This is a genomic window from Streptomyces sp. UW30, assembly GCF_008042075.1.
Taxonomy (GTDB): domain Bacteria; phylum Actinomycetota; class Actinomycetes; order Streptomycetales; family Streptomycetaceae; genus Streptomyces.
The window spans coordinates 1437924-1478428 of sequence record NZ_RDBN01000037.1; the positions used below are offsets into that span (position 1 = coordinate 1437924).

Annotated in this window: 40 protein-coding genes and 6 pseudogenes; 23 read left to right on the top strand and 23 right to left on the bottom strand. The window is 70.9% G+C overall.

Going from position 1 to position 40505, the window contains the following annotated elements; genetic code table 11:
• Positions 1–241, top strand: a pseudogene (locus EAO75_RS48275) (DinB family protein); the annotation flags it as partial.
• Positions 242–427: 186 nt separating this feature from the next.
• Here EAO75_RS48275 and EAO75_RS25275 read toward each other — a convergent pair.
• Together EAO75_RS25275 and EAO75_RS25280 are read right to left on the bottom strand one after the other, a co-directional pair.
• The gene (locus EAO75_RS25275; protein ID WP_147997312.1) at positions 428–940 is read right to left on the bottom strand and encodes a DinB family protein; all 513 of its coding nucleotides are present in this window, start codon (positions 938–940) and stop codon (positions 428–430) included.
• Between the two features lie 19 nt (positions 941–959).
• The gene (locus EAO75_RS25280) at positions 960–1586 is read right to left on the bottom strand and encodes a TetR/AcrR family transcriptional regulator (RefSeq protein ID WP_147997313.1); all 627 of its coding nucleotides are present in this window, start codon (positions 1584–1586) and stop codon (positions 960–962) included.
• Between the two features lie 84 nt (positions 1587–1670).
• Between EAO75_RS25280 and EAO75_RS25285 the strand changes: the two genes are divergently transcribed.
• Both EAO75_RS25285 and EAO75_RS25290 read left to right on the top strand, forming a co-directional pair.
• Entirely contained in the window at positions 1671–2855 is a 1185-nt protein-coding gene (locus tag EAO75_RS25285; protein WP_147997314.1) for an FAD-dependent monooxygenase, read from the top strand.
• Positions 2856–2868: 13 nt separating this feature from the next.
• A complete protein-coding gene (locus EAO75_RS25290) occupies positions 2869–3774 on the top strand; it encodes a Gfo/Idh/MocA family protein (protein WP_147997315.1) in 906 nt (301 codons plus the stop codon).
• Here EAO75_RS25290 and lnt read toward each other — a convergent pair.
• Positions 3698–5284, bottom strand: coding sequence for an apolipoprotein N-acyltransferase (gene lnt, locus EAO75_RS25295; protein WP_147997316.1), 1587 nt, complete (start codon positions 5282–5284; stop codon positions 3698–3700). The genes EAO75_RS25290 and lnt overlap by 77 nt on opposite strands.
• 73 nt (positions 5285–5357) lie before the next feature.
• A complete protein-coding gene (locus EAO75_RS25300; RefSeq protein ID WP_147997317.1) occupies positions 5358–5843 on the bottom strand; it encodes a nuclear transport factor 2 family protein in 486 nt (161 codons plus the stop codon).
• A 93-nt stretch (positions 5844–5936) separates the two neighbouring features.
• Between EAO75_RS25300 and EAO75_RS25305 the strand changes: the two are divergent.
• A pseudogene (locus tag EAO75_RS25305) lies at positions 5937–6116 on the top strand (DUF4291 family protein); the annotation flags it as partial.
• Between the two features lie 11 nt (positions 6117–6127).
• Positions 6128–6436 carry a hypothetical protein gene (locus EAO75_RS25310; protein ID WP_147997319.1) on the top strand — a complete coding sequence of 103 codons (309 nt, stop codon included), beginning with the start codon at positions 6128–6130 and terminating at the stop codon, positions 6434–6436.
• 249 nt (positions 6437–6685) lie between these two features.
• Here EAO75_RS25310 and EAO75_RS25315 read toward each other — a convergent pair.
• The 4 genes and pseudogenes from EAO75_RS25315 to EAO75_RS25325 form a co-directional block, all read right to left on the bottom strand.
• A pseudogene (locus tag EAO75_RS25315) lies at positions 6686–6859 on the bottom strand (phosphotransferase-like protein); the annotation flags it as partial.
• A 28-nt stretch (positions 6860–6887) separates the two neighbouring features.
• A complete protein-coding gene (locus EAO75_RS47595) occupies positions 6888–7010 on the bottom strand; it encodes a hypothetical protein (protein ID WP_261989471.1) in 123 nt (40 codons plus the stop codon).
• A 263-nt stretch (positions 7011–7273) separates the two neighbouring features.
• Positions 7274–8146 carry an undecaprenyl-diphosphate phosphatase gene (locus EAO75_RS25320; RefSeq protein ID WP_147997320.1) on the bottom strand — a complete coding sequence of 291 codons (873 nt, stop codon included), beginning with the start codon at positions 8144–8146 and terminating at the stop codon, positions 7274–7276.
• Between the two features lie 241 nt (positions 8147–8387).
• Positions 8388–8858, bottom strand: a complete 471-nt coding sequence (locus EAO75_RS25325) for a winged helix-turn-helix transcriptional regulator (protein ID WP_147997321.1) — start codon at positions 8856–8858, stop codon at positions 8388–8390.
• Between the two features lie 171 nt (positions 8859–9029).
• On the opposite strand from EAO75_RS25325, the gene EAO75_RS25330 reads away from it, so the two are divergent.
• Complete coding sequence (locus tag EAO75_RS25330) at positions 9030–10199, top strand: thiolase family protein (protein WP_147997322.1); 1170 nt, start codon at positions 9030–9032, stop codon at positions 10197–10199.
• A 28-nt stretch (positions 10200–10227) separates the two neighbouring features.
• Here EAO75_RS25330 and EAO75_RS25335 read toward each other — a convergent pair whose 3' ends face one another.
• Positions 10228–11010, bottom strand: a complete 783-nt coding sequence (locus tag EAO75_RS25335; RefSeq protein WP_147997323.1) for a TVP38/TMEM64 family protein — start codon at positions 11008–11010, stop codon at positions 10228–10230.
• A gap of 49 nt (positions 11011–11059) precedes the next feature.
• On the opposite strand from EAO75_RS25335, the gene EAO75_RS25340 reads away from it, so the two are divergent.
• The 3 genes from EAO75_RS25340 to EAO75_RS25350 all read left to right on the top strand — a co-directional run bounded on the left by EAO75_RS25340 (position 11060) and on the right by EAO75_RS25350 (position 14183).
• Positions 11060–11782 (top strand): DNA alkylation repair protein, encoded by a 723-nt coding sequence (locus EAO75_RS25340; protein WP_147997324.1) that lies wholly within the window; start codon positions 11060–11062, stop codon positions 11780–11782.
• 267 nt (positions 11783–12049) lie between these two features.
• Positions 12050–13219 (top strand): elongation factor Tu, encoded by a 1170-nt coding sequence (gene tuf, locus EAO75_RS25345; protein ID WP_147997325.1) that lies wholly within the window; start codon positions 12050–12052, stop codon positions 13217–13219.
• Positions 13220–13337: 118 nt separating this feature from the next.
• On the top strand, positions 13338–14183 hold the full coding sequence (locus EAO75_RS25350; protein WP_147997326.1) for a spermidine synthase: 846 nt from the start codon (positions 13338–13340) through the stop codon (positions 14181–14183).
• Here EAO75_RS25350 and EAO75_RS47600 read toward each other — a convergent pair.
• A pseudogene (locus tag EAO75_RS47600) lies at positions 14145–14432 on the bottom strand (MFS transporter); the annotation flags it as partial. The gene EAO75_RS25350 and the pseudogene EAO75_RS47600 overlap by 39 nt on opposite strands.
• Positions 14433–14709: 277 nt before the next feature.
• Between EAO75_RS47600 and fxsT the strand changes: the two are divergent.
• Positions 14710–17175: an FxSxx-COOH system tetratricopeptide repeat protein gene (gene fxsT, locus EAO75_RS25360; protein ID WP_147997327.1), complete on the top strand. Its 2466-nt coding sequence runs from the start codon at positions 14710–14712 to the stop codon at positions 17173–17175.
• A gap of 337 nt (positions 17176–17512) precedes the next feature.
• Positions 17513–18169, top strand: a complete 657-nt coding sequence (locus EAO75_RS25365; protein WP_147998062.1) for a hypothetical protein — start codon at positions 17513–17515, stop codon at positions 18167–18169.
• Between the two features lie 164 nt (positions 18170–18333).
• On the opposite strand, the gene EAO75_RS25370 is transcribed toward EAO75_RS25365, so the two are convergent.
• Both EAO75_RS25370 and EAO75_RS25375 read right to left on the bottom strand, forming a co-directional pair.
• Positions 18334–19344, bottom strand: coding sequence for a DUF2278 family protein (locus EAO75_RS25370; RefSeq protein ID WP_147997328.1), 1011 nt, complete (start codon positions 19342–19344; stop codon positions 18334–18336).
• 49 nt (positions 19345–19393) lie between these two features.
• Positions 19394–20198, bottom strand: a pseudogene (locus EAO75_RS25375) (MFS transporter); the annotation flags it as partial.
• Between the two features lie 184 nt (positions 20199–20382).
• Here EAO75_RS25375 and EAO75_RS25380 point away from each other — a divergent pair.
• Positions 20383–20835, top strand: a complete 453-nt coding sequence (locus EAO75_RS25380; RefSeq protein ID WP_187284570.1) for a DUF4442 domain-containing protein — start codon at positions 20383–20385, stop codon at positions 20833–20835.
• Between the two features lie 63 nt (positions 20836–20898).
• On the opposite strand, the gene galU is transcribed toward EAO75_RS25380, so the two are convergent.
• A complete protein-coding gene (gene galU, locus EAO75_RS25385; RefSeq protein WP_410092477.1) occupies positions 20899–21849 on the bottom strand; it encodes a UTP--glucose-1-phosphate uridylyltransferase GalU in 951 nt (316 codons plus the stop codon).
• A 361-nt stretch (positions 21850–22210) separates the two neighbouring features.
• On the opposite strand from galU, the gene EAO75_RS25390 reads away from it, so the two are divergent.
• The 3 genes from EAO75_RS25390 to EAO75_RS25400 all read left to right on the top strand — a co-directional run bounded on the left by EAO75_RS25390 (position 22211) and on the right by EAO75_RS25400 (position 26572).
• Positions 22211–24091 (top strand): RICIN domain-containing protein, encoded by a 1881-nt coding sequence (locus tag EAO75_RS25390; RefSeq protein ID WP_187284571.1) that lies wholly within the window; start codon positions 22211–22213, stop codon positions 24089–24091.
• Positions 24092–24310: 219 nt separating this feature from the next.
• The gene (locus EAO75_RS25395) at positions 24311–25855 is read left to right on the top strand and encodes a carboxylesterase/lipase family protein (RefSeq protein ID WP_147997331.1); all 1545 of its coding nucleotides are present in this window, start codon (positions 24311–24313) and stop codon (positions 25853–25855) included.
• A 72-nt stretch (positions 25856–25927) separates the two neighbouring features.
• The gene (locus EAO75_RS25400; RefSeq protein WP_147997332.1) at positions 25928–26572 is read left to right on the top strand and encodes a DedA family protein; all 645 of its coding nucleotides are present in this window, start codon (positions 25928–25930) and stop codon (positions 26570–26572) included.
• Positions 26573–26638: 66 nt separating this feature from the next.
• Here the strand turns inward: EAO75_RS25400 and EAO75_RS25405 are convergent, their stop codons facing one another.
• Positions 26639–27169 carry a gamma carbonic anhydrase family protein gene (locus EAO75_RS25405; protein ID WP_147997333.1) on the bottom strand — a complete coding sequence of 177 codons (531 nt, stop codon included), beginning with the start codon at positions 27167–27169 and terminating at the stop codon, positions 26639–26641.
• A 115-nt stretch (positions 27170–27284) separates the two neighbouring features.
• Between EAO75_RS25405 and EAO75_RS25410 the strand changes: the two genes are divergently transcribed.
• Positions 27285–28082, top strand: a complete 798-nt coding sequence (locus tag EAO75_RS25410; protein ID WP_147997334.1) for an acyltransferase — start codon at positions 27285–27287, stop codon at positions 28080–28082.
• A gap of 1 nt (position 28083) precedes the next feature.
• Here EAO75_RS25410 and EAO75_RS25415 read toward each other — a convergent pair whose 3' ends face one another.
• Entirely contained in the window at positions 28084–28941 is an 858-nt protein-coding gene (locus EAO75_RS25415; RefSeq protein ID WP_147997335.1) for a DMT family transporter, read from the bottom strand.
• Between the two features lie 107 nt (positions 28942–29048).
• Here EAO75_RS25415 and EAO75_RS25420 point away from each other — a divergent pair, with 107 nt between their 5' ends.
• Positions 29049–29621 carry a helix-turn-helix domain-containing protein gene (locus EAO75_RS25420; protein ID WP_147997336.1) on the top strand — a complete coding sequence of 191 codons (573 nt, stop codon included), beginning with the start codon at positions 29049–29051 and terminating at the stop codon, positions 29619–29621.
• A 43-nt stretch (positions 29622–29664) separates the two neighbouring features.
• Positions 29665–30222, top strand: a complete 558-nt coding sequence (locus EAO75_RS25425) for a YbaK/EbsC family protein (RefSeq protein WP_147997337.1) — start codon at positions 29665–29667, stop codon at positions 30220–30222.
• A gap of 10 nt (positions 30223–30232) precedes the next feature.
• Here the strand turns inward: EAO75_RS25425 and EAO75_RS25430 are convergent, their stop codons facing one another.
• Entirely contained in the window at positions 30233–31324 is a 1092-nt protein-coding gene (locus EAO75_RS25430; protein WP_147997338.1) for a cation diffusion facilitator family transporter, read from the bottom strand.
• A 61-nt stretch (positions 31325–31385) separates the two neighbouring features.
• Between EAO75_RS25430 and EAO75_RS25435 the strand changes: the two genes are divergently transcribed.
• Positions 31386–31745 (top strand): ArsR/SmtB family transcription factor, encoded by a 360-nt coding sequence (locus EAO75_RS25435; RefSeq protein WP_187284572.1) that lies wholly within the window; start codon positions 31386–31388, stop codon positions 31743–31745.
• A gap of 25 nt (positions 31746–31770) precedes the next feature.
• Here the strand turns inward: EAO75_RS25435 and EAO75_RS25440 are convergent, their stop codons facing one another.
• Together EAO75_RS25440 and EAO75_RS25445 are read right to left on the bottom strand one after the other, a co-directional pair.
• Entirely contained in the window at positions 31771–32994 is a 1224-nt protein-coding gene (locus EAO75_RS25440) for a 4-hydroxybenzoate 3-monooxygenase (RefSeq protein WP_147997339.1), read from the bottom strand.
• A gap of 81 nt (positions 32995–33075) precedes the next feature.
• Positions 33076–33483, bottom strand: coding sequence for a CoA-binding protein (locus EAO75_RS25445; protein ID WP_147997340.1), 408 nt, complete (start codon positions 33481–33483; stop codon positions 33076–33078).
• Between the two features lie 274 nt (positions 33484–33757).
• Between EAO75_RS25445 and EAO75_RS25450 the strand changes: the two genes are divergently transcribed.
• The 3 genes from EAO75_RS25450 to EAO75_RS25460 are packed head-to-tail and all read left to right on the top strand — an operon-like array spanning position 33758 to position 35741.
• Entirely contained in the window at positions 33758–34516 is a 759-nt protein-coding gene (locus EAO75_RS25450; RefSeq protein WP_147997341.1) for a hypothetical protein, read from the top strand.
• Positions 34513–35055: a SixA phosphatase family protein gene (locus tag EAO75_RS25455; RefSeq protein WP_147997342.1), complete on the top strand. Its 543-nt coding sequence runs from the start codon at positions 34513–34515 to the stop codon at positions 35053–35055. Before EAO75_RS25450 ends, EAO75_RS25455 begins: the two co-directional genes overlap by 4 nt.
• 59 nt (positions 35056–35114) lie before the next feature.
• Complete coding sequence (locus EAO75_RS25460) at positions 35115–35741, top strand: YigZ family protein (protein WP_147997343.1); 627 nt, start codon at positions 35115–35117, stop codon at positions 35739–35741.
• A 1-nt stretch (position 35742) separates the two neighbouring features.
• Here the strand turns inward: EAO75_RS25460 and EAO75_RS25465 are convergent, their stop codons facing one another.
• The 5 genes from EAO75_RS25465 to EAO75_RS25485 all read right to left on the bottom strand — a co-directional run bounded on the left by EAO75_RS25465 (position 35743) and on the right by EAO75_RS25485 (position 40353).
• Complete coding sequence (locus EAO75_RS25465) at positions 35743–36327, bottom strand: hypothetical protein (protein ID WP_147997344.1); 585 nt, start codon at positions 36325–36327, stop codon at positions 35743–35745.
• Between the two features lie 589 nt (positions 36328–36916).
• Positions 36917–37342, bottom strand: coding sequence for a hypothetical protein (locus EAO75_RS25470; RefSeq protein WP_147997345.1), 426 nt, complete (start codon positions 37340–37342; stop codon positions 36917–36919).
• Positions 37339–38043: a vWA domain-containing protein gene (locus EAO75_RS25475; protein ID WP_147997346.1), complete on the bottom strand. Its 705-nt coding sequence runs from the start codon at positions 38041–38043 to the stop codon at positions 37339–37341. Before EAO75_RS25475 ends, EAO75_RS25470 begins: the two co-directional genes overlap by 4 nt.
• Before the next feature lie 52 nt (positions 38044–38095).
• Positions 38096–39256 carry a protein kinase domain-containing protein gene (locus EAO75_RS25480; RefSeq protein WP_147997347.1) on the bottom strand — a complete coding sequence of 387 codons (1161 nt, stop codon included), beginning with the start codon at positions 39254–39256 and terminating at the stop codon, positions 38096–38098.
• On the bottom strand, positions 39253–40353 hold the full coding sequence (locus EAO75_RS25485) for a serine/threonine protein phosphatase (protein WP_261989398.1): 1101 nt from the start codon (positions 40351–40353) through the stop codon (positions 39253–39255). Before EAO75_RS25485 ends, EAO75_RS25480 begins: the two co-directional genes overlap by 4 nt.
• A gap of 30 nt (positions 40354–40383) precedes the next feature.
• On the opposite strand from EAO75_RS25485, the pseudogene EAO75_RS48660 reads away from it, so the two are divergent.
• A pseudogene (locus tag EAO75_RS48660) lies at positions 40384–40505 on the top strand (FAD-dependent monooxygenase); the annotation flags it as partial.

The following is a 40505-nucleotide window of genomic DNA, read 5'->3' on the forward strand; positions in this document are numbered from 1 at the left end:
GCACATGGCGGACGTGGAGCGGGGCTGGTTCCGCAGGGTGCTCGCGGCCGAGGACATCGGCCCGATCCACTACACCGAGGAGGACCGGGACGGCGTGGCGTCGGGGCTCCGGGACGGGTCGGCGAGGGTCAGGGCCTCGCGGGCCGGCGCCTGCACGACCTTGGGGTCCGTATGGGCGCCCGGCCGGGGCACCGGCGGCCGGGACGGTGCCGACGGCGCCCCCGAAACCGGCGGGTGCTGAACCGTCGTACAGCCGCCGAGGGCCGAGACGGCCACGGTGACCAGGAGCGTTGCGGTGGTCGTCGTTCGATGCACCCGCGCAACTCTGCTGGGTCGGGCTGCCGTTGGGACAGTGGACAAGCAGAGGTTGATCCACACGGGTGATCTCCGTCCCCGTACGGGCGGCGCCGGACCGTCCGGGCTGACGTCAGTCGCCCGTGGCGCCGTCGATCCGCTCGCGGATCAGGTCGGCGTGGCCGTTGTGACGGGCGTACTCCTCGATCATGTGCGTGTAGATCCAGCGCAGGTTGAACTGCTCGCCGGAACGCGGGTGCTTGCCCGCGGAGATGTCGTCCAGCCCGAAGCGGGCCGCGTTGCGCCGGGCCGCTTCCGTCTCGGCCTGCCAGGTGGCGTACGCCTCCTCCCAGGTGTCCGTCTCCGAGACCTGGAAGTCGCCGTCCCGGTCCTCCTCGGTGTAGTGGATCGGGCCGATGTCCTCGGCCGCGAGCACCCTGCGGAACCAGCCCCGCTCCACGTCCGCCATGTGCCGCACCAGCCCCATCAGGGACAGCTCGGACGGCTCCACGGCCGCGGTCCTGAGCTGGGCGTCGGTCAGGCCCTCGCACTTCCACGCGAGGGTCCCGCGGTGGTAGTCCAGCCAGCCCTCCAGCATCGTGCGCTCGTCGGCGGTGGTGGCGGGCTCGTTGCGTTCGGTCGTCATGCTCGCATCGTCGCTCAACTCACCCCGGTTCACCAGGAGTTTTCGCGGGCGGGGAGTCGCCGCTGAACATCCCGACGAGCAGTTCGCGCAGCCCCGCCCGGACCTCCGCCAGGCTCGGCACCTGCGCGCTGTAGGACCCGGCCACGCAGCTGAACATCAGCCCGTCCGCCCAGGCGACCAGAGACAGCGCGTGCCGGGCCGGGGCCGTCGAGCCCATCGCGGTCACCAGGGCGGTGAGCCGGTCGCGGAAGCGGGCGCCGGTCGCGTCGAAGTAGGCGCGCAGCTCGGGGCGGCGCGTGGCCTCCAGGGCCAGTTCGTAGCGGGCGAGGGTCAGTTCGCGGTGGCGGGTCAGGGCGCGGTGCGTCGCCAGCGCCAGCCCGTCGACCAGCGAGTCGAGGCCGCCGCGCGGATCCGGCAGCTCCTCCAGCGCCAGGACGCGTGCCTCGCGCTCGGCGAGCCGGCGCACCGTCAGCTCCAGCAGCGCCTGCCGGGTGCGCGCCACGTTCGACGTGGAGCCCTGCGGCAGTCCGGCCGCCTCGTCGACCGCCCGGTGCGTGAGCCCGCGCATCCCGCGCTCGGCGAGCAGCGCGAGGGCGGTGTCGGCGACGAGGTCGGCGCGCGAGGCGCCCGTGGTGCGTTCGGACATGGAGATCAACCTACCCCTCGCACTACGCCTGTAGTACAGTCGGCGCGTGGAGGCACTACACCTGTAGTTAGCTCAGGAGGAGCCATGGCACAGTCGAGGCGGGCCGTCGTCATCGGCGGCGGCATCGGAGGCCTGACCGCGGCGGCCGCGCTGCGCATCGGCGGCTGGGACGTCACCGTGCTGGAGCGGGCCCCGTCCCTGGAGCCGGTCGGCTCCGGCATCTCCCTCGCGCCCAACTCCCTGCGCGCGCTGGACGTCATCGGGGTCGGCGACGAGATCCGCGACCTCGCCGCCTGGCAGGGCGACGCAGGACTGCGCACCCCGTCCGGGCGATGGCTCTCCCGCACGGACGCCGACGCCGTGGCCGCGCGCTTCGGCGGGCCCCTGGTCCTGCTGCACCGGGCCACCCTCATCAACAGCCTCGTCGCGCGGCTCCCGTCCGGGGCCGTCCGTACCGGCATCGCCGCGCGCCTCGCCGACCCGGGCGACGCCGACCGGCCGGCGCGGGTGAGCACGCCGGACGGCGACCTGGAGGCCGACCTCGTGGTGGCCGCCGACGGCATCCAGTCCGCCGTACGGCAGGCGCTGTTCCCGGAGCACCCCGGCACCGTCTACTCCGGGTTCACCACCTGGCGGGTCGTGATTCCCGTGCCGGGCGCGCAGTTCGCCTCGCACGAGACCTGGGGCAGGGGCCGCATCTGGGGCTCGCACCCGCTCAAGGACGGCCGCGTCTACGCGTACGCGGCGGCTGTCACGCCCGCCGCGCAGCGCGCCCCGGACGACGAGAAGGCCGAACTGCTGCGCCGCTACGGCGACTGGCACGACCCGATCCCCGCGATCCTCGCCGCCGCCCGCCCCGAGGACGTCCTGCGCCACGACGTCCACCACATCGCCGACCCGCTGCCCGCCTACCACCGCGGCCGGGTCGCCCTGGTCGGGGACGCCGCGCACGCCATGCCGCCGACGCTGGGGCAGGGCGGCAACCAGGCCGTCGAGGACGCGGTCGTCCTGGCACACCACGGCGACGACCTCGGCGCCTACACCGCGGCCCGCCTTCCGCGTACGACCGCCATCGCCCGCCAGGCCGTCAGGATCGGCCGGCTGAACATGATGACCGGCCGCGCCGGGATCGCCGTACGCAACTCGGCGCTGGCCGCGGTGTCCAAGGCGGCGCCGCTGCTGTTCCTGCGGGGCTTCGACGGCATCGCCGACTGGCGGCCGCCACAGGCGCCGTATGCTGCCGGGAAGACCCCGGCAGGCAACCGCTAGAGGAGACAACCCCGTGAAGGTCGGCTGTATCGGACTCGGTGACATCGCGCAGAAGGCATACCTGCCGGTGCTCGGCGGCCGGCCCGGGGTCGAACTGCATCTGCAGACCCGTACGCCCGCCACGCTCGCCCGGGTCGCCGACGGCCTCCATCTCCCGGCCGCGCAGCGCCACGAGGACCTCGACTCGCTCCTGGCCCAGGACGTCGACGCCGCCTTCGTGCACGCACCCACCGGCGCGCACCCGGAGATCGTGACCCGGCTGCTGGAGGCGGGCGTGCCGACGTACGTCGACAAGCCGCTCGCCTACCGCCTCGACGACTCCGAGCGCCTGGTGGCGCTCGCCGAGAAGCACAACGTGAGCCTCGCCGTCGGCTTCAACCGGCGCTATGCCCCCGGCTATGCGCAGTGCGCCGACCATCCGCGCGAGCTCGTCCTGATGCAGAAGAACCGCATCGGGCTGCCCGAAGAGCCGCGCACGATGATCCTGGACGACTTCATCCACGTCGTGGACACGCTGCGCTTCCTGGTGCCCGGCCCGATCGACGACGTGACGGTGCGCGCCCGTGTGCAGGGCGGACTGCTGCACCACCTCGTGCTGCAACTGGCCGGGGACGGCTTCACCGCGCTCGGTGTGATGAACCGGCTCAGCGGCTCCGCCGAGGAGATCCTGGAGGTGTCCGGGCAGGACACCAAGCGTCAGGTCCTCAACCTCGCCGAGGTCGTCGACCACAAGGGCCAGCCGACGGTGCGGCGGCGCGGGGACTGGGTGCCGGTGGCCCGCCAGCGCGGCATCGAGCAGGCGGTGCTCGCCTTCCTCGACGCCGTGCGCGCGGGCAAGGTGCTCAGCGCCCGGGACGCGCTGGCCACTCATGAGTTGTGTGAACGGGTGGTACGTGCGGTTCAGGAGCGGGCCGCCTGAACCGGGGCCGCAGCGTCCGGATGCCCTCGCCCGCGCACCAGGCGGCCATGATCAGCAGCGCCGCGTGCGCCACCCAGTCGCCGAAGCGGACGTACGGCGTGACGCCGCCGGACAGCGGCACCTCGTAGACCGCGCCGGCGCTCGCGCTCGTCCCCAGCCAGGCACCTATGCGCTGCCCGCTCGGGCCGTACACGGCGGAGACGCCGGTCAGTGTCGCGTGCACCATCGGCCGGCCCGTCTCGGCGGCGCGCAGCGCGGCCAGCGAGGCATGCTGCTCCGGGGCCCAGCTCTGCTGGAACGTCGACGTCGCCGACTGGGCGATCAGCACCTCGGCGCCGTGGTCCGCGAGGTTGCGGCTCATGTCGGAGAAGGCCGACTCGAAGCAGACCATCGGGCCGACGCGCAGCCCGTGCCCGGCGTCCATCACGACCTGCTGCGTGCCGCGCCTGCGGTCCTCGTCGGCCGCCCTGCCCACGGATGTCGCCCAGCCCAGCATCGAGCGCATCGGTATGTACTCCCCGAAGGGGACCAGCCGCATCTTGTCGTAGCGGGCGCCCGTCGGGCCGTCCGGGCCGATGAGGATGGAGCTCTTGTAGATGCCGGGCTTGTCGGAGCGCCGCGCGTCCACGTTGACCAGGATGTTCACCCCGGTCTCCCGGGAGAGTGCCGCGAGCCGCCGGGCGAGGTCGGGCCGCTCGCCGAGGTCGAAGCCGACGCTGCTCTCACCCCACACGATCAGGTCGACATCCCGGCCGGCCAGCTCGCGGGTGAGCTGCTCCTCGCGGTCGAAACGCCGGTCGGGACCGTCCGGGCCGCCCTGGATGACCCCGGGCTGTACGACGGCTATCCGGACGCGGTCCTGGACGTCGGGCCGTGGGGACCATACCCAGGCGGCGGAGGTTGCCACGGCCGTGGCGGTGAGACCGGCCACCGCGGGGACCCGGGAGGCGCGCACCGTCACCAGCACGGCGACCGCGACGTTCACGGTCACCACCAGGAAGCTGATCAGCCACACCCCGCCCACCGAGGCGAGCCGCAGCGCGGGCTCCACCTGCCACTGGCTGGAGCCCAGCACGCCCCACGGGCCGCCGAGGCCCTGCCAGGAGCGGACCAGCTCGACCATCAGCCAGCCGGACGGCAGGACGACGAGCGCCGCCGCCACCCGGCCGGGGGAGGGGCTCGACGGGGCCAGGAAGCGGCGCACCAGCCAGCCCCAGGGCGCCCACAGCGCACCGAGCAGGGCGGAGATGACGAACGTGAAGACATGCAGGTTGGGCAGCAGCCAGTGGTGCATCGCCAGCATGAAGCCGAACCCGCCCCACCAGCCGTCGTGCAACGCCCGCTTCCCGGTCGGCGCGGTGCGCATCAGGGCGATCCACGGGACCAGCGCGACGTACGCGAACCACCACAGCGACGGCTGCGGGAAGGCGAGCACGGGCAGCGCTCCGGCCAGCACGGCGGCGGTGGAGCGCCGCCAGGGTGAGGCGAGCCAGTCGCTGATCGTCTTCATCCGGCCTCCCTACCCACCTCGTGGCCCTTCCAGTGTGCTCACAGGCACTGACAGCGGGACAGTGGGCGTCCGCTCAGCCGATCACCGCGGGCGCGGTCCGCTCGGGCAGACGGCGCCATTTCTCCTGCACGACGACCTCGCGAAGCCGCCAGCCGTCGTCCGTCCGCAACAGCCCGAAGGCGTACCGTCCGCCGCACACGAAGTCGGGGGCCGAGGAGCCTTCGCCGTCCGCCGCGAACCGCATCGGATTGACGTAGTCGGCCTGCACCCTGGCCGTGTCGCCGGTGTCCTGATCCAGGACCCCGAAGTGCACCCGGCGGTTGACGATGAGGTGCTGGCGCATCGAGAACACCCGCAGGCTCTCCGCGAGCCACGCGGCGATACTGCCGGCGTCCCCCTCGATCCCGCCGGCCGAGCGGTAGTCCGCGCGCCCGTCCTGGGTGAACAGGCTCCGGTACGCCTGCCAGTCGCCGTCGTCCACGGCCACCGCGTAGTCGGTGATCACTCCGTCGACTGCCAACCGGTCCCTCAGGGTGGCGAGTTCCACACGCTGCGTCATCGGCTCAGTGTTGGGCATGTGGCGGACGGAGCCAAGAGGGCGTACGGCGATATTCGGTGGAACAGTGCTGAGGCCGGCGGTGAGGCTGTTCCCATGAACGATCAGAACGACCGACTCGACGGGCCCGGCCTGCAGGAACCGAGACTCCGCGCACGCGCACGCCACACCGGGTCGACGATCACCGTCTACCAGGCCTACCGGCCCCAGATCGGCCGAGCTGCGGCACGTATCGGTCGCTTTCCGTCATCGTGGAGCCGGGAGCGCATGACATGGGAAGGTGCGGCATGATCCACTATCTGCGGTTCTTCTTCGAGGCCGGCGTGGACACCCCGCTGTGGCCGGACGACATGGACAGCCCGTACGGCTACCCGTGTGATCTGGCGCGCCTCCCGATCAATCCGGAGACCCGGGCCGAGTTGGCCAGGTTGAGCGAGTGGTACCAGTCGTCGATCGACTGGGACTACCCGCCGGATCCGTCACCGTGGTCCGACGAGGAGCTCCAACAGTTCAAGCAGCAGGCGCTCAGCACATTGGACGTGCTGCGTCGCGAGTTGGGCGCGGGCTGGGTCGTCCGGGACGAGAGCTTGCTCTGAGACGTGAGCGGAGGCCAGAAAAGCGGGTCATCCAGAAGGCCTCCTGCGAAGCCGCCGCTACGAGGTGCGCCCAGCTCCACCACCCCCACCGGGCTGGGAGACCCGTGACCAGGGCTGATCACTGAGCCAGCGTGCTCAGGTCTGCTGCCCCAGCGGCAGTTGGCGGTGGCGGACGACGTTCTGGCGCACCTACGGGCCTAGTGCGACGGTGATCGTCGCAGTTGATCGAAAGCGGTGGGGCTGGGCCTGCGGGACGGGGGTCCGGGAGCGCATCGCGTGGGAGGCGTCGACGGGCATGTGGAAGTACGGCTCTTCGAGAGTCCGCAGCAGTTCGGTCGCGATGCTCGACTTGCCCGAACTGGATGTGCCGTTGAGGAAGATGACGAGGCCGCGGCGCGGCGGCAGGTCGTCCGGATGCTTCACGGAGCGGATCTCCGGCGCGGGTCGGGGCTCACGCCGCCTTGATGACCTCGGCGGCCGCCCACTCGACCACCAACAGCTCGTACTCCGCGCGCTCCTGAGCCGACAGCGAACCGCCCGCACGCRGCCACAGGGCACGAATCGCCTCGTTCACCTCGGCAGCAGACCGCACGGAACCAGGGCCTAAGGAATGGGGGGACATGCGGACAAGCCTAGGGGCAAGAACTGACGGTGCGCTACCGGACGGCTACGCGCAACGTATGTGATTGGTCACGGATTTCGGAGCGGGGCCGCTCCTACTGACCAGTGAGTCAACAACATGGAGATCGTCGGGCGGACGATCCCACCTGGGCGCTGCCTCCGGTGACTCGGGCGAACTGCCGGGTGAGGGTCATGGGCGCCCTACGGGCGTCGGTGTCAGCCCGACTCCGCCGCGTGCGGGCTCAGGACGCCCGCCGAGACCAGGGCGATGATGACTATGCCGAGGACGATGCGGTACCAGACGAACGGCATGAAGCTCTTCGTCGAGATGAACTTCATGAACCAGGCGATGACCGCGTAGCCGGACGCGAAGGCGATCACCGTCGCGAAGATCGTCGGGCCCCAGGAGACGTGGTCGTTCTCCATCGCGTCCTTGAGCTCGAACAGGCCGGAGGCGAGGACGGCCGGGATCGCGAGGAGGAAGGAGTAGCGGGCCGCGGACTCGCGCGTGTAGCCCATGAAGAGGCCGCCGCTGATGGTGGCGCCGGAGCGGGAGACTCCGGGGACCAGCGCCGCCGACTGGCACAGGCCGAAGATCAGGCCGTCCTTCACGCTCAGGTCCTCAAGACCCTTGCGCTGCTTGGCGGCGCGGTGCCGCCCGCCGGTCTCGTCGCGCGCCGCCATCCGGTCCGCGATGCCGATGACGATGCCGACGACGATCAGCATCGTCGCGGTGATCCGCAGATCGCGGAACGGGCCCTCGATCTGGTCCTTGAGCGTCAGCCCGAGCACGCCGATCGGGATCGAGCCGACGATCACCAGCCAGCCCATCTGGGCGTCGTGGTCCTGCCGCATCTCCTTGTTGGTCAGCGACCGCAGCCACGCCGAGATGATCCGCCCGATGTCCTTGCGGAAGTAGATCAGCACCGCGGCCTCCGTGCCGATCTGAGTGATCGCCGTGAAGGCAGCACCGGGGTCCTCCCAGCCCGAGAACGCCGCGGTCAGACGCAGGTGCGCGCTGGAGGACACGGGGAGGAACTCGGTCAGCCCCTGGACGAGTCCGAGGATGAGGGATTCAAACCAAGACATGAAGTTACGGAGTCCAAGTGCTGATCGTGGCAAGGGGCGATGGGGGACACCGCGTCGGCGGCGCAGAGATCGCGAGTGTCGAGGGGCAGCGTAGCGTCCCGCGATGACGGCTCCGGCACAGGGTCCTGGGCGGCCGATCGCCGACCGCGGGTAAACCTGCGTTGACCTGCCAAGGGGCCGGCGCTTGGCCCGCAGCGAGCGGAAAGTGCCTGCCGCAGTCCCCGGTCGGTCGCTCCTTCGGTTACGCCGCCGTCGGCCCCGACACCGACCAGCCGGCTGCCTGGGGATGGGCCGTGAGGTCCTCGTGGCGCACCGCTTCGCCGCAGGCACGGCAGGTGACGAGCGGCAGCAGTTCGTTGCCGCAGACGTGCTCGATCACCATCGGGCGGTCGTCGTCGCCGCGCAGGTGGCGGTCGCCCCACGCCATGAGGGTCATCAGCACCGGCTCCAGTTCCAGCCCGGCCTGCGAGGGCCGGTACTCGAACCGCTGCGGGCGCTCGCTGTAGGCCCGCTTCGTCAGGATCCCGGCGTCGACGAGGCGGCGCAGCCGGGTGGCCAGGATGTCTCGCGGGGCACCGATGTTGCGCACCAGCTGGTCGAAGCGGCCGTTGCCCAGGCACACCTCGCGCAGGACCAACAGGGAGTACTTCTCGCCGACGAGTGCCAGGGCGTCGGCGATGGAGCAGGGGCGCGGGTCTTTGGTGGCGGCCATGCCGCTCAGTTTAAGGGCCGGGTTCGACTTTCCAACCTTGTGGGTTTGATTTTCCAACTCTGCGGGCTATGGTGAGTTCGGATTTCCTACTCACCGGTAATCGCGCTTCGCGTCGGTCCCCGCACCGGCCCGCGCGCCGGTCACCGCCCGGCGGCCAAGGAGGCCCGCACCATGCGTGACGCAGTCATCGTCGAAGCCGTACGCACCCCGATAGGCAAGGGCAAGCCGAACGGCTCCCTGGCACACGTCCACCCCGTCCAGCTCCTCGCCCACACCCTGCGCACCCTCGTGGAGCGCTCGGACGTGGACCCGGCGCTGATCGACGACGTCATCGGCGGCACCGTCGACCAGGTCGGCGAGCAGGCCATGAACACCACCCGCTACGCCGCCCTGTCGGCGGGCTTCCCGGACACGGTCCCGGCGACCACCGTGGACCGCCAGTGCGGCTCGTCCCAGCAGGCCGTGCACTTCGCCGCCCAGGGCGTGATCGCGGGGGCGTACGACATGGTCGTCGCGTGCGGCGTGGAGTCGATGAGCCGGGTGCCGATGTGGTCGAACGTGCCGCCCGGGAAGGACCCCTTCGGCCCCGGCATCGCCGAGCGCTACCCGGAGGGGCTCGTCCCGCAGGGCATCAGCGCCGAGCTGATCGCCGCCAAGTGGTCGATCACGCGCGAGCAGATGGACACGTTCGCCGTCTCCTCGCACCGGAAGGCGGCCGCCGCCTGGGATCAGGGACTGTTCGACGCCGAGGTCGCGCCCCTGGACGGCGTCTCGCGCGACGAGTGCGTACGACCCGGCAGCACCACCGAGATCCTCGGCGGCCTCAAGCCCGCCTACCACGATCCGTCGTTCGCCGAGCGCTTCCCGCAGATCGAGTGGAACGTCACCGCGGGCAACGCGAGCCCCATCAACGACGGCGCCTCCGCCGTGCTCATCACCTCCAGCGAGACGGCGGCCCGCCTCGGCCTGCGCCCCCTCGCCCGGCTGCACAGCTTCGCCGTCACCGGTTCCGACCCGCTGCTGATGCTCACGGGGGTCATCCCGGCGACCGAGAAGGTGCTGCGCAGGGCGGCGCTGTCCCTCGACGACATCGACCTGTTCGAAATCAACGAGGCGTTCTCCAGCGTCGTGCTGGCCTGGCAGCAGGAGACGGGCGCCGACCTCGCCAAGGTCAATGTGCACGGTGGTGCGATCGCCCTCGGTCACCCCCTCGGGGCGAGCGGAACCCGTCTGACGACGACCCTGGTCCACGCGATGCGCGAGCGCGGCGCCCGCTACGCGCTGCAGACGATGTGCGAGGCCGGCGGGCTCGCCAACGCGATGATCCTCGAGTCGGTCTGAGCCGGGCGGGTCGGCCCGACCCGCCCCTTCAGCGGCGGCGCAGGTGGTGGCGCTTGCGCCAGGCCACCACCGCGCCCGCGAGCGCCGGCAGCGCGATGGCGGCCACCGCGATCAGGAACACCGGCGACGTCGGCTGCCCGGCCCGGGCACCGGCGACGACGTACGCGGCGATGTTGGGGATCGAACCGAGCGCCGTGGCCAGCAGGAAGGGGACGTAGCCCATACGGGAGACGGCGGCGGCGTAGTTCGCGGCCCAGAACGGCACACCGGGGAACAGCCGCACCGCCAGCATCGACCGGAAGCCGTGCTTGCTGAACTGCTTGTCCACCGCCTTCAGCAACCGGCCGCGCAGCAGCGGCCGCAGCGCGTCCTGGCCGAGCATCCGGCCGAGCGCGAAGGAGATCGCGGCCCCGAGCACGGTGCCGGCCATGGCGGCGCCCATCCCCAGCGCCGAGCCGAAGAGCGCGCCCGCCGCCAGGTTCAGCAGCGGCCGCGGCACGAACGCCACCGTGATCAGCCCGTACGCCACGGCGAACAGCACCACCGCGACCGGCCCGCCGACCTGGGGCGGCCAGCCGTGTGCCAGGAGCTTGTGCGGCTCGAAGAGCAGCACGGACGCCGCGGCAGCCGCGAGCAGGACCAGGAGCAGGGACAGCCGCGCCCACGGCGAGAGCAGCGCTCTCGCGCAGCGCGCGCCCAAGCCGGCAGGGACGGGCGCCGGCACCGCGACGGCGACGGCTGATTCGTTGGCGGCGGCCTGCGAAGAGGCGGTGGCGGTGCCCCCAGAGCGGGTGGTGGCATCGTCGAGCATTCGGCGACAGTAACCGACGAAGATGTGTGATCGCCGTATGGTTCGTCTCATGGGCGTCACAGGAACGGGAACACTGGAAGTTCCGCGCAGTGCCCTGGCCGACACGGTGCTGGAGCGGCTCGTCGCCACCTACGGCGCTGCGGCCGACCCGGAACGTGCCGTGTCCATGCGGGCGTACATGAAGGACGTGGCCCCCTTCCTCGGCCTCACGACGCCGGTGCGCCGCGCCCTGACCCGCACCGTCCTCCAGGGCACCCCTCGCCCCGACGAGGCGGACTGCACCGCCATCGCCCTGCGCTGCTGGCAGCTGCCCGAGCGTGAGTACCGCTACTTCGCCGTCGACTATCTGCGCCGGCACGTGGGGCGCTGCTCCTCCGGCTTCCTGCCGGTGGCCCGGCATCTGGTCGCCACCGTCTCCTGGTGGGACACGGTCGACGCACTCGCCGCGCATGTCGTGGGCGCCCTGGTCGCGGCCGACCCCGAGCTCAAGGCGGACATGGACGTCTGGAGCGCCGACGACGACCTGTGGGTCGCCCGCACGGCCCTGCTCCACCAGCTGCGCTACAAGGAACGCACCGACACCGAACGCCTCTTCGCGTACTGCCTGCGCCAGTCCGGGCACACCGACTTCTTCATCCGCAAGGCCATCGGCTGGTGCCTGCGCGAGTACGCCAAGACCGACCCCGAGGCCGTACGGGACTTCCTGGCGCGGGAGCAGGGACGGTTCGCGCCGCTGTCGGTGCGGGAGGCGCTGAAGAACATCGGCGCCTGAAGTCCCGTACCGCAAGTCCCGTACCGCGAAAAACCATTCGACGTCGGGCAAAGCGTCGGCAATGATCGACGTCATGTTCCGGCACGCCTTCGTCCTCGCAGCATCCGCAGTCGCGGATGCTCCGAAGGCTGCCGTTCCGGTCACTCCGACCACAGTCGACGGCGCCCGAAGCTGACCCTCTCCGGACAGTCCGGCGGACCCCGCAGGGGGAGGGTCGGCAAGTCCTTGGGGTCCCCATCTCCTTCGTAGAGACTTCGAGGTACAGCCATGTCCAAGACGGCATACGTGCGCACCAAACCGCATCTGAACATCGGCACCATGGGCCACGTCGACCACGGCAAGACCACCTTGACCGCCGCCATCACCAAGGTTCTCGCCGAGCGCGGATCCTCCACCTTCGTTCCGTTCGACCGCATCGACCGGGCGCCGGAGGAGGCCGCGCGCGGCATCACCATCAACATCGCCCACGTCGAGTACGAGACCGACACCCGTCATTACGCGCACGTGGACATGCCGGGCCACGCCGACTACGTCAAGAACATGGTCACCGGCGCCGCCCAGCTGGACGGGGCGATCCTCGTCGTCTCCGCGCTCGACGGGATCATGCCGCAGACCGCCGAACACGTGCTGCTCGCCCGCCAGGTGGGCGTCGACCACATCGTCGTCGCCCTGAACAAGGCCGACGCGGGGGACGAGGAGCTCATCGACCTCGTCGAACTGGAGGTCCGCGACCTGCTGTCCGAGCACGGCTACGGCGGCGACGCCGTGCCCGTCGTACGGGTCTCGGGGCTGAAGGCGCTGGAAGGGGACCCGCAGTGGACGGCGTCGATCGAGGCGCTGCTCGACGCGGTGGACACCTACGTTCCGATGCCGGAGCGGTATGTGGACGCGCCGTTCCTGCTGCCCGTGGAGAACGTGCTCACCATCACCGGCCGGGGGACCGTGGTCACCGGGGCGGTCGAGCGGGGCACCGTGCGGCTGGGCGACCGGGTCGAAGTGCTCGGCGCCGGGCTGGAGAGCGTGGTCACCGGCCTGGAGACCTTCGGCAAGCCGATGGACGAGGCCCAGGCCGGGGACAACGTGGCGCTGCTGCTGCGCGGGGTCCCGCGGGACGCCGTCCGGCGGGGGCACGTGGTCGCGGCGCCGGGGAGTGTGGTGCCTCGCAGTCGCTTCTCCGCGCAGGTGTACGTGCTCTCGGCCCGCGAGGGTGGTCGTACGACTGCGGTCACCAGCGGCTATCGGCCGCAGTTCTACATCCGTACGGCGGATGTGGTCGGGGACATCGACCTCGGTGAGGTGGGGGTCGCGCGGCCCGGGGAGACGGTCACGATGACTGTTGAGCTGGGGCGTGAGGTTCCGTTGGAGCCGGGGCTCGGGTTCGCCATCCGGGAGGGTGGCAGGACCGTGGGGGCGGGGACCGTGACCGCCGTCGTGTGAGGGGATTGCGGTCCCGTGAGGGACTGCGGGTCCGGTGGTGGCCGGTCCCGCAGTCCCCTGCGCCCTATGGGGGACGCTTCCGGCGCCCCTCGTCACGAGTCCCCGGCACAATAAGAAGGTGAACGAGCCCATACCCGTCACCCGGTCCGTCGATTACGGCACTGCCAAGCTGATGCCCGACATCGACCGCGAGCGGGCCTGGCTGCTCACTGTCGACGGGGCACCCCAGTCGTACGTCGACCTCGATGAACCGGAGTACCTGGAGTTCGAGTACGCGCGCCGCCTCGGCCATGTCCTGGACACCGTCGCCGAGGCGGGGCGGGCGCTGGACGTGCTGCATCTCGGGGGCGGGGCGCTCACGCTTCCCCGGTACGTCGCCGCGACCCGGCCCGGCTCGCGCCAGGACGTCGTCGAGGCCGACCGCGGGCTGCTGGAGCTGGTCGTCGAGCATCTGCCGGTTCCGGACGGGGCCGGCATCCGGCTGCACGGCGGGGATGCGCGCGCCTGGCTGGAGACGGCCCCGGACGACTCGGCCGACGTGCTCGTCGCCGACGTCTTCGGCGGGTCACGGGTGCCGGCGCATCTGACGTCGGTCGCATACGTCCGGGAGGCGGAGCGGGTGCTGCGGGGCAGCGGCGTCTATCTGGCCAACCTGGCCGACGCCGCTCCCTTCGCCTTCCTGCGTTCGCAACTCGCCACCTGCGCCGCGGTGTTCGAGGAGCTCGCGCTGATCGCGGAGCCGGGTGTGCTGCGCGGGCGGCGCTTCGGGAACGCGGTGCTGGTCGCCGCGCACCGGCCCGTCGACACGGCCGCGCTCGCCCGCCTCACAGCCTCCGACGCCTTTGCGGCCCGGGTCGAACACGGTCCCGCCCTGCGCGAGTTCATCGGCGGTGCGCGGCCGGTGCGGGACGAAGACGCAGTGCCCTCACCCGAGCCCCCCGACGGGGCTTTCAGCATCGGCTGAGCCGACCCGGTCGCCCGCGCTCACCTGCTTGGTACCACGCCGCAGGTTCCGCACGTCCGGCACGCACAGCACCCCCGCCGTGACGACCACCACCAGCGCGGCGCAGCCCCACAGCGCCGACGTGCGCCCGAAGGCACTCTCGGCCGGGCCGGCCAGGGCCGTCGCCAGCGGAACCAGGGCGACCGAGCCGAACCAGTCGTATGCGGCGACCCGGGAGAGCTTGTCCTCCGGTATCTCCTGGTGGAGCGCCCCCGATCAACTGACACTCACACTTGACCTGCGCCAAGACGTGGACGGAGCGCACGCAGTTGGCGCAAGGTCACGTACGCGTGTTGACCTTTGCGGGCGGGCTACCACCGTGCGGCAGCCTCACGGTTGGAGCGCTGGTCGGCTACTCCAGGGCGGCACTTGAGAGTGTTCCAGAACGGTGTGATCCGTGCGTACCGAACTATGTTGGCCAGCCCGCGAATTGGGCAGACTGGCGACACTGGATGGGTTGGGGRGCCGGTCCGGGGCAGGGGGCGCCGTGGGTCATGGAATTCGATGGGTTGTCGTCATTCTGTCGACCCTGAGCGCCTTCGCACTGCCGTGGACCTTGATGACACTTGCGGGAACAGGACAGGACGCTTCTCTCGCTCTGGCTACGACAGCAAGCGCTGCGGTACTCAGCGCCGGAGGATGGTTTGCGGCGCGGAATCCGGTGGAAGCCCGAACCGAGCCAACCCTGCCCTCTCTGCCGGAGTCGACGCTGGTCGTTGGTCCTCTCCCTCGCGAGCCGGTTGCCTTCCAGGCGCGCACTGGACTGATCAAGGCAGTCGACGAGGCGATGGAGCGAAACGGCGTGGCTGTCGTCTGTGCGCTCACTGGTGGCCGAGGTGTCGGTAAGACGCAACTGGCCGGTGCGTATGCTCGCTCTCGCATCGACGCTGGATGGCGTGTTGTTGCTTGGATAGTTGCGGAGGAGCCGGGTCAGATTGTGGCCGGACTCGACAATCTCGCAGAAGCCACTGGCGTCAAGGCCGGCATCCAGGACGCTCAGCGCGCTGCCACGGCGGCTCGCAGGTGGCTCGAACAGCTTCCGGGTCCCGCCCTACTGGTCCTCGACAACGTCGTGGATCCTGACGAGGTGGCTGAGTGGCTGCCGCGCGTGGGCCAGACCCGCACGCTAATCACAAGTACCGTACGCTCGGTCACCCATCTCGGATCTGCCGTTGACATCGGTGTGTTCACGCCGGTTGAAGCCGTCACATTCCTGCAAGAAAGAACTGGTCTGGTAGACCATGTAGCGGCTGGTGGGCTCGTCGAAGATCTAGGGCATCTTCCACTGGCCCTGGCTCAGGCTGCGTGGTTCATCCGGACCCAGGGGCTGACCTTCTCTGTATATCGCGAACGGTTTCGCTCCTTCCAGGCGAGCGAGTCCATGCGCCGAATACCGGGTGAGGCGTACCCGGTTGGTGTGGCGGAAGCACTGTCAATCGCCATCGCGCACGCCGCTACTGGACAGCACGCACAGACCGTACGACGGGCCATCGAATTGGTCGCGCTCCTRTCACCTTCCGGCGTGGACCGTCAGCACTTGAGGGCCATGATGTCGCAGCGCCAGACCACCGAGATCGACGCCGCGATCGGACGGATGACCGAGGCATCGGTGGTGACACTCAGTCTCGACGGTGGAATCGTCCTTATGCATCGATTGGTGCAACGCATCGTCCGCGATCGCCTCCAGCGTGGACGACGTCTTGGCGCTCGGACAGAGGAGGCCGCTGCCGGTTTACGTAGGTTGCTGCCCGAACCGTATGGCCTGTTGAGCGAAGGCGCCGACCGTGCTCTCCCGGATCACGTTCTCGCCCTCTGGGCTGCGACTGAGCCGCTTGGAGACGACGCCCTGCGGGGCCTCTTGGAGCTGCGACGCTCCGCTGTATTTCAGCTTGGGACACTGAATGAGCTGGAACGGGCCGTGCGGCTGGGGCAGGAAGTGCTGGAGGACCATGAGCGGCTGCTGCCACCTCAAGACGATGAAACTCTCGCAGCCGTCGAAGCGCTCGATTACGCGTACAAGCAAGCGAACCAGTTCGATCTCGCAGTCACACTGTGTCGGCGTAGCCTCAGCGAGTGCCAGGCTGCCTTTGGTCGTGACGCCCCCAGGGTACTGATCGCCGTCAACCGTCTCGGCTTCGCCTTGGAGTGTGCTGGCCAGCTGGACGAGGCTCTGTTGCTGCACTCGCGGAACCTGGCAGACTGTCTGCGCATTAATGGAGAGTATGACCATACGGCATTGAAGGCGCAGATCAACATAGCCAGCACACTGAGGTCCCGGGGTGACAACGAGCGGGCCTTGGGCGTGTTCGAGAAGAACGTCGCGGATAACGAGCGCGTCCTGGGGGACGATCATCCATCCACGACCAATGCTCGGGGTGAACTGGCCCGGATGTACGAACGAGTGGGGCGTCCTGTCGAGGCGTTGGCTTTATACGAACGCGTACTGGCAGCTCTGCCCCGCCTGTACCCACGCAATCACCAGACACATCTGTGGTGGGGGCGCTACCACGCTCTCGCGCTGCAGAGCGCTGGCCGCAGTGACGAAGCCATCGAGAACCTGATCCAGCTCTTAGGCAGGAGCGAGCAACAACTTGGCGTTGATCATCCGGAATCGCTGTGTATTCGGATCTTCCTCGCTCGCGCATATCTAGCCGCTCGCAACTACCCCAAGGCTGTCCCGCTGTTCAAGACCTGTGTCGCCGACCGAGAGCGCGTGCTCGGTCCAGACAACCAGCCCACACTGAACGCTCGCCGCAACCTTGGCCTCGCACTCCTGGCTGCCGGTCAACGACCCGGCGGAATAGCCTGCTTGAAGTCAGTTCTGCTGGACTACGAACGCGTTCTCGGTCCGCAGCATCCGTTTACTGAGGGTGCCCGCGCCAACCTTGTGCAGGCATCCGCGACTTCCCGGCCCTTGCTGCGTCGCCGTTCCACATCCAATACCTGGTTTTGACGTGCGCCTCCACGAACCCGTCCAAGCCGCTTGTGATCGACTGGACCGTACCGAAAGGGCGCAAGTGCCGCGCGCCTGATACGACCACGACCGTGCCAGGGGGTACCCAGCATGGGCGGGACGAAATAGACAGCGACAGAGCAATGCGGGAAATACGGAGCATTCAGCGAGGTGTTGCGCGGAGCCCCAGTGCACCCCAAGCGCGAGTCAGAGGTCTGTCGGCGAACCTTGAGCTGGGTCATCAAGCCGCGTTCACAGCCTCCAGGTTCATGCGTCTGAGCCCCCGCCTGCATCAACTCCCTTGCCGGCCCGCCGAAGTATGGATCATGGCTACGTGATGAAGTGGACGAAGAAGGAAGCTCCGGTCGAGCAGCCAGACCGTGAGCCGGAGCTTTCCGCGTATCAGCTGGCGATGAGGAAAGGGCTTCTCGCTGCCCCTGTCGTACCGGCGCCCGAGCCCTGGCAGCGCATCGCATACGTCCCTGTCGGCGGACTCCTCGGAATCGGCTTCGCCTCGCACCCCGACACCGGCCGCGACTTGGTCATGGTCGTATCACACGACGGCCACGGCCTCTTCGACGCCGTCRCGGGAGAGAAGATCGCCCGGGATCGCGACCCTGATGCCGAGGACAGCACTCCTGACGCCGCTGCCGACCTCTCCTGCCCCGGGCTGGGGCCCATCGCCGGAAGCAGGGTGCGCATCGCCGGGCTCTTCGGGGGAGGACTTCACACCACCACCGCAGACGGCTGGACTCTGGAAGTTGTCGTCCCTGCCTGGCCCCACGAGCGTGTCCTGCTCTCCCGYGACGGCGGGCTGCCCCACCGTGGACCACACGGCGAGCGGTGGTGGCACATCTTCCACGCCGACTACTCCGAACTCCGAGCTGCCGGCTTCTCGCCTTCCGGGCAGACCGTCGCCGTCGCGACCAGCAGTGATGTGTCTCTTTGGAGACGCATGGCGGACCACAGCCCCGCCGACAGCGCTGAAGCATGACCGACCGTGATTGAGAACGATCTGTGTCCGCTGTCGTAGACATGCCGGCTGACTTGGCCTGGCCAAGCGTCTGCCCGAAGCGGCTACGGCACTGTAACGACTGGTCCAGTGCCGTCGCCGCGTCGGATGCGCTGGACGAGGTGCTCGGCGTGGTGAGGACTCGGTCAGAAGGACACCGTCCATCCCTCGCGACGCGCCTCGGTCTCCGTGTACGACACGCCGTCGACCTTGAGACCGGAAGGGTCGAGCAGGGTGATCGCTCCACCTCGGTTGCCCAGTTCGAAGCCGTTGCCGCCCTGGACGACCAAGGTCGCGCCTGCGGCGACGTGCTCTGCGGGCAGTCGGAACATGTGATCGTTCTCGTCTGCCAGTTGCCAGCCGTTGAGGTCGACAGACTCGGGTGAGGCGTTGATGAGGGTCACCGATTCCCGCTCGGGTGCCGGGCCCTTGGGGTTGACCATGGCGGCCAGGATGCGCACTTCGGCCTCGCGCTGGACGGGCCGGGCAGGTGCTGCCTCGATGGGGTGGCCGGTCTGTTCGTCGGTGTGCCAGGCCTGGGACTGGAAGGCCAGGAACACGGCCACCCAGCGCGATTCGGCGGGAAAGTGGAGTATCAGGGCGCCGTCCTGCCAGACTCCGTTGGTCGAACTGAATTGCCCTACACTGCCCTGGTTCATATGGATGTCGTGCACACCATTGCCGGGCTCGAAGCCGAACACCTTGTCGCGCTTGTTGCGTTCGGGCCCCCATCGCTCGCCGAAGAGGTACAGGGCCGCCGTAGGATCGCCGATGGCACGCTCGATGTAGTGGTCCAGCCTGTCGGACAGGTCGTTGTCGGGGCCGGTCACATCCGGAGGCAGCTTGCGCATCGATTCCGGGGCGAAGAGATTGCCGCGGATGAAGTCCAGGCTCGCCCCGCCGGGCTGACGCCGCAGTTCCGTCCACCCACTCCCTGCCGGGGGAAGCTGTGTGGTCACGGGATGCCGGAAATCGTCGATGGCCAGGAACAGCAGGTCGGAAGGAGCCTGCTGGGACAAGACGTTGACCGCACCGCGGTAGTGCGTGCCCCTGCCGTCGGTGAGGTGCAGCTGGTAGTGCGGGGTGTCGTCGGGTGCACCTTCACGGCGCCGGTCGACGACCCGGCATGCCAGCACTCCGTAGTTCTTCAAAGGCATGAGTCTTCCCTCCGCCGGTGCTCAAGCAGGAACAGAGCCGGTATGGAATCCATGGACCCGCCCCGCCCAGATGGTCCCGGGCGACCAGGGGGCCGTAGACCGCGTCGGCCGCGCCCACGACCGCGTTCGCGATGGAGAACTGGACGACGATGCCCCACAGCCACGGCCTCCCGGCGAACTCCCGCCGGCCCTCGCGCAGATCGGCCGGCATGCCGCCGCCCCGCACGCGCTGCGGAATGTGACTCACGTCGAGGAACGCCCGCATCGCCCCGGCGACCGCGAAGGCCGCCGCGTCCGCCGCCAGCACCCAGCCGGGCCCGATCGCGGCCACCATCGCACCGCCCAGCGCCGCACCGCCCAGCGCCGCCCACCGCCGCGCCCTGCATCGCCATGCGGAACACGGCGAACGCCCGGCTCGCCTGCTCTCCCTAGACGGACGACAGCAGCATGCCCTCGGCCGCCGGGCTGAAGAACGCCTGGCCGGTGCCGCCGAGGGCGGTGAGCAGCATCATCTGCCACAGCTCGGCCTTCCCGGAGAGGACCAGTACGGCGAAGGCGGCCTGCGAGAGGCAGTTGAGGGCGTTGGCGGCGACCATCACCCGGTGCTGGGGGAGGCGGTCCGCGACGGCGCCGCCGATCAGCAGGAACAGCACCAGGGGCAGGGTGCGGGAGGCGGCCACCAGGCCCACGTCGCCGCCGTCGCCGCCCGCCTCCAGCACCGCGAACGCCGCGGCGATCAGTGCTCCGTGGCTGCCGAGGTTCGTCACGAACGCGGCGGCGGTCAGAAGGCTGTAATTGCGGCCCGCCCAGGTGGGGCGGCGGGAGCGGCGGCGCAGGTCGGCGGGGGAGGTCACCGGCCGACTGTCGCCGCCCCCGCCTCGACTTGCCAAGCGGACAGCAGGTCACGGACCCGGTGGGCCACGCTCGTGCCGCCTCGGGCCGGTCCGCCGGGTGTGGTCGGGCTTCTCGGGGATACGACTCTCATCACATCGTGCTCAGGCTGTTCCCAAATTCCTACTCATGGGTAACATGACCGTCATGAGCGCAGACCAGATGTCCATCGGCGAGATGCTCGCCGCCACCGTGCCCATGGCCCGGACCCTGAACCTCGAGTTCCTGGAGACCACGCCGGACAAGGCCGTGGTGGCTCTGCCGGACCAGGGCGACTACCACAACCACGTGGGCGGGCCGCACGCCGGCGCGATGTTCACGCTCGGGGAGTCCGCCAGCGGTGCGATCGTGCTGGCCGCCTTCGGCGACCAGCTCTCGCGTGCCGTGCCGCTCGCGGTCAGCGCCGAGATCGCCTACAAGAAGCTCGCCATGGGTGCCGTCACCGCCACCGCGACGCTGGGTCGCCCGGCCGCCGAGGTCGTCGCGGAGCTGGACGCGGGCGAGCGGCCCGAGTTCCCGGTGATGATCGAGATCCAGCGTGCGGACGGTGCCGTCACCGGCGAGATGACCGTTGTGTGGACCCTGCGGCCCAACGGCTGAGTCCGGTCCTACGGCAGCGAGCAGGGGCCCTGCCCAGGGTCCCCGCTCGCCGTCCGGGGCCCCTCAGGCCGCGATCCGCTTACTCCCGGCGGCCCCGCTGTCCTCCAGGCCCGCCACGAACTCCTTCAGCCAGGCCGTGAACTGCGGCCCCAGATCCTGCCGGTCGCACGCGAGCCGCACCACCGTGCGCAGGTAGTCCGCCTTGTCGCCGGTGTCGTAGCGCAGGCCGTCGAACACGACTCCGTGGACCGTGTCGTCCGTCGCCAGCTCCTGAAGTGCGTCGGTGAGCTGGATCTCGCCGCCGCGGCCGGGCGGGGTGCGCTCCAGGACGCCGAAGACGGCCGGGTCGAGGACATAGCGGCCGATGACGGCGTAGTGGCTCGGCGCGTCCTCGCGTGACGGCTTCTCCACCATGCCCGTGACGCGCACCACCCCCTCCTCGCCGGACGGTTCGACGGCCGCGCAGCCGTAGAGGTGGATCTGCTCCGGCGGGACCTCCATCAGGGCGATCACGCTGCCCTCGCGGCGGTCGCGCACCTCCAGCATCCGGCTCAGCAGGCTCTCGCGCGGGTCGATCAGGTCGTCGCCCAGCAGGACGGCGAACGGCTGGTCGCCGACGTGCTGACGGGCGCACAGCACCGCGTGGCCGAGGCCGAGGGGGTCGCCCTGGCGGATGTGGTGGATGTCGGCGAGCCGGGCCGGGTCGCGCACCGCGTCCAGTCGGACCGTGTCGCCCTTGGCCGCGAGCGCCTGCTCCAGCTCGAAGGCGTGGTCGAAGTGGTCCTCGATGGCGCGCTTGTGCCGGCCGGTGATCATCAGTACGTCGTCGAGACCTGCCGCCGCGGCCTCCTCGACGACGTACTGGATGGCCGGCTTGTCGACGACCGGCAGCATCTCCTTGGGAGTCGCCTTCGTCGCGGGCAGGAACCGCGTGCCGAGGCCCGCGGCCGGGACGACCGCCTTGCGGACCCTACGGGGCGATTCGGCGGCGGGTGTCGTGTGGGGGACGATCATGCGGGCCATGCTGCTGTACGGGGATGAGAGCGGGCCGGGAGAAACCTCGGAGCCTGCTGTGCGGTATGCGGAGTTGAAGATTCCGTGGACCGATGTCCTTTGGGTGCACACAACTTGGCGTCGAGTTCGACGGCGACTTCGAATGCGGGTACGGATACCGCCGGTAACTCTTTTGAATTTCTCGCTTCTTGAACATCGGTCACTCGAACTTCTTGTTTCCTGTGCGGCGCTTGTGCGAAAGTGAGCGGCCCGATAGCCGGTCCAGAGGTGACGCGGCCCAGGTATGCACCAATCAGGCGCCTGCTTTTCCGAAGGACGCGCATTCCCCATGCCGTCCTGCGGCTGGGAAGGAAATGGTTCAGTGCAATCCCCTTACCCCCCACGACCGCCGTACCCGCCACGGCCCGGGCTGAGCCCCGGTGAGTCCGACCGCGACCTCGTCGCGCGCCTGGACACGGACGGCGCGGACCCCCACGCCGTCGCCCTGCTGATGGCACGACACTGGCGTGCGACCCACGACTACGCGGCCATCTGCCTGGTGTCCACGGAGAGTTCGGCCTCCATGGTGGCCGCCGCGGCGTTCCATCGCGTACTCCACCGACCGGCCGTCGGCGCAACTCGACCCCAACTCCTCATCGCGGTAAGAGACATGGTGAAGGAGTGGGCGGCCGACGAAGGAATTTCCGCCCTGCTGCCGGAACTCGGCAAACCGACCGGCGGGCGCGGGCTGCGTGCCGCCCGGCCCACGACGCCCGAAAGGCGGCAAATCGCCGAGCGCGCATTCCGGGCCCTGCCGGGCGCTTCGCAATGCCTCCTCTGGCACACCGAGGTCGAGGCGGAACCGATAACCATACCCGCCGGTCTGCTGGGGGTGGACACGCCCACCGCGGCGGCCGCTCTGGAGGGAGCGCGCGAGCAATTCCGCAGGGGTTGCGTCCGCGCGCACGGCGAACTCGCGCCCACCCGTGAATGCCGCTTCTACAACCGTCTCCTCGACGTCCCCATTCGCCGCGGCGGGGCCCTGCTGCCCGATGTCCAGCAGCATCTGATGGAGTGCCGCTACTGCCGGCACGCCGCCGAACAGCTCAGTCATTTCGAGGGCGGCCTGGAAGTGCTGCTCGCCGAGACCGTGCTCGGCTGGGGCGCCCGCCGCTATCTCGACTCCCGGCCCGGGCGGGGCGGCTCCGGGCCGACGGTGTGCGACCGCCGCAGACGGGGCGGGCGCCACCGCCCGGAACGGCCCACGCCACCGCCCGTACGCGGCAAGGCCGTCGCCGTGGGCGTCGGTCTGACCTCCCTCGCCCTGCTCGTGACCGTGCTCACCGCGAAGGGCTGGTCCGACGAGAACGGCGTCCCCGGCGCGCAGGCCACCTGGGGCGCGCCCAGCGGCAGGACCGTCCACCCGAGCGCGGTCGCCGAACCCTCCTCCGGCGGCACACCCTCGGCCGCCTCGGCCGAGGACCCCGTCGAGATCGCCCAGGGCAGGCTCCGCAACCTCGACGGCGGACTGTGCCTCGACCTGCGCGCCGGCCAGGTCCGCACCGGAGCCCGGGCCGAACTGGCCGGGTGCTCGTCCAGCGCGTCCCAGCAGTGGTCGTACCAGGACAACGGCGTGCTGCGCAGCGCCGTCGACCCCACCCTCTGCCTCGACTCCGACCCCGAGGAGGGCACGGTCGTCCTGGCGCACTGCCTCGCTCACGCCGGGGAGGTGCGCTACGACCTCACCGTGCACGGGGAGCTTCTGCTGCGCCGGGCCGAGCGGCTGGCGGTCGCCCGCGGCAAGGGCGCCGGCGTGGTCGTCGCCGAACGCGACGGCTCCGAGGCACAGCGCTGGATGCTCGACGGCGGGCTGGCGGACGTCGGCGAGCAGGAGACGTCGGACAAGGGGCTCGGAAAGGATGGCAAGCAGGGGCGGGACGCCGAGAAGGGGCAGAACGCCGCGCCGGTCGAGCCCGACCGTGGGTCGGCGCACGACGCCGTCCCCGAACCGCCCGGCGCCGCGCCCCCGCAGGGTGACAAAGACGGGCAGGACGGGCAGGGCGGACCGGAGGACGACCCGCAGCCGCAGTACGACACGCGCTACGTCCAGGCCGACTCCGGCGACGAAGGCGCACCGGCCGCCCCCGTCGTCGACACCGTCGCGGCCCTCCCGGCCGAGGTGGCGGGGGCGGTATCCACGGTCGTCGGCACCGCCACGAAGACGGTCGACTCCGTGCTCCACCAGTCGGAGCACCCCCACTAGTCGGGCGCACCCCCCACTGGTCGGTGGGGGGTGCCCGCACTCATCCGGGACCACCCCGCCGGGGTCGTCCCGCCAGGGTGACCCCGCCTCCGGTTCTTGACGTCATTCGAGCCGTTTCTCGTTCACATCATTGACACGAGTCACCCGGGTTCATAGTTTTCCCGCCGCACCAGTGCTGTCCCATGCCCGTAAAGCGGAGGTGGACCGGTGGTACGTCGTATGTCCGTTGCACTGATGGCCCTCGCGGCCGCGCTCGTCACGCCCGTGCCGGCGCAGGCCGCCGGCCCTCCCGTCGTCCGTACCGAGGCGGGCTGGGTGCGGGGTGAGACCACCACCGAGGGACGGCAGTTCCTCGGCATCCCCTACGCGCAGCCGCCGGTCGGAGGGCTCCGCTGGAGGGAGCCGCGTCGGGTGCGGCCCTGGCAGGGCGTCCGCAGTGCGGGGGACTTCGGCAACAAGTGTGTGCAGAGCGCGAGTTGGGACCCCGGCTACGAGCAGCCGAGCCACACCGAGGACTGTCTCGACCTCAATGTGTACGTCCCCCAGGGCGCGGCCCGCCGTGCCGTCATGGTCTGGTTCCACGGCGGCGGCCTCACCGCCGGCGCCGGTCAGGACGTCGTCCCCGACACCTTCGCGCGGCAGACCGGCACGGTCGTCGTGACCGTCAACTACCGCCTCGGCGCCATGGGCTTCCTCGCCACGGCCGGCCTCGACGGCGAGGCCCGTGACGGGGTCTCCGGCAACTTCGGCATGCTCGACCAGCAGGCCGCGCTGCGCTGGGTGCGCGCCAACATCGGACGCTTCGGTGGTGACCCGGGCCGCGTGACCATCGCGGGCGAGTCGGCGGGCGGCCGCTCGGTCTGCACCCAGCTGGCCTCGCCGACGGCCAAGGGGCTGCTGCGGGCCGGGATCATCCAGAGCGGGGCGTACGGCGACTGCGGTGCTCGCACGCACGAGACGGCCACGGCCCAGGGCGCCGCCTTCGCGCAGAAGCTCGGCTGCACCGACCTGGCGTGCCTGCGCGCCAAGCCGGCCGCCGAGATCCTGGCCGCGCAGGGCATGTTCGACTGGGCGCCGGTCGCCGGTGGAGCCTTCCTGCCGAGGCAGCCGAAGGAGGCGTTCGCGCAAGGAGCCGCGGCCGGTGTGCCGGTCATGAACGGGGCCAACCAGGACGAGGGGCGGCTGTTCGCCTTCGCCAGGTTCGACCTGAACGGCACTCCGCTCACCGCCGACCAGTACCCGGCCGTCATGCGCGCGGACTACGGCGACGAGGCGCTCGCGCGCTACCCGCTTACGGCCCACCCCTCGCCGACCCTCGCCTACGCCACGGCCCAGGGCGACCAGCTCTTCGCCTGCCCGGCGCTCCGCCTCGACGGCACGCTCGCCGGGCGCGGCAAGGTCTACGCGTACGAGTTCGCCGACCGCACCTCCCCGCCCTTCGCCTCGCTGCGCGACCTCGGCACGGACTTCGACTTCGGCGCGACCCACGTCAACGAGGTGCAGTACCTCTTCAAGCACTTCGGTCTGCAGGCTCCGCTGAACGCCGAGCAGCGCGGGCTCGCGCGACAGATGGTCCAGTACTGGGGCTCCTTCGTACGGGACGGGGTCCCGCGGGCCACGGGACAGCCCGCGATGCCCTCCGAGCCGGGCGGAGTGCTGGCCCTGCGCACCCCGTCCGCCGGTGGGAATGAGGTGAGCGTCACCGTGCACCGCGACCACCAGTGCAACCTGTGGGACTCCGAGGGCGTCACACAGAACGGGTAGGCTGCCCCGGCGCACGCTCACGGTCGGGCGTGCGCCGGGAACAAACGGTCCAGTACACGAGAGGATGCGGCGTTGCACGTCCAGGAATGGCTCGAAACGGTGCCCCCGCTGGCGATCTATCTGCTGGTCGGCGCGGTCATCGGCCTGGAGAGCCTGGGTATCCCGCTGCCCGGCGAGATCATCCTGGTCTCCTCGGCGCTGCTCGCCTCGCAGCACGGTGACATCAACCCTGTCGTGCTCGGCGCCTGCGCGACCGCGGGCGCGATCATCGGCGACTCCATCGGCTACGCGATCGGCCGCAAGGGCGGACGCCCACTGCTGGCCTGGCTGGGGGCGAAGTTCCCCAGACACTTCAGCGAGGCGCACATCGCGACCGCCGAGCGCTCCTTCCAGAAGTGGGGCATGTGGGCCGTCTTCTTCGGCCGCTTCGTCGCCCTCCTGCGGATCTTCGCCGGCCCGCTCGCGGGTGTCCTGCGGATGCCGTACTGGAAGTTCCTGACCGCCAACGTCCTCGGCGGCATCGTCTGGGCGGGCGGCACGACGGCGGTCATCTACTACGTCGGAGTGGTGGCCGAGTCCTGGCTGAAGCGCTTCTCGTGGCTGGGGCTGGTGGCGGCCGTCCTGGTCGGCCTGACGTCGATGCTCATCCTGAAGCGCAAGGCGAAGAAGGCCCAGACGGCACACCAGGAACCGGAACCGGTGGCAGCCGGGGACTGAAGCGCCCCTCAGGGGTCGCGGGGAACTGCGCGAGCAGCCCCCGCGACCCGCAGACCGCGTACGACCTCAGGCCCCGTGCTCTTCCCGGTGAGCCTTGGCCAACTCGGCATACATGGTTCCGTTGAGCGTGACGCCCTGCCGCTCTTCCTCCGTCAACTCGCGCTTGACCTTCGCAGGCACCCCCGCGACAAGCGACCCGGGCGGCACCCGCATCCCCTGCGGCACCAGAGCCTGAGCGGCGACCAAGGACCCGGCCCCGATCACCGCCCCGTTCAGCACGGTCGCCCCCATCCCGATCAGACAGTCGTCCTCGACGGTCGCCCCGTGCACCACGGCGTTGTGCCCGACCGACACCCTCTCCCCGATACTCACGGGAAAGCCGGGGTCGGCATGCAGCGTGCAGTTGTCCTGGATGTTGGACTGAGCGCCGACCGAGATCCGCTCCACGTCACCGCGGACCACGGCGCCGTACCAGACACTCGCCCCCGCCTCCAACGCCACGTCCCCGATCACCGACGAGGTAGGCGCCACGAACGCGGTCTCGTCGACCTTCGGTTCCCGGCCCCCGATCCCCATGACCAGCGCCTTGCGCGTCATCGCCCTCTCCTCACAGCAAACGTCGTGGACACTGCGCACGCTACGCCACCCGTTGGGGCGAAGATCACAGCCCCTCGACATCATCCGAGGGCCGCACGCTCAGTACGGTGAGCCCGTGCCCAAGCGCAAGAACACGTTCTCATCCTGGCGACGCCGACTGGCGCAGCGCGCCGTCCACGCGGGCTGGGCCTGGGCGCAGCGCACGGGTTCGGTGACGGCCGAGCACCCCGGCCGCTTCCGCTTCGGCTCGATCGGCGAGGCCACCCGTTTGGCCTTCCCGCTGGGCACGGTCTTCGGCGAACCCTGGATCCACCTCGGCTCCCACTGCATCGTCGGCGAGCAGGTGACGCTGACCGCCGGTCTGATGCCCGACCTCGACCTCGGCCCGGAGCCGATCCTGCGCATTGGGAACGGGGTCGTGCTGGGGCGCGGCAGCCATGTCATCGCCGACACGACGGTCACCATCGGCAGCGACTGCTACTTCGGGCCGTACGTCTACGTCACGTCCACCAACCACTCCTACGACGATCCCCATGAGCCCATCGGCAAGCAGTGGCCGCGCATGGAGCCGGTCGAGATCGGCCCCGGGTGCTGGATCGGCACCGGGGCCGTGATCCTGCCGGGCGCACGGATCGGGCGGAACGTCGTGGTGGCGGCCGGCGCAGTGGTTCGCGGCATCGTGCCCGACCACGCCGTGGTGGCGGGGGCGCCCGCCCGGGTCGTACGGCGCTGGACGCCCGACGAGGGCTGGCAGCCGCCGCTTCGCACCCCGGCGCCCGTGCCGATACCGGACGGGGTCACCCCTGAGCAGCTCCAGGCGCTGGCCGAGCTGGACGAGGAGACCGCGGCGAAGCTGGCGGAGCTGGACGAGAAGGCGGCTGCTCGGCTCGCCGAAGTGGACGCGGAGTCCTGAGTCAGCCGGTCGCCAGCAGCAGCGTGCCCACCAGCGCGAGCCCGGCGCCCGCCGCCTGCACCGCGCGCAGCTGCTCCCGCAGGAAGCCGCGGGCGGCCAGGGCGGTCACCACCGGGTAGAGCGAGGCGAGTACGGCGGCCACGGTCACGGGGCCGTGGTGGGCGGCGACCACATACGTGCCGTTCGCCGCGACGTCGGCGAGGCCCACGAAGGCCAGCGCCGGCAGCGACCGCCAGGGGAAACCGCCGTCGGGCAGGGCGGCGAGACCCCGCCGCGAGGAGGCGTACAGGGCGAGGCCGCCGGCCGTCACGTTCACCACGCGTTGGACGAAGAGCGCGAGGAACAGACCGGTGACGGTGGTCGACGCCTCCGCGATCAGCGCGAACACCGTGCCGAAGCCGAAGGCCGCGACCAGTGTGAGCAGGATGGTCTGCCGCTGCACGGAGGCGCCCCGCAGCTGTGGCCCGCCCGCGAGCACGACACCGAGCACGGCGACCGCGATCCCCGCGACCTGCAGCAGCCCCGGCCGCTCGCCGAGGAAGAGGCCGACGCCGACCGGGACGGCCACGCCCACGGTGCCGAGCGGGGAGACCACACCCATCGGGCCGAGCGCGAGTGCCTTGTAGAAGCAGAGCAGGGCGACCGGGCCCACCACGCCGGCGGCGGCCGCGAACCACAGCTGGTCGCCGGCCTCGCTCCAGGCGCCCGTGAACACCACGATCACGCCGAGCACCACGGCCGCGATCGCCTGCGAGACGACCACCACCGTCAGCGCCGGGGTGCGCCGGGTCAGCAGTCCGCCGCCGAAGTCGGCCAGCCCCCACAGGAGGCTGGTGGCCAGGGCGAAGAGTGCCGTCATGGTGGCCTCGCAGTACAGTTCGGTGCACGATCGGGTGCACCCCACGGTAGTGCAGTCGGGTAAACCCTGTCATCCAGAATATTGAACTCCGCAACGATGGACGGAATGTGTCGGACCTCGAACTGCTGACCCAGTCCCTGGCGCGCAACGTCAAACACTGGCGCGCGGTGCGCGGCTTCACGCTGGACGTGCTCGCCGCCCGGGCGGGTGTCAGCCGCGGCATGCTCATCCAGATCGAGCAGGCCCGCACCAACCCCAGCCTCGGCACCGTGATCAAGATCGGTGACGCGCTCGGGATCAGCATCACCACGCTGCTCGACTACGAGCAGGGACCCAAGGTGCGGATCGTCCCGGCCGACCAGGTCGTGCGGCTGTGGCACACCGACGCGGGCAGCCACAGCCGGCTCCTCGCCGGGACCGAGGCGCCCGGTCCGCTGGAGATGTGGCACTGGCGGGTGATGCCGGGCGAGAGCAGTGCCTCGGATCCGCACCCCGTCGGCACCGTCGAGATCGTCCACGTCACGGCGGGCGAACTGACCCTCACCGTCGACGGCACGGACTACCTCGTGCCGGCCGGCGCGAGCGCCACCTTCGAGGCCGACGCCCCGCACACCTACGGCAATCGGGGCGACGTCCCCACCGAGTGGATGCTGGCCGCCTCGGTCCCGCCCGCCCGCTGAGACGTCGCTCGGACGGCGTCGGCGGCCCTGTTAGCGTGCGCTCATGGACGCACCCATCGGAAACTTCGACAGCGCCACCGCGGCCCCCGACTGCCTCGACGAACTCATCAGCCCGGTCGCCGACGCCGTACGCAACTGGCGCGGCAGCGTCCCCGCCGACCAGATCGTCTACGTCGAGACCGACCCGCAGTGGGCCGACACCGCCGTCTTCGTCGAGCACTACGGACAAGAACTGCTCGAACAGTCCGCGAACTGTGTGGTCGTCGCCGGCAAGCGCGGCGGCGAGACGACACTGGCCGCCTGCGTCGTGCTCTCCACCACCCGGGTCGACGTGAACGGCGTCGTTCGTCGCCAACTCGGCGCCCGCAAGGCGTCGTTCGCCTCGATGGACACGGCCACCGGCGAGACCGGCATGGAGTACGGCGGCATCACCCCGCTCGGACTGCCCGACGGCTGGCCGGTGCTGGTGGACTCGGCCGTCGTCGATCTGCCCTACGTCCTGGTCGGCAGCGGACGCCGGCGCGGCAAGCTGCTGGTGCCGGGAAAGGCGTTCGCCCAGCTGCCGGGGGCGGTCGTCCTGGAGGGTCTCGGGGTCGCCTGAGTGCGTGGGCTCAGGCCGAGGTGTGGTGCGCGAGGGCCAGGTGCGGATCCGCCTCGCCCGGCACCGGTGCCGGGTCCGCGTGGACCAGGGCCGCGGTGAGCCGGGGTACGGCGTGCAGCAGGGCGTGTTCGGCCTCCACGGCGATGGCGTGTGCCTGCCGTACCGTTGCCTCGCCGTCCACGACGACCGCGACCTCGGCGCGCAGCCGGTGCCCGATCCAGCGCAACCGCAGCTCGCCCACCTCGCGCACGCCCTCGACCTCGCGGAGCGCCTGCTCGGCCCGGTCCACCAGGGCCGGGTCCACGGCGTCCATCACCCGCCGGAACACCTCGCGCGCCGCGTCCCGCAGCACCAGCACGATGGCGGCCGTGATCGCCAACCCCACGATCGGGTCCGCGAGTTGCCACCCCAGCGCCGCACCCCCGGCGCTCAACAGGACGGCCAGTGAGGTGAATCCGTCCGTACGGGCGTGCAGACCGTCCGCGACCAGGGCCGCCGACCCGATGGCGCGGCCCACCCGCATCCGGTACCGGGCCACCCACTCGTTCCCCGCGAACCCGACGAGCGCCGCCACCGCCACCGCCGGGATCTGCTCCATCGGGCGCGGGTCGAGCAGGCGGTCGACGGCCGTCCATGCCGCGAAGGCCGCGGACGCGGCGATCGTCAGCACGATGGCGATGCCCGCGAGGTCCTCGGCCCGTCCATAGCCGTAGGTGAAGCGGCGGGTCGCCGCGCGCCGGCCCAGCACGAAGGCGATCCCGAGCGGTACGGCGGTCAGCGCGTCCGCCGTGTTGTGCACCGTGTCGCCGAGCAGTGCCACCGACCCCGAGGCGACCACCACGAGCGCCTGGAGGAGCGCCGTCACACCGAGCACCGCCAGCGACACCCACAGGGCGCGCATGCCGCGGGCCGAGGACTCCAGGGCGGAGTCGAGCTTGTCGGCCGTCTCGTGGGAGTGCGGCTTGAGGAGATGAGTGAGGCGGTGGCGGAGTCCGGCGCCGGTGGGGGAGTGGGAGTGCGGGTGTGGGTGTGGATGGTGGGCGTGGTGAGGGTGGCTGTGACGGTGCTCCCGACCATGTGCGTGCTCGTGCCGGTCGCTCACGGCGGACCCCTTCCGGTGCGCGGGTGTGGACGCGGACCGCCCACGACGCCATTATGTGCGTATGAGCGCACGCATGCACCTATCAACTGCGCACGATGCGCATCCGCGCACCCCGGGCGAGGAACAGTTCGCGCTCGCCGCCGAACTCCTGGCCCTGCTCGGCGACCGCACCCGGCTCACGCTGCTGCACGCACTGACGTCGGGCGAGGCCGACGTCACCACGCTCACGGAGGCCTGCGGCGCGGCCCGCCCCGCCGTCAGCCAGCATCTGGCCCGGCTACGGCTCGCCGGCCTGGTGAACACGCGCAAGGAGGGCCGCCGGGTGATCTACTCCCTCGGCGACGGCCATCTGCGCCGTCTCGTCGACGAGGCGCTGAACGTGGCGGACCACCGGCTCACCGACCGGCCCCTGCACGACTGACCCGGCGGCCCGCACAGGCGCTCGCTCAGCCGGCGGTGTGACTGCCCAGGTACTGCTCCGCGAACGCCCTCGCTGCCGTCTCGGAGTCGAAGATGCGGCGGAGCCGGGCGAGGGTGGTACCCGCGCGGTACGGGTCGCCCGACGACGTGCCGTGGTAGACGTCGGAGAGCCAGTGTGAGAACTCCTGGTAGTCCCACACCCGGTTCAGACAGGTCGCCGAGTAGGCGTCCAGGCCGGTGCCGTCGCCCTTCGTGACGTGGGCGACGAGACCGTCGCCGAGCAGGAAGGCGTCGTGCAGGGCGAGGTTCATGCCCTTGGCGGCGATGGGGGCCGTCAGATGGGCGGCGTCGCCGGCCAGGAAGAGACGGCCGAACACCATCGGCTCGACCACGTAGTTGTGCATGTCGAGGACGCGCTTCTCGATCAGCCGCCCCTCCGTCAGCGGCGGCACGCCGTTCGCGCCCAGCCGCTGCTGCAGCTCCGTCCAGACCCGCTCGTGCGACCAGTTCTCCGGGGTGTCGCCGGGCGGGCACTCCAGGTAGTAGCGGGTCACCTCGGCGCTGCGCGGCATGTGCCCGGCGAACCCCCGAGGATGCATTCCGAACAGAACGCAGTCGGAGGACGGCGGCGCCTGCGCGAGCAGCGCGAGCCAGCCGATGCCGTAGTCGCTGCGGGCGATGTGCGCCCGGTCGGCGGGCAGCGCCGTACGCGTGACACCGCGCGCACCGTCGCAGCCCGCGACGAAATCGCAGTGCACCACCTCTCGCAGACCCGACTCGGGGCAGGTGTACGACACCGAGGGGTGGTCGGTGTCGAGGTCGTGCAGCTGCACGTCCTGGACGCCGAAGCGGATGGCCCCGCCCCGCACGTCCACGTACTCCCGCACCAGGTCCGTCACCAGGAACTGCTGCGGGTAGACCCAGTGATGAACCCCCGTCAGATCGGCGTACTCCAACCGGTAGCGCTCCCCGGCGAACCGGAACTCGCACTCGGTGTGCCGCTGCGCCCGCGCCAGCAGGTTCTCCGCGAGGCCCCGCCGCTGGAGGCCGCGGACCGCCCCCTCCTCGAGCACCCCGGCGCGCGGCCGCTGCTCGATGAACTCGCGCGTCTCGATCTCCAGGACCAGACAGTCGACGGACGCCGCCCGCAGGATGTTGGCGATGGTGAGGCCGGCCGGTCCGGCGCCCACGACGACGACCGGAAAGCGCCGCGCGGGGCTGGAGTTGTGGTGGGGGGAGGTGGAGGTCACCCGAGCATTATGCGGGCGGCCGACCTGGGGAGGGGAGGGTTCCGGGGCCGGCCGGACCGAGCCGGCGCGGATGAGCCCCCGCTAGCCCAGGCGGGGTATCTCGATCGCCGGGCAGCGGTCCATGACCATCTCCAGGCCGGCCGCGCGGGTGCGGTCGTACGCCGCCTCGTCGATGACATCCAGCTGGAACCAGACCGCCTCGGCGCCCTTGGCGACCGCCTCGTCGGCGACCGGGCCCGCGAGATCGCTGTTCACGAAGACGTCGACCACGTCCACGTCGAACGGGATGTCCGCCAGCGAGGCGTAGCCCTGCTCACCGTGGACCGTCTCCGCCTTCGGATGGACCGGCACGATGCGCTTGCCGTAGCGCTGGAGTACTTCGGCGACCCCGTAGGCCGCCCGGCGCTGGTTCGACGACAGGCCCACGATGGCCCACGTGTCGCCCAGTTCGGTCAGGATCTTGCGAACCGCAGCCTCGTCGCCGTACACCACAGGCCCCCTCGTGCTTCTTAGAACCGCTGTCGATCACCGTCACCAGGCACAACGGCCGACGGCCCGCGAGGATTCCCCGGCGCAGGCCGTCGCACCGACTTCCCCGGCCTTTCCGAATGCCCCGGACCGAACTCCTGTCCGGTGGGGCAGGTGCGCAGTACGGTTCGGGCAGTCCGCACCGCAGGGGGTGGCGATGCCCGGGTACGACTCGGACGACCAGCGAACTCCCGACCGAACCGACTCCCGCCACGCGGCCCGCAAAGTGGCCCGGATGGCTGCGGACGACCGTGAGTGCGCCTACGCTCGCTCCGTGCTGCGCATCATCGACGCCCGAACCGGCGAACCCGTCGACGCCGCGCCCGCCCGCCGGGGCCTGACTCGCATCGAGGCGCACACGGAGGGCTTCGACATCACCGCCCTGCGGGTGCTGCTGGCCGCGGATCTCCTCTTCCGTGCCCTGGAGCTGGGCGGGACGCCGGTCTGGGCGCTGCTCGACGCGGAACGCGAGCAGGCCGAGCTCAGGGCCGGCGCCGCGGCGCTGGGCGTGCGGCCCTTCGAGGACGGCCGGGACCCCGCCTCGGGCCTGGGCGAGGCGCAGGTCATCCACGTCGTACGCGAGGGCGGCGCGCAGCCCGACGGCGTACGGCTCGCCGTGGCCCCGGCCCACTCGGAGGCACCCCCCGAGGACGCCGACCCCGCCGCCCTGCGCCTCGTCCTGCTGTCCCGGCGCAGAAGCGTGCCCGTGCAGCTCGACGCGGCCGCTCTCGCCGACGCCCACGACACCCTCGTACGCTGGCGCCGTGCCGTCGCCGCCTGGGCCCGGCAGCCGTCGCGGCCCATCCCCGACGAGGTGCGGGCGGAGCTGCGCACCGCCTGGGAGGACGACCTCGACGTGCCCGGGGTGCTCGGCGTGCTGCGCTGGGTGGAGAGCGCGCCCGACCTGCCGGACGGCGCCCGCTTCGAGACCTACGCCTACGCCGACCGCCTCCTCGGCCTCGACCTCACCCACGACCTGGGAGCCCTGTCGTGACCGCACACTTCGGAGCGGGCCCCTTGCGCCGTCTGGTCGTCCTGCGGCATGCCAAGTCCGCCTGGCCGGACGGCGTCGCCGACCACGAGCGCCCGCTCGCCCCGCGCGGCCGGCGCGACGCCCCGGTGGCGGGCCGGATGATCGCCGACGCCGACTGCCTGCCGGACCTCGCCCTGTGCTCCACCGCCGTGCGCACCCGCCAGACCTGGGAACTGGCCTCCGCCCAGTGGGGCACACCGCCCCCCGTACGCCATGATCCGCGGGTGTACGCGGCGGACGTGCCCGAGCTGCTGGACGTCGTGCACGAGGCGTCCCCCGAGGTCGGCACGCTGCTCCTGATCGGGCACAACCCCGGCCTGGAGGAGCTCGTCCTCGAACTCGCCGGAGACGGCCTCGACGACACACTGGACGACGTCCGGACCAAGTTCCCCACCTCGGCGATCGCCGTCCTCGCCTGGCACGGCACCACCTGGAGCGCCCTCGCGCCCGGCACCGCACTGCTGACGGGCGTGATGGTGGCACGCGGCAAGAAGAAGTGAGGCGCAAGGTGAACCCCTCCCGCGCGGGCCGGCGCGGGCGCTGCGCATAGGCTGGCCGGATGCAGGACGAGTACCGCACAGTCGCCCACGCGGGCGTGCACGAGACCGAGGTCAACCGCTCACGCTTCATCTGTGCGCTCGCCCCGGCGGCCACCGAGAAGGAGGCCCAGGACTTCCTCGCAGCCATCCGCAAGCAGCACGCGGACGCCACCCACAACTGCTGGGCCTACGTCATCGGTGCCGACGCCGCGATCCAGAAGGCCAGCGACGACGGCGAACCGGGCGGCACGGCCGGCGTCCCCATGCTCCAGATGCTGCTGCGCCGCGACATGCGCTACGTCGTCGCCGTCGTCACCCGCTACTACGGCGGCGTCAAGCTCGGCGCGGGCGGACTGATCCGTGCCTACGGCGGCGCGGTCGGCGAGGCGCTGGACACCCTCGGCACAATCACCCGGCGCCGATTCCGACTGGCTTCGGTGACCGTCGACCACCAGCGCGCGGGCAAGGTGGAGAACGACCTGCGGTCGACCGGGCGCGAGGTGCGGGACGTGCACTACGGGGAGGCGGTCACGATCGAGATCGGCCTGCCGGACGCCGATGTGGAGGCGTTCCGTGCGTGGCTGGCGGATGCGACGGCGGGGACTGCGGGGTTCGCGCTCGGGGGAGAGGCGTACGGGGACGCGTGAGTCACGACGGTGAGGGCTCCGGGGTCACGTCCTCCTCGCCGATCTGCGTGCCCGACTGGTAGATCGTCACGACGCCGCCCTGGATGACATAGCGATACTCGCCGTTGCGGGCCTCGTAGCCGTCGCTCGTCTCCTCCGCCTCCATCGCGATGCCCTTCTCGCGCCCGTCGCTGAACTCGCCGTAGTAGTACAGCGATCCGGATGTGGTGCGGCACAGCGTGATCTGCTTGTTCTTCGTGCGGTACGCCTGGACCAGCTCGGCGCCGTCCCCGTCGGGGAGTTCGGCGGCGATGCGGTCGGGACAGGTGGCGGCGACGGTGGTGCCGTCATTTCCGTCCGAGTCCGAGCCGCCGGAGTCGAGGAGGCCGTCGCAGCCGCGCACCAACGCGCTGAGCAGGAAGAACCCCACCAAGAGCCCGCCGCAGCCGCGGAGCCGGCCGCCGCCCTTCGCGGGCCTGGGCGGTGCGGTGTAACGGGTTCTGGGAGGCGGCGTGTAGAGCGGCGGTGGGGTGTGGACCGGTGGGGTGACCGTGGTGTGGGGTGCGGTCGGGCGGTAGCCCGTCGTCCCGGTCGACGGGAAGAACACCCCTTCCCCGGCACCCGGCCCGGCCGTCCCGGACGCGGTGCTGCCGGGCCGCGAGGGCCTCGGCGTACTCCGGGGTGTGCTCCTCGGTGTGCTTCTGGGCGTACTCCTCGGCGTACTTCGGGGTGTCGAGGGCGACGACGATGCGGACTTCCCGGGCGTCGTCGTGCGGGGCGTGGCCTTCTTCGCGCCCGCAGTGCCGGACGCCCCGGACGGTGACGGCTTCGGGGTGCTCCGCTTCGCCGCCGCCTTCCAGGGCGTAGTGCACCCGATGCAGGACAGGTCGGTGCGCGCGTTGTTCGTGTCGCACTCCGAGCAGCGCCAGGCGCCGGGCGGGCGGGCGCCGCCCCCGGGCCGCTTGGCGCCACCTCCGCCGGAACCCGCCGGCTTCGGACCCGGCTTGGGCCGCGCCGTGGCGGATGGTTTCGGCGCCGCCGTGGCCGTCGGCGTCGCGGCGGCGCGCCGGGCTCCGCCACAGGTCGTGCAGGACGCCTCCGCGGGCTTGTTGAACGTGTCGCAGTCCGCGCAACGCCAGTTGGCCGATGCCGCCACCTTCTCCTGCCCTCCCTCTCGTCACCGTGCCGCGGTGCCCTCAGCCCGTGTCGCCCTCGGCGCGGGCCATCACGGTCGTGAACAGCTCCTCCGACGCCACCGAAGCGGGCGCGGCGATCCACTCGGGCGCATCCAGGGGCACCCGGCGCAACTCCTCGTCCTCGGCCCCGTCGGGAGCCTGTTCAGGGATGTCGTAGCGGCGTCGCAGCAGATCGGTGAAGTCCTGCGCCTCCTGAAGCCGGTCGGCCGGGACGTCCACCCGGACCACGAGGAGGCCGGGCGTCGGCCCTTCGGGGAAGCGCAGGTGGAAGATCCACTGGGACAGCCCGTCGGAGCCCGGCGGGAGCAGCCGTAGGCGGGTGCAGTGGCGCACGTTCGACTCGATGCGGCTGTAACGGCGCCACACGAAGATCAGACGGTCGTCCTCGCGGCACTCCAGCGTGAAATCCGACCAGTCGAACCTCACAGGCTGTTCGCGATCGTTTCGATGATCTCGTCCATCTCGAACTCCTCCAGCCCCTGACCTGCCTTGGAGGCGAAGTGCAGGGTGAGGTCCCACTCCTCGGCGATCGGATCGGACCAGGGCGCCAGGTCCGGTGCGAACAGCACCAGACGCTTCGCCGACTGTTCCATCACCGCGGTCTGGCTGCGGGAGTACCCCCACTGTTCGAACAGGTCGTCCATGCTGCGCGGGATGCTTGCCGGATACGACTGGGTGCCCGCGTGCGTGCCCAGCGCGTGGGCCGGGGCGTCGGTGAACATCACGATGACATGACGCCTGCGGTCCAGACCCGTCTCCCACCGCGAGTTGATCGCCAGGGCGAGCGCCTCCAGGCCCGACTCGGGGATGTCGCCGCCGCCCGAGGCGTCGATGCCGCGCACGAAGTCCTCGAAGTTGCCTGCCTGCGAGGGCAGTTGGAGGAAGTCGGTCTGCTGGATGGCGGTCGAGGGGTCGTCGCCGAAGTCACGGAAGGCGATGACCTTCAGCCGTAGCTGACTGATCGCCTTGCCCTTCTTGGCCATGACGTCGTCGAGCCGGTCGTGGAACTGCAACGCGCTCGACTTCACGGTGTCGAGGACGGGGTGCATGCTGCCCGTGGCGTCGACGCACAGCACGATGTCGACGGCGTACTGCAGATTCCCCTGGTACTGCTCGGCGTTGGTCATACGAAGTCTCCTGGGTGATACGGGCGGATGCGGGTCGTTGCCGGTGCCGGGGTCAGCGCGAGTCGCGGCGCCGGCCGCGGTCGCCGAGGTTGATGCGGACGCGGGAGGTCCGTTCCACCGGGGCGTCGGCGGCCGGCGGGGTCACGGGAGGTGCGGGCTCGTCCTCCGCGGCGGCCGGCCGGGGCGGCTCCGGCGGGGGTGCCGCGGCGCGGGGGCGCGAGGAGAAGTTGGTCTTGATCCGGCTGGTGCGCGGTCCCGACGGCTTCGCGGCATCCGTCGCCGAAGCGGGCGAGGCGGCCTTGGCCGTGCCCGGGCGCCGGTGCTGGAGGGCGCACACCTTCGGGTCGGAGAGCGTCTTGAGGAACGTCGCGATCCGTGGACGGCTGTGCGGGGCCCGGGCGGTCATGGCGCGCAGCAGGCCGAGCATCTCGTTCGACAGCCGGGTGTCCAGGTCGAGGAGCTCGCCCGCGCTGACCGCATCGGCAGGTGAGCCGTACCGCCCGTCGTGGTGCGGCAGTTCGCCCGTCAGGTACAGGTGCGTCATCAGCCCGAGTGCGAAGACGTCCACCGCACAGGTCAGTTGATCGGGGCCGACCGAGCCGTCGCGCTGCATGTACCGGCGCCATTCCGGCGCTCCGTACACCGAGTCGCCCGCGATGTCGTCGGGCTCCGGCGGGTTTCCGGAGACGTAGGAGTCGTCGAAGTCGATCAGCTTCGCCGTGTGGAAGGTGGCGTCGGGCCGCTTCTGCACCAGTACGTTCAGCGGCTTGAGGTCGCCATGCACGATGTCGATGTCGTGCAACTGCTGCAGGCTGTTGCCGAGGGTCTTGAGCAGCACCAGCTTGTGGCGGGGTTCCAGGGCCTGCGGCTTCTCCAGGCTGGAGGTGTCGATCCGCTCGGTGACCTTGTAGTAGGTGCTGCCCTCGTGGAAGAAGTCGGTGGCCAGGACCAGGTTGCCCCCGCCGCGTGCGTCCGGGCGCAGCCGGTTCATGATCGTGCGGTGCCGCTCCTCGAACTCGCGGGCCAGCTGCCGCCGGATCCGTACGCTCGCCGAGTCGGCCGCGTCGTCGCGGGGTCGCTTGGGCTCCAGGAACCGCTTGATGAAGTACTGGTGGCCGTCCTTCTCGGCGAATGCCCATATGCATTTGCCGCCGTTGGCGTTCGTGGGCTCGCTGACGATGCGGTAGCCCCCGATGACATCGCCCTGCTTCACATGCGCTCCTCGGGTGCCGGGGGCAGATGGGTCTCGTAGTCGGCGCGGTAGGAGTGCCAGGTGTGGTCCTGCCAGGCGCGTACACGGGCCGGAAGGTCCGCGGGATCCGCCGGCGCCGGCGCCGGCACCGGGCCGGGTCCCGCCTCGCCCCGTACGGGAGAGGAAAGGTCCAGGCCGTGCGGACGGTTGCGGACGTAGCGATCGGTCAGCGTCTGCAGACGGTCCGCGAACCGGTCCCGCAGCTGCTGGAATCCGCCGTAGCCGAGGGCCACGATCGCGAGCGAGGCGTCGTCCGCCGTGTAGGACTGCACCTCTCGGCGGATCAGGTCGGCCCACTCGTCGGCGCCGGCTGCCCCGGCCAGGGTGCGCAGCAGCAGCACCTCGAAGTCGGCAGGGGTGTGCACATAGCCGAAGAACCCGTCGGTCGCGACCACCAGAACGCAGGGCAGCGAATACGCCAGCATCTGGCTGTCGATCTCGAAGTCCCGGTCCGAGCACACCAGGTTGGTCATCGGTGGGTCCGTGCGCAGCAGTTCCAGGGCGTCGCTCTCCCGGGTGTGGTCGCGGGTGAGCACCCGCAACCCGGACTCGGGGCGCAGCACGTACGCGCGCGAGTCGCCGGCCCACAGCGGCCTCAGCTCCAGTTGCGGCCGGCCCTGGGGATGGCTCACGCGGTAGTGCACAGCGGCCAGGGTGGTGGGCAGTTGGCGGCGCATGGTGCCGCTGATCTTGCTGCGGCGCTGTGGGGCGCGTTCCTGGAAGAACCGGAGATACGCACGCAGGGTCTCCGGCAAGGCCGGCTCGCCGTCCACCACGTCGTGGAACCAGACGTCCGTGGCCAGCCGTGCCACCCGCGCGCCGACCCAGGCACCGGTGCGGTACTCCCCGTCGGACGCCTGCCACGCGGGTGCCGCCCCGGCGCCGCCCGAGCCGTCGAAGACCGCGAGCACGCCCTGCCCGCTCTCCGTGTGGAACGCGACGAACGGCTCCGCGTCCTCGCCGCGGCCCGGCACCTGCTCGCTCCACACGGACATCGCCAGCAGACCCATCCGGTCGTCGTCGACACACCAGATCCGCTGGGGTACCGGACGGTCCACGGGGGCGCCGTCCAGTGCGGACCGTGCACSGTCSGGTGGGGCCACAAGGTCAGCGGTGTTCGTGGCCTCGGCGACGGCCGTCACGAGGTGACCTTCGCGGACAGCGGCACCGTCGTCACGAGGCTGCTGGTCGGCGCGGACGGGGCATGGTC

What these genes read in the sequence shown, in the direction of transcription:
- EAO75_RS25330 (WP_147997322.1), top strand. Translation starts at nt 9,030, where the DNA reads ATGCGTGACGCAGTCATCGTCGAAGCCGTACGCACCCCGATAGGCAAG.
- EAO75_RS25425 (WP_147997337.1), top strand. Translation starts at nt 29,665, where the DNA reads ATGGACGCACCCATCGGAAACTTCGACAGCGCCACCGCGGCCCCCGAC.
- EAO75_RS25450 (WP_147997341.1), top strand. Translation starts at nt 33,758, where the DNA reads ATGGCTGCGGACGACCGTGAGTGCGCCTACGCTCGCTCCGTGCTGCGC.
- EAO75_RS25280 (WP_147997313.1), bottom strand. Translation starts at nt 1,586, where the DNA reads ATGTCCGAACGCACCACGGGCGCCTCGCGCGCCGACCTCGTCGCCGAC.
- EAO75_RS25380 (WP_187284570.1), top strand. Translation starts at nt 20,383, where the DNA reads ATGAGCGCAGACCAGATGTCCATCGGCGAGATGCTCGCCGCCACCGTG.
- EAO75_RS25300 (WP_147997317.1), bottom strand. Translation starts at nt 5,843, where the DNA reads ATGACGCAGCGTGTGGAACTCGCCACCCTGAGGGACCGGTTGGCAGTC.
- tuf (WP_147997325.1), top strand. Translation starts at nt 12,050, where the DNA reads ATGTCCAAGACGGCATACGTGCGCACCAAACCGCATCTGAACATCGGC.
- EAO75_RS25340 (WP_147997324.1), top strand. Translation starts at nt 11,060, where the DNA reads ATGGGCGTCACAGGAACGGGAACACTGGAAGTTCCGCGCAGTGCCCTG.
- EAO75_RS25460 (WP_147997343.1), top strand. Translation starts at nt 35,115, where the DNA reads ATGCAGGACGAGTACCGCACAGTCGCCCACGCGGGCGTGCACGAGACC.
- EAO75_RS25405 (WP_147997333.1), bottom strand. Translation starts at nt 27,169, where the DNA reads ATGACGCGCAAGGCGCTGGTCATGGGGATCGGGGGCCGGGAACCGAAG.
- lnt (WP_147997316.1), bottom strand. Translation starts at nt 5,284, where the DNA reads ATGAAGACGATCAGCGACTGGCTCGCCTCACCCTGGCGGCGCTCCACC.
- EAO75_RS25415 (WP_147997335.1), bottom strand. Translation starts at nt 28,941, where the DNA reads ATGACGGCACTCTTCGCCCTGGCCACCAGCCTCCTGTGGGGGCTGGCC.
- EAO75_RS25320 (WP_147997320.1), bottom strand. Translation starts at nt 8,146, where the DNA reads ATGTCTTGGTTTGAATCCCTCATCCTCGGACTCGTCCAGGGGCTGACC.
- EAO75_RS25370 (WP_147997328.1), bottom strand. Translation starts at nt 19,344, where the DNA reads ATGCCTTTGAAGAACTACGGAGTGCTGGCATGCCGGGTCGTCGACCGG.
- EAO75_RS25310 (WP_147997319.1), top strand. Translation starts at nt 6,128, where the DNA reads ATGATCCACTATCTGCGGTTCTTCTTCGAGGCCGGCGTGGACACCCCG.
- EAO75_RS25275 (WP_147997312.1), bottom strand. Translation starts at nt 940, where the DNA reads ATGACGACCGAACGCAACGAGCCCGCCACCACCGCCGACGAGCGCACG.
- EAO75_RS25475 (WP_147997346.1), bottom strand. Translation starts at nt 38,043, where the DNA reads ATGACCAACGCCGAGCAGTACCAGGGGAATCTGCAGTACGCCGTCGAC.
- EAO75_RS25285 (WP_147997314.1), top strand. Translation starts at nt 1,671, where the DNA reads ATGGCACAGTCGAGGCGGGCCGTCGTCATCGGCGGCGGCATCGGAGGC.
- EAO75_RS25395 (WP_147997331.1), top strand. Translation starts at nt 24,311, where the DNA reads ATGTCCGTTGCACTGATGGCCCTCGCGGCCGCGCTCGTCACGCCCGTG.
- EAO75_RS25325 (WP_147997321.1), bottom strand. Translation starts at nt 8,858, where the DNA reads ATGGCCGCCACCAAAGACCCGCGCCCCTGCTCCATCGCCGACGCCCTG.
- EAO75_RS25435 (WP_187284572.1), top strand. Translation starts at nt 31,386, where the DNA reads ATGAGCGCACGCATGCACCTATCAACTGCGCACGATGCGCATCCGCGC.
- galU (WP_410092477.1), bottom strand. Translation starts at nt 21,849, where the DNA reads ATGATCGTCCCCCACACGACACCCGCCGCCGAATCGCCCCGTAGGGTC.
- EAO75_RS25335 (WP_147997323.1), bottom strand. Translation starts at nt 11,010, where the DNA reads ATGCTCGACGATGCCACCACCCGCTCTGGGGGCACCGCCACCGCCTCT.